The following is a 55722-nucleotide window of genomic DNA, read 5'->3' on the forward strand; positions in this document are numbered from 1 at the left end:
GATCCCGTTCTCGCCGCCCGGGTGCTGATATCAGAGCCATGGGACATCGGCCCGGACGGCTATCAGCTCGGCAATTTTCCATCGCCCTTCCTCGAATGGAACGACAAATACCGCGACGATGTCAGGCGCTTCTGGCGCGGCGACGCCGGCATGGTCGGCGGGCTGGCGACAAGGCTCGCCGGCTCGTCCGATGTGTTCGCCAAGGCAGGTGTTTCGGGCAGTCGCACGGTCAACTTCATCGCCGCGCATGACGGCATGACGCTAGCCGACCTCGTCGCCTATGAGCGCAAGCACAATGCGGCCAATGGCGAGCAGAACCGCGACGGCCACAACGAGAACCTGTCGTGGAACAACGGCGTCGAGGGCGAGACGTCGGACGTGGCGATCGCCGAAGCCCGTTTCGACGACCGCTGCGCGCTGCTCGCCACGCTGTTTGCCTCGCGCGGCACGATCATGCTGACGGCGGGCGACGAATTCGGCCGCACGCAAAAGGGCAACAACAACGCCTATGCGCAGGACAATGCGATCACGTGGCTCGACTGGGCCGGACGCGACCTGGCGCTGGAAGCCCACGCATTCATGCTCGCCGCAATGCGCCGCGCGGCACCAGTGCTTTCCGACACAGTCTTTCTGACCGGAGAGCCGCCGGCGGGCTCGGACTTTCCCGACGTCACCTGGCTGACCGAGACGGGAGCACCGCTTAGCGAGGCGGACTGGCACGATCCACGGCGGCATCGCCTGGTCATGCTGCTTGGCGGGGCCGGCACGCGCGATGGCCGCTTTGCCGTCATCGTCAATGGCGACCGCCGCCAATCGATGTTCACGCTGCCCGGGCGTGAGGGATTTCATTGGGTTCCGGCGATCGAAGCCTCGGCCGGCGGCACCGACATCGCACGGCCTGTGCCGGGGCGGACGGTGATTTTCATGATTGAGCGCCGAGCCGGAAAGGCCAGCGCCAGGAAGGGCTCGTAAATGGCTGACGGAAATGCCGAATGGTGGCGCGGCTGCGTCATCTACCAGATCTACCCGCGCTCCTTCCAGGATACGACGGGCGACGGCAGCGGCGACCTGCGTGGCATCACCAACCGTTTGGAGCATGTCGCATCGCTTGGCGTCGACGCCGTCTGGCTGTCGCCCTTCTTCAAGTCGCCGATGGCCGACATGGGCTACGACGTATCCGACTATCAGGACGTCGATCCGATGTTCGGCACGATCGAGGATTTCGACGCGCTGATCGCCGAGGCGCACCGGCTCGGACTTAAGATCATCATCGACCAGGTGCTGTCGCATTCGTCCGACAAGCATGAATGGTTCGTCGAAAGCCGCGCCAGCCGCGACAATGCCAAGGCCGATTGGTATGTCTGGGCCGACGCCAGGCCCGATGGCAGCGCGCCCAACAACTGGCTGTCGCTCTTCGGCGGCCCGGCCTGGGAGTGGGATGCCACTCGCCGGCAGTACTACATGCACAACTTCCTCGCCTCGCAGCCGGACCTGAATTTCCACAATCCCGAGGTTCAGGACGCGCTGCTGGAAACGGTTCGGTTCTGGCTGGAGCGCGGCGTCGACGGCTTCCGGCTGGACACGGTCAACTACTATTTTCATGACCAATGGCTGCGCGACAACCCGCCTTTGGCGGCAAGCGTCGCCGGCACCAATGAGGCCACCACCACCTATGCCTTTCAAATGCATCTGTTCGACAAGACGCAGCCGGAAAACCTGACTTTCCTCAGTCGCTTTCGGGCGTTGCTCGACGAATACGGAGGCCGCGCCGCGGTCGGCGAGGTCGGCGACGAAGACCGCTCGCTGCAGACGCTCGCTGCCTATACCTCCGGCGGCGACAAGCTGCAGATGTGCTACACGTTCGACCTGCTCGGCCCGCAATCCTCCGCCGCGCATATACGCGGCTGCGTCGAGGCGTTCGAGACCGCGGTCGCCGACGGCTGGGTCTGCTGGGCCTTTTCCAACCATGACGTGGTGCGCCATGTCAGCCGCTGGACGCGCCCGGGCGGCGACCCGGAAATGGTCGCGAAATTCTCGATCGCGCTGCTCTCCTGCCTGCGCGGATCGATCTGCCTCTACCAAGGCGAGGAACTCGGGCTGGAGGAGGCGGAACTCGCCTTCGAGGATTTGCGCGATCCGTTCGGCATCCGCTTCTGGCCGGGCATCAAGGGCAGGGACGGCTGCCGCACGCCAATGGTCTGGGAAGCGGGCGCCGACAATGCCGGCTTCACCTCAGGCAAGCCCTGGCTGCCCGTGCCGGCCAGTCATCGCGCCCGCGCCGTTGGCATCCAGAACGGTGAGCAGGCGTCGGTGCTTGCCGGCTACCGGGCGATGCTCGGCTTGCGCAAGCGGCACCCGGCGCTGATCACGGGCTCGATCCGCTTCCTCGATGCCGAGAGCGATGTTCTTGCTTTTGTCCGTGAAGGCGGCGGCGAGACGCTGCTTTGCGTCTTCAACTTCGCCGACGAGCCGGCGAGCTGGTCTTTGCCGCAGGAAATGCATGCCGTCGCGGCGATCGATCCGGATGGAGCCGGTCTGCAGGAAGAGGGCCTGTCGCTGCCGCCGCTCGGATGGTTTCTCGGAAGGGCAGGCTGATCGTTGGCGTCAGCGCAAGCTGATCGCCCCGCGTCCTATTGAACGAGAACGGAGCGTCCGCAGGTAGCGCCGGTGACCCGGATATCGGCTTCGCCGACATGCACGCCGAGCGCGGCAAGGGTGTTGTAGACCAGGTCGTCGACCGGCGCGGTCACGCCGTTGAGCACCGTCACCACGGCCGGCTTCACTGTGCCGAGCAGGGCGGTGATGTCGAGGCCGAGGCCCAGCGCCTTGACCGACAGCGACAGATTGTTGACCAGCGACGTGGTCAGCGATTGCGTCAGGTTCTTCGTCGACACGGTCTTGATCGTCTTGGCGGTAATGTCTGTGGCGTTGAAGGTCAGATTCGTCGGCGCCATGTTGGTGACTGAAAACGCCGAGGATCCGTTGATCTGCAGCAGATTGAGGTTGATCAGCAGCAGCTTGACGCTGACATCGGCGATTTCGGCGTCGCTGAACGATTGCGGCTTGGTGAAATCGGCGAAGCCTGCGGCGTTGGCATTGGCGAGATGCGCGGCAACGACGCCAGGCTGCGCCGCGATTGTGACCTTGAGGCTGTCGGGGCGCCCGGTCGGGCAGCTTATGTCGGTCAGCTTGGCTTCAGCATAGGCCACTTCGACATGCAGCGGCACGTTCACGGCGAGCAGCTTGATGCCGCCGCCGAGATTCATGCTTCCGCCGTTGCCATTGCCACTATTCCCGAGGCCGACGCTGGCCAAGAGCTTGATCCGCGTCTGCGCGGTGCGCACGACGGTGCCGGTCCCCCCAACCGTCAGCCAGGGAGAGGATTGCGGCGGCTCGCCGATGGCGATGCTGAGCGAAGTGGACGTCAATCCCGGCACGGTGGCGCCGAGATTGACCTGGACCTGGTTGGTTCCGTTGGCCAATGCAGCCGCCGCCGTCACCATGCTCATCGCGCTCGCGGCGACCGTAAGCCCGGCCGGTTTCTGCCCGACGCCAAGGTTGCCGACTGACCCCAAATTGATGAATTGGCTGAGCGGGATCTTGACTTTGTTGGTGGCGCCGGAGGCCATCGTCTGCAGCGCGATCCTGGCTGTGCGGTCGAGCCCGGGGACATTGGCCATCGCGGTGGCGATCTGGCCGACCGTCGCCTTCGAGGCCAGAACGTCCGAATAGCTCACGCCTGTCAGCTTCAGCTCGGTCGCCAGTTGATCAGTGAAGGAGAGCACGTCGATATCGGCCGAGATCAACGCATTGTAGTCCATCACGCTGAGCGAGATGTTGCTGCCCAGAAGCCCGCCGAGAAGTGCGTTGAGGATGCCGCCATTGACGCTGGCCAGCCGCGATCCGACCGAAAACGCGGCCTCGGCCTGGGCGCTGGCGGTGGCTGTCGTGCCGATGACGGGCGCCTCCATCATCGAGGCCGAGAAGTAGAGCGTGCCCCTCTTCTTCAACGACACCTGGACGGCGTTGTAAGGCAGCTTGCCGGCCTCGAACCGGCTTCCGGCGGCAATCGAGCTGACCCCGGAATAGCGGCCCGGCACCACCTGGATGACCGCCTTGCTGGCTGTGGGATCGACATTTGTGCCCTGTTTCTGGACGGCGACCGAGTTGAACCCGTTGTCCTTCAGTGTCGTCAGCACCGCCAGTTCGGCGTTGTTGATGTTGGCCGCCGCCGTGATCGCCGCCAGGTCGACGATCGACTGCGCCGCGCGCCGCTCGTTGAACAGCGCGCCTTCGTCGATCGCGAAGGCTGCCAGCGCCAGCGCAACGGGCGCGCTCACCGCCGTCATGATCGCGAAATTGGCGCGCCTGTCGGCGATCAGCCGCCCGATTGATCCCACTATTCCGGCGCTGGCAAAGCCCATCATATGCCCCCGACGCGGATCGTCGATTGACGCTGGATTGTCACCGACGGCATCGGCAGGCTCTGAAAGAGGTTCCAGATCGGGAGCTCCCGTGCATCGTAGCTGACCGACACCACGAATTGACTGCCGTCGATGGCGCTGTCCTTGGCATCGACCGTCAGCTTGCTGGCGTTGACGAAAGGATAGCCGGTGACGTCGTGGGCGATGAAATCGGTGACAAGAGCCTTTCGCTCGGCCTGGTTCAGTCCTGCAATTGCCGTTCGCGCCGCATCGGCGGCGATCTGCTGGACCGAGTGGCTTGCTCCGAAATAGATGCCGTATGCAACCATGCCGAGCAGAAGCAGGATGAAGATCGGGGCCAGCATGGCGAATTCGATCGCCGACGTTCCCGCGGCGTCTGTCCGGAAACGAGGCCATGAAGTACGGTTTTTGGGGTTCTGCAGCATGATTGCAGCATGCCAAGTCCCGACTGCAAAAACAGAAAACAGGCCGAGCAACCCTTGGGTGTGCCAAGTTGAAAGGTGCTCGACTTTAGAAGTCGCTGTTTTAGCGGAAGGTTGCTCACTTAGCGTCAAGCAAGACTCGGTTGAAATCGCATTTCCGTCTGTCTAGTCTCCTGCCACCAGCCGCCGGAGAGGGAACCGGTGGCGCGCTCAAAAGGGGCCAGATATCGGTTCCGGGGCGTCAACACGTAAAGGCGCGCCGACGGCAGCGCCCACAGGGAGAACTTCATGCTGAGAAACATGCTGAAGGCGGCGGTGTTCGCCACCACCATGGCTTTGACCGCGGGTACCTTCTACACGCCGGCCTTCGCCGAGACCGTCTATAACAGAGGCAGCGCCGCCGAAGCGGAGACGGTCGATCCGCACAAGACGTCGACGGTCTACGAAGCCGATATCATACGCGACCTGTTCCAGGGACTGGTCATGCACGATCAGAAGACGAACCTCATTCCGGGCGCCGCCGAAAGCTGGACGGTATCGGATGACGGCACCGTCTACACCTTCAAGCTGCGCAAGGACGGCTTGTGGTCGGATGGCAGCCCGGTGACGGCGGACGACTTCGTCTACTCCTTCCGTCGGCTGGAGGATCCGGCGACCGCCGCCGAATACGCTTCCATGCTCTATCCCGTGAAGAACGCCGAGGAAGTCAACACCAAGAAAGGCAAGCCCGAGGATATGGGCGTCAAGGCGATCGACGCCAACACCCTGGAAGTGACGCTGAAGGCGCCGACCCCCTACTTCCTGGAGATGCTGACCCACCAGGCCACCTATCCGGTCAACAAGGCCTCAATCGAGAAGCTCGGCGCCGACTGGATCAAGGCGGGCAATCTCGTTTCGAACGGCGCCTATACACTGGCCGAGTGGATTCCCAACGACCACATGAAGCTGGTCAAGAATCCGAAATTCTGGGACGCCGCGAGCGTCAAGATGGACGTCGTCAACTATATCCCGACCGAAGACCGCTCATCGGCGATGAAGCGCTTCGAGGCCGGCGAACTCGACAGCTACGGCGACCTGCCGACCGAACAGCTTGCTGACCTCAAGGCCAAGTTCGGCGATCAGGTCCGCGTCGGACCGTATCTCGGCACCTACTACTACGCGATCAAGACCGACAAGGCGCCGTGGGACAATGTCGAGCTGCGCAACGCCATCTCGATGGCCATCGACCGCGACTTCCTCGCCGAGAAGGTCTGGCAGAACTCGATGCTGCCCGGCTATTCGATGGTGCCTCCGGGCATTGCGGGCTACACGCCGGCAGTGGCCAAATACGCCGACATGTCGCAGATCGATCGCGAGGACGCGGCCAAGAAGGTGCTGGAGAAACTCGGCTATACGCCCGAGAAGCCGTTGAAGATGGAGATCCGCTACAACACTTCGGAAAACCACAAGAACACGGCGGTCGCCATCCAGGAACAGTTGAAGCCGCTCGGTATTGAAGTCACCATGGTCAACACCGACACCAAGACCCACTACTCCTTCCTCGAGCAGAAGGGCGACTATGACGTGGCGCGCGCCGCCTGGATCGCCGACTACAAGGATCCCGAGACCTTCCTTGGCATCACACGCAAGGCCAGCGGAAACAACTATTCGAGCTACGTCAGCCCGGCATATGAAGCGGCCATGGACAAGGCCGCGGCTGCCGGCGGCAAGCCAGAAGAGCGCATGAAGGACCTTACTGAGGCCGAGCGCATCCTTGTCGATGACGTCGGCAACATTCCGCTTCTCTACTACAGCTTCCACGATATCGTTTCCTCGAAGCTGCATGGCTTCGATGACAATGTGATGGACGTGCATCCGTCCCGCTTCGTCTCCAAGGACTGACAATCATCCTTGGCTGGACCGCCGCGCTCCTCTCGGGGCGCGCGGCGGTCCGGTCGGTCATCGCATCGGTCCGAAAGTCGTGGTCGATTTTCGGCAAGCGCGATGCGAAGATTTGAAGGCGCTGGAGTATGATTATGCGTCCGCATGGACGCGTGTCGCTCTGGCCAAAGCGGGGCACCGATGCTGCGATATATCTTCCGGCGGCTTCTGACCGCCATCCCGACGCTATTCGTCATCGTGACCATGGCGTTCTTCCTGATACGTGTCGCGCCGGGAGGGCCGTTTAATCAGGAGCGGGGCCTGAGCCCAGAGATCAAGGCCAATCTGGAAGCGCAGTTCGGCTTGAGCGATCCGCTTTGGCTGCAATATGTCCACTATCTCGGCAATTTGCTGCACGGCAATTTCGGCCCGAGCTACAACATGCCGGACTTCACCGTCACCGAACTGTTTGCCAAAGGCCTGCCCATTTCGGTTCAGATCGGCGCCTCCGCCCTGATCCTGGCGCTGCTGCTCGGTTCCTTGCTCGGCACAATTGCCGCGCTCAACCAGAACAAGCTTGCCGACTATTCTGTGATCGCGCTGGCGACCGCCGGCAGCACCATCCCGACCTTCGTCATTGCGCCGGTCATCCAACTTTTGTTTGGATTGACCTGGAAGCTGCTCCCGATCGGCGGTTGGGGCGATGGCGCGCTCCTCAACAAGGTCGGTCCGGTGCTAACGCTCGCTCTGCCGCAGATCGCCATCGTCGCCCGCCTTATGCGCGGTTCGATGATCGAATCGCTGCGGTCGCATCACATCCGCACCGCACGCGCGCTCGGCCTCTCCGACTGGTCGGTGGTCGTCAAGCATGCGCTGCGCGGCGCCATCTTGCCGATCGTCTCCTTCACCGGCCCCGCGGCGGCGGCGCTGCTTACCGGCTCGGTCATCGTCGAGACGATTTTCGCCATTCCTGGCGTCGGCCGCTATTTCGTCGATGCAGCGCTCAACCGCGACTACACGCTGGTGATGGGAACCGTGGTGGTGATCGCTCTCTTCACCATCGTCTTCAACCTGATTGTCGACGTCATGTACGCGGTCGTCGATCCGAGGGTGCGCTATGACTGACATCGCTGCCATCGTGCCGGTCGTCGGCCGCTCCCTGTGGGGCGATGCATGGGCGCGCCTGAAGGCCAATCGTGCCGCCATGTTCAGCCTCTATTACCTTGCCTTCATCACGATTATCAGCGTGTTCGGCCCCTGGTTCGTGCCGCATCAATACACCACCATCTATGCCGACTATGTGCGCATGCCACCAAGCCTTTCGGCCTATCCCAAGGCCGATATGATCGAGACGGCGCTGGATGAGGCGATCAAGCGCATGCGCGTCGACATCAAGGAGTGGCGCCAAGAAGGCAACCAGGTCTTCGTCACCGTCACCTCGAGCAAGCCGATCGACGACCGCAACATCCGCTATCTCGATCGCTCGGACGCCTTTGACGACACCAAGATCGAGAACAAATCGCCCGACGGCCTCCAAGCGACGATGAGCGCCTCGATCAAGCAGCAATATTTCCTGTTCGGCACCGACAACACCGGCCGAGATCTGTTGTCGCGCACGCTGATGGCCGGACGCATATCGCTGGCCATCGGGCTGCTTGCCGGCGTCGTGGCGGTGGTCATCGGCGTGCTCTACGGCGCCGCTGCCGGCTTTGCCGGCGGCAAGGTCGACGAGGTGATGATGCGCATCGTCGACGTGCTCTATTCGCTGCCCTTCATCTTCTTCGTCATCATGCTGGTGGTGTTCTTCGGCAGGAACTTCGTGCTGATGTTCCTGGCGGTCGGGGCCGTGCTGTGGCTCGACATGGCGCGCATCGTGCGCGGCCAGGCGCTCTCGATCCGCCGCCAGGAATATGTCCAGGCGGCCGAAGCCATGGGCGTCGGCCAGCGCGGCATCCTTTTGCGCCATGTCATCCCCAATCTGCTCGGCCCGGTGGTCATCTACATGACGCTGCTGGTGCCGCAGGTCATCATCCTGGAAAGCTTCCTGTCCTTCCTCGGCCTCGGCGTGCAGGAACCGATGACCAGCTGGGGTGTGCTGATTTCGGTCGGCGCCAAGAACATTGGCAGCGCCAACTGGCTGCTCCTGTTCCCCGCCTTCTTCCTTGTCTCGACGCTGTTCGCCCTGAACTTTGTTGGCGACGGCCTGCGTGATGCGCTCGACCCCAGGGATCGCTGAGATGGCTGCTTCCGAAACGATTCTCAGTGTCAAGGACCTGCGCGTCCGCTTCCGCACGCTCGACGGCGCGGTCGAGGCGGTCAAGGGCATCAACATCAACGTCAAGGCCGGTGAGACCGTTGCCGTGGTCGGCGAATCCGGTTCCGGCAAGAGCCAGACGATGATGGCGGCGATGAGCCTGCTGGCTTCCAACGGCGAAGCCACCGGCAGTGTCGACTACCGCGGCCGCAACCTTCTGACGCTGAGCAAGTCCGAGCTCAATCAGGTCCGCGGCCGCAAGATCAGCATGATCTTCCAGGAGCCCATGACCTCTCTCGATCCGCTCTATTCGATCGGCAACCAGCTGATCGAGCCGATCCGCCGGCATCGCGGGCTGAATGCCGCCGAAGCGCGCGAGGAGGCCCTCAAGCTGCTGCGGCTGGTGCATATTCCCGATCCCGAGCGGCGGATGAAATCCTATCCGCACGAAATGTCGGGCGGCCAGCGCCAGCGCGTCATGATCGCCATGGCCTTGGCCAACGATCCCGACATTCTGATCGCCGACGAGCCGACGACGGCGCTCGACGTGACCATCCAGGCTCAGATCCTGATGCTGCTTGCCGAACTGCAGCGCAAGCTCGGCATGGCCATCGTCTTCATCACCCACGATCTCGGCATCGTCAGGCGCTTCGCCGACCGCGTCTACGTCATGCGCCAGGGCGAAGTGGTGGAGGAGGGCGACGCCGAAGCGCTCTTCGCCAGCCCGCAGCACGCCTACACCAAGATGCTGCTTGCCGCCGAGCCGACCGGTTCCAAGGCGCCACCGCCGGCCAACGCCCCGGTGCTGCTCGAAGGCAGGAATGTCGAAGTGGTGTTCAGGATCGGCGGCGGTTTTCTTTCCGGCGAGCCGCTGATGCTGCGTGCCGTCGACCGTATCTCGATCCGGCTGCAGCGCAACCAGACGATCGGCATCGTCGGCGAATCCGGCTCGGGCAAATCGACGCTCGGCCGCGCTTTGCTCAGGCTTCTGCCCAGCGACGGCCTGATCCGCTTCGGCGACCGCGACATTTCCGGTGCCGACCGGCAGGCGATGCGGCCGCTCAGGCGCGAAATGCAACTCGTCTTCCAGGATCCGTTCGGCTCGCTGTCACCGCGCATGACCGTCGGCCAGGTCATCACCGAAGGGCTCCTGGTGCATGAGCCGAACCTTTCGGGCAAGCAGCGTGACCAGCGCGCTGTCGAGGCCTTGCTTGAAGTCGGGCTCGATCCCAATTCGCGCAACCGCTATCCGCATGAATTCTCCGGCGGCCAGCGCCAGCGCATCGCCATTGCGCGAGCCATGATCCTGAAGCCGAAGCTGGTGGTGCTGGACGAGCCGACCTCGGCCCTCGACCGCTCCGTGCAGAAGCAGATCGTCGAATTGCTGCGCAAGCTGCAGGCCGACCACGGATTGTCCTATCTGTTCATCAGCCACGACCTCGCCGTCGTGCGCGCCATGGCCGACTACATCATCGTCATGAAGCAGGGCAAGATCGTCGAGGAAGGGCCGACCGAAGACATATTCAGCAACCCGCAGGCCGCCTACACGCAGACGCTGATGAACGCGGCGATCGATGTCACGCGGTTTCGGTTGAGCGCCTGAGGGGACCGTCGTCCGACGGCATGCGACTCATTGCGAGGATGGGCAGCTGCGCTTCCTTGCTGCGACGATAGCCTGTTGCCGTTGCTGAAGCCGTTCGATCCTGGCCGTCTCGCGATTGGCGACCGCGGTCTTGACGGTCGAGCCGCCCAGCAGCCAGCGTGGGACGCTGGTGTTGGCAACCTTGCCGCGGGTGATTGCGGTCTGCGAGATGTCGCTGGCGGTGTCGCCGAGCGCGCTGTTGAGCTCGGTGCACGTCATCTTGTCGTACTTCGCCGGGTCGAGCGATCTGCTCGCCGATGAGCAGCCCGTAGCAAGAAGGAGCATTGCGGCCAGGGTGAATGGCAAGGCGACCGTCGACGTCAGCTTCATGTCTTGTCCGGTCTCGCCATTCCCGACTCCATCCTACCCGTGCAACTAGGGCAGGGCGCCATTAGGTCAAAGTGAGGCCTTGCTGTCGAGCATCATCGCGACGGGCCACGATCCAGCTCGCTTTTGGATCTGCTCTATTGATGCGGGGGCGGCGGGAGGAACAAACACCCAAGTGCTTGTTTTTTCTGGTCGGAGTGGCAGGATTTGAACCTGCGACCCCCTCGTCCCGAACGAGGTGCGCTACCAGGCTGCGCTACACTCCGTGACCAGACCGCGGGCTTATAGCCGCCGTACTTCGTTCCTGCAAGCGGCAATGGCAGCGCTTCTGTCGCATTTCGTCCGCTTTCGCCGCAGACGCCAGGATGGATGAGATTTATCGGTCCGACAAACAGGGCGAGATGGGGGAAGCGGGCCAGTAGCGACGGAAACCGCTGAGGTCCGCTTCCCGATTTTCATGGGCTCATGATGTTTACGGGAATTCAGGCAGCGGAAGACGTCCGCCCAAGAGCGCTCCAGTCGAATTCGCGTGCCCAGTCGGCAAAACCGTGCCAGCGGACCTCCGGGAATTCCTTGCGCAAGGCGGCGATGTCGACGTCGTAACCGACGCGGTCGAACCATTCGAACATCGACGCTGCATCCTCGCTCTGCTGGCGGGCTGCGGCGAGCGGGATTTCCTGATAGCTGATCGGACGGCCCATGGCGTGCGACAGGATCCTCGCCTGGTCCTCGCCCGACAACTCGTCTCCGGCAAAATCGAAGCGCCTACCGAGCACCTGTTCGCGACGCTCGACCAGAGCGGCGACAAAGGCGCCGATGTCCAACAGCGTGACCAACTGGAGGACGCGCTTCGGGGGCATCGCGAAGGCATGCGTGCCCTGGCTGAGCGCGCCGAGCGACCATGGCGCGACGACATTCTCCATGAAGGCGACTGGCGCGCTGATCGTGTAGGGGATGCCGAGCTGCTGGATATGCTGCTCAACGAGATATTTGCTTTCGAAATGCGGGATGCCGGTTTTCTTGTCGGCGTCGGCAACCGATGAATAGATCAGATGTCCAATGCCGGCAGCCTTCGCTGCATCGGCGGCAAGAATCCCCTGGCGCGTCTCCTCCGCCATGCCGGCCTCATAGCTGTTGCCCATCAGGAACATGGTGTCGACGTCACTTGCGGCCCTCACGACGGACGCTGTGTCGGCGAGATCGCCGGCCACGACATCGGCGCCCACCGACGCCAGCTGCCTCGCGGCATCGCTGTCCGGCCTGCGTGTCAGTGCTTTGACGCGATGTCCTTTCGACAGCAGGGCACGCGCAACCGCGCCGCCTTGCTGGCCTGTGGCGCCGGTCACCAAAATGCTTCGTTTGCTGGTCATCTTGTCTGCTCCTTCTTGTTTCGCTGGAGCAAAATTAGGGTCTGTCGCATTGATGCATAATTGCCTATAGTTGGAAAACTTTGTCCCATATTTGGATACAATGCTCGATCTCAACGATATCGCCGTGTTCGCTCGCGTCGTCGAAGCCGGCAGCTTCACCGCTGCCGCGCGTCTGCTCGCCATGCCCAAGACGACGGTCAGCCGACGCATCGCCGCGCTTGAGCGCGAGGTCGGGGTGCGCCTGCTGCAGCGCACGACACGCAGCCTCAACCTGACGGATGCCGGACGTCTCTATTACGAGCAGAGCAGCAAGGCGCTGCGGACGATCGAGGAAGCAAATCTGCACCTCGCGGAAGCGAGGGCGGAACCATCGGGCACGATCCGCATTTCGGCGCCTGTCGGCTTCGGCGACTATTTCCTCACTGGCGCCGTGGTCGACTTCCTGACGATGTACCCGAAGACCAAGGTCGAGCTCCGCCTGACTGACGACAGGCTCAATCTGGTCGAGGACGGCATAGATATCGCTTTCCGCACCGGCGTCCTCCAGGATTCGACGCTGATCGCCCGCAAGCTCGGCTCCACGCACAGGCTGCTCTGCGCCAGCCCGGATTATCTCGCGCGCCACGGGGTGCCGGAAGAATCCACGGATCTCGCTCACCATCACTGCGTCATCGCCGGCGCCTCGGCCGGCGCGCACTGGGTGCTGGACGGGCCGCGCGGCCAGGAGACGGTCGCGGTGGCCGGACGCTTCGCCGCCAACGAGATGCAGGCGGTCGTCACGGCGACGCTTGCGGGCTTCGGCATCGCCCAATTGCCCCAGGCGATAGCCGAGGGGCTGATCAATGAGGGGCGGTTGCAGCGCGTTCTTGGGGAGCACACGACGCCGGCTGGTGGCCTGCACGTCCTCTATCCGAGCAGCCGCCACCTTTCGCCGCTGGTCAAGGCATTCATCGAGCTGGCAGCCGAACGGATTTCGAATAAACACCACCTAGGCATGTATGCTTCCCAAACCGGCCAATTCCCGAGCGAGACCTGAATGAGCGAGCGGATCGTCAGTTTTGTCATGAGCGGCGGCGTCGGGTCGCGGCTCTGGCCGCTATCGCGCGAGGACAACCCCAAGCAGTTCCACGACCTCTCCGGCGACGGCTCGATGCTGGCCAAGACCTTGCGACGGCTGACGGCAAGGCCGGATGGCGAGACACCGATCTTCTTGATCGCCGCCGAGCGCCATGCCGAACGTGTCCATGCCGATCTTGCCGGCCTCGATCTCGCCGGCGGCGGCCCGCTGTTCGAGCCGGCTGGCCGCAACACCGCCGCCGCCGTCGCGCTGGCCACGTTGCGCACGCTGTCTGAGTTCGGCGACAGCCTGGTGCTGGTGGTGCCGTCCGACCACGAGATCTCGACGGCGCGGCAGTTCTGGCAGAGCGTCGAGGCCGGAGCCGAGGCGGCAGGTGCCGGCCGGCTGGTGGTGTTCGGCATCAAGCCGAGCCAACCCGAGACCGGCTACGGCTATATTGCGGTCGCCGCCGACAGGGCCGGCGTATTCGATGTCTCGCGCTTCGTCGAAAAGCCCGACCTCGCCACCGCGCAAGGCTATGTCGAGGCCGGTACCTTCTACTGGAACACTGGCATCTTCCTGTTTCGCGCCGGCGCCATGCGCGATGCCTTTGCGGCTTTCGCGCCTGATATCTGGCAGGCCACCGAGGCGGCCTTCGACGCGGCGACCAGCGATCTCTCCGGCCTCTACATGCCGCTGGAGCTCTATTCCGCCATCCCATCGACGTCGATCGACTACGCCGTCATGGAACGGGCGAGCGACATCGCCATGGTGCCGGCCGGCTTCCGCTGGAACGATCTCGGCTCATGGCAGTCGCTGCTCGATGTCGGCCCCTCCGACAAGCAGGGCAATGTCATCGTCGGCGACGTCGTCGCCATCGATTGCGAGAATTCCTATATCCGCGGCGAAGGCCGGCTGTTGTCGGCCATCGGCATGAAGGATGTCGCCATCGTCTCGACCGCCGACGCCACTTTCGTTGCCCCGGTCAGCCACAGCCAGCATGTCAAGAAGATCGTCGAGCAGCTGGAAAAATCGGGCCGGCTTGAAACAAGGTTCACGCCGGCGCAGGACCGCGTCATCGAAAGCGGCGCCTGGCGGCAACGCGTCCATCACTGGCTGTTCGACGAGACCTTGCCGCTGTGGTCGACATCGGGCGTCGATGAACGCCATGGCGGTTTTCACGAGGCGCTGGGCTTCGACGCCGCGCCGCTGCTGAAGCCCAAGCGCATGCGCACGCAAGCCCGCCAGGTCTATGCCTTTGCGGTCGCCAAGGAGCGTGGCTGGACCGGCCCGGCCGACCGGCTGATCGCGCATGGTATCGATTTCATGGCCAGCAATGGCCGCACCACCAGCGGCGGCTGGGTGCGCACGCTCAACATCGACGGCTCGGTCGCCGATCCGACCGAGGACGCCTATGACCATTCCTGCGTGCTGCTCGCGCTGGCGCACGCCCATATATCAGGCCATCCCGATGCGCTGCGGCTCGGCGAGGAGACCTTCGCCTTTCTTGACGCCCACCTCGAGGACAGCCGCATGACCGGCTTCCTCGAAACGTCGGACGGCGCGGGCGAGCGGCGCTCCAACCCGCATATGCATCTGCTCGAAGCCTTCCTGGCCTGGCATCAGGCGACCGGCGAGCGCGCCTACCTGCGCCGCGCGGCGCGCATTATCGACCTCTTTCGCAGCCATTTCTTCGACCCGGAAAGCTGGACGCTGGGCGAATATTTCGACGCAGGCTGGAAGCCGGTGGCCGGCGAGAAGGGCGCCTGGACCGAGCCTGGCCATCATTTCGAATGGGCCTCGCTGCTCGTCGATTTCGCGGCCCGCAGCGGCCAGACCGAGCTGAGCGGCTTTGCCCGAAAACTCTATGCCTCGGCGATCGCCAACGGCCTCAACCGCGCCACCGGCCTCTCCTATGGCGCCGTCTCCAGGCAGGGCCTGCCACTCGACCTTGTGTCGCGCAGCTGGCCGCAGGCCGAGGCGGTCAAGGCGGCGATCGCGCTGGATGGCACAGGCGGCCCTGACCTCAAGCCCGAGATCGAAGCGCGCGTCGGCCGCCTGTTCCGCTGGCACGTCGATCCGGCGCCGCTCGGTCTCTGGATCGACCGCATCGACGAGCGCGGCCGCTCGCTGGCATCAGACGTGCCCGCCAGCATCTTTTATCACCTCGTCTGCGCGCTGACGCAGTATCTGGATGGGACGGCTGACAAAGGCTGAAGCGCTGAAGCTGCCAAACTTCCCCGGGGGAGATCGGCGGTCATGTCGGCTTTCGCCAATCGCCAACCTCAATACGGGCTCGCCACGTCCCCCGTCTCGACATAAATCGCCTTCAGTTGCGAGTAGAGCGCCAGCGCCGCCAGCGAATTCTCCCGTCCGATGCCCGACTGCTTGAAGCCGCCGAAGGGGATTTCGACCGGCGTCAGATTGTAGGCGTTGATCCAGCAGGTGCCGGCCTGTAACTCGGCGATGACACGGTGGGCGCGCGGCAGGTCGCGCGTGAAGACGCCGGCGGCAAGGCCGAACTCGGTGTCGTTGGCGCGGTCGATCACCTCGTCCTCGCTGTCGAACTTCAGCACGCTCATCACCGGCCCGAAGATCTCCTCGCGGGCGATGCGCATGCCGTCGGCGACGCCTGTGAACACCGTCGGCTCGACGAAGAAGCCGCCGCCAAAACCCTGCAGCGACGGCACATTGCCGCCGCAGGCAAGCGTCGCGCCATCCTGCTTGCCGGCCTCGATGTACGAGATGACTTTTTCGTGCTGCGCCTTGTTGACGAGCGGTCCCATCTGCGTCTCGGGGTCGAGCGGATCACCGATGCGAATCTTCTTGGTCCGTTCGACCAGCCTTTCGACGAAGCGGTCGTGGATTCCGCTTTGCACGAAGACGCGCGTGCCGTTGGAGCAGATCTGCCCGGTCGAGTAGAAATTGCCGAGCATGGCGCCGCCAATGGCATTTTCGAGATCGGCGTCGTCGAAGACGATCAGCGGCGACTTGCCGCCGAGTTCCATGGTGGCGTGCTTCATCTTCGAGCCGGCGAGCGACAGCACCTTGCGGCCGGTCGGCACCGAGCCGGTCACCGAGACCTTGGCGACGACATCGTGGCCGACAAGCCCGGCGCCGACATCGCCATAGCCTTGCACGACGTTGAACAGCCCGTCGGGCAGGCCGGCCTCGGTGTAGATCTCGGCCAGTGCCAGCGCCGACAGCGGCGTGTTCTCCGACGGCTTGAACACCATGGCATTGCCCATGGCCAGCGCCGGCGCGGATTTCCAGCCGGCGATCTGGATCGGATAATTCCAGGCGCCGATGCCGACGCAGACGCCGAGCGCCTCGCGGCGCGTATAGGCGAAGGGCCCGCCGAGATCGATGGACTCGCCATTGAAGGCAGCGACCGCGCCGCCGAAATATTCCAGGCAGTCTGCCGCCGAAGGCGCGTCGGCCACCAGCGTCTCCTGGATCGCCTTGCCGGTATCGAGCGTCTCGATGCGGGCGAGATCGGCGTTGCGTGCGCGCAGGATGTCGGCGGCGCGGCGCAGGATGCGCCCGCGCTCGACAGGCTTCAAACGTGCCCAGGCGGGCTGTGCCGCCCGCGCGGCCTCGATCGCCAGTTCCAGCACGTTCGGCGTCGCCGAATGCAAGGTCGCGATGGTCTCGCCGGTGGCCGGATAGATGACCGGCAACGCAGCACCTCGCTCGTCGTCCAGGTAGCGGCCGTTGACATAGTGCGATGCCGTTGGCTGGGCGCGCATGGCTATTCTCCGATTTTCATTCGCGACATGCGGATCGTTTAGTCCGCCCGACAATGCTCTATCTGTCCGCCACCTGCCAGCGTGGATTGATCCAGGGTTCCTGGTTGGACGGCGCCAGCGGCGCGCGGCGGAGTATGTGGTCGGACGCCTTCTCGCCGGTCATGATCGACGGCGCATTAAGGTTGCCGTTGGTGACGCGCGGGAAGATCGAGGAATCCGCGACACGCAATCCCTCGACGCCGATGACGCGGCATTCCGGATCGACGACGCTCATCTGATCGTCGGCACGACCCATCTTGCAGGTGCCGCAAGGGTGGTAGGCGCTCTCGGCGTGATCCCGGATGAAGGCGTCGAGATCCTCGTCCGACTGCACGTGGCTGCCGGGCGAAATCTCCTTGCCACGGAACCCGTCAAAAGCCTTCTGGCCGAAAATCTCGCGCGTCAGCCGGATGCAATGGCGGAACTCGGTCCAGTCGTCTGGATGCGACATGTAGTTGAAGCGGATCACCGGCTTCGATTTCGGGTCCGGCGAGCGCAGTGTGATGGAACCGCGCGACTTCGACCGCATCGGCCCGACATGCGCCTGGAAGCCGTGCGACGTCGCCGCCGCCTTGCCGTCGTAACGCACTGCCGCCGGGATGAAATGATACTGGATATCGGGATAGTCGACGCCGGCCTGCGAGCGCACGAAGGCCGCCGCCTCGAAATGGTTGGTCGCGCCGAGGCCAGTCTTGAAGAACAGCCATTGCGCGCCGATCAGCGCTTTGGAGAACGGATTGAGCACCGAGTTCAGCGTGATCGGCTTGGTCGATTCCTGCTGGATGTAGAGCTCCATATGGTCCTGCAGGTTGCGGCCGACGCCGGGCCGATCGGCCACGACCTGGATACCGTTTTCCTGAAGATGCGCGCCCGGGCCGATGCCGGACAGCATCAGGATCTTGGGCGAGTTGATCGACGAAGCGGCGACGATCACCTCACGTCGCGCCTTAACGACCTGAATCTGTTTGTGAGCTTCGATCTCGACGCCGACGGCGCGTTGATTCTCGATGATCACCCGCCGGGCGAAACCCTTGAGCAGGCTAACATTTTTTCGCCTGAGCGCCGGCTTCAGATAGGCGCTTGCCGCCGACCAGCGGCGGCCGCCGCTTATGGTCTGTTCCATCGGCCCGAAGCCTTCCTGCTTGGCGCCATTGTAGTCGTCGGTCAGCTCGAAGCCGGCCTGACGGCCGGCCTCGACGAAGGCACCGTAGAGCGGATTGCGTCGCGGCCCGCGCTGCACATGCAGAGGGCCGCTCTTGCCCCGCCAGCCGTCCTCGCCGCCGTCGGAGTCTTCCATGCGCTTGAAGTAGGGCAGCACGTCGGCGAAGCCCCAGCCGGTCGCACCTTCTTCGGCCCAGTGGTCGAAGTCGCGCGCATGGCCACGCACATAGACCATGCCGTTGATCGAGGAAGAACCGCCGATGACCTTGCCGCGCGGCGTCGCCAGCACGCGGCCGCCGAGATGCGGCTCCGGCTCGCTGGCAAAACCCCAGTCGTAGAGGCTCATGTTGAGCGGGATCGACAGTGCCGACGGCATCTGGATCAGCGGCCCGAGATCGGTGCCGCCGAACTCGATGACGATCACCGAATGCTTGCCATCTTCCGACAGCCGATAGGCCATGGCCGAGCCGGCCGAGCCGGAGCCGATGATGACGAAATCTGCTTCAAGCATTGTTCATATGCGCCATGAAATCGGCGAGCGAGACATTGCCGCCGGTAGCCACAACAAGGACGGTCTTTCCCGCCACATCGACTTTGCCCCCAAGCAGCGCCGCGAGCGACGCAGCACCCGACGGTTCGAGCACCAGTTTCATCCGCTCGAAGGCGATCCGCATCGCGATGCGCACCCCGGCGTCGTCGACCGTGATGCCGCGAACGCCGGCCGTCTTGACCGCCGCGAACGGCGCGTCGCCCGGCCGCCGCGACATCAGCCCGTCGCAGATCGATTTTGGGCCGATCGGCATCGTCTCGATGGCGCCATGCGCCAGCGACGAGCCCATGCCGTTGAATCCCTCCGGCTCGACGCCGATGATCTCGGTCGCCGGCGACAGATAGTGGAAGGCAAGCGACACACCGCCGATCAGCCCACCGCCACCGACAGAGCAGAACAACAGATCGGCCTTGGCGCCCTTGGCCTCGAGTTGCTCGAGCGCTTCGAGCCCGGCGCCGGCCTGGCCGGCGACGATCTCCGGATCGTCGAACGGATGCAGCAGCGTAAGCCCTTCAGTCTCGGCGATCTCGCGCGCCTTGGCGGCGGCGACCTCTTCACGCGCCCGCTCGCCATGGTCGGTCAGCACGACGCGCGCGCCGTAGCCTGCGGTGGCGTCGCGCTTGGCCGCCGGGGCGTCGATCGGCATGACGATGGTAACGGGAATGCCGAGCGCCTGGCCGGCTGCCGCCAGCCCTTGCGCGAAATTGCCGGAGGAATAGGCGACGACGCCTTTGCTCGCCTCGTCGGGCGAAAGCCGCTTCAGCCGCCAATAGGCGCCGCGCACCTTGAACGAACCCGCCCATTGCAGCGATTCCGGCTTGATGAAGACGCGAGCCGCACCGGTCTCGCGGGCAAGTGCGGCCGACTCAAGCAACGGCGTGATCTGCGTCGCCTTGGCGGTGACCGCATAGGCCTGCCTGAGATGATCGAGGGAGGGGATGAGAATTGTCATCATTCGCCTCGCGGATACCTTTTGCTCTCTTCGAGATTGTCGAGATTCATGTGGTTGCGCATGTAGCGCTCGGACGCCTTTTGCAGCGGCTGGAAATCCCATGGGTAATAGGCGCCGTTGCGCAGTGCCGGATAGACGACCCAGCGGCGCGCCTGGCTTTCGCGCACGGCGGCGTCGAAGCCGGCCATGTCCCAGCGGGCCCGGACCTTGTCCATGAACGTCGCCACCAGTGATGCATTGGCCGGATCGTCGGCCAGGTTGTTTCGCTCGAGCGGGTTGGCTTCGAGATCGAACAATTGCGGCGGGTCGAGCTCGCAATGGACGAATTTGTATTGGCCGTCGCGGATCGCGACCAGCGGCGCATAGGAGCCTTCCGCGGCATACTCGATCAACACAGGCGCGGTACGCTGCCCGCCCTTGGTAAGCGGCAACAGCGACTGGCCGTCGGTCCATGGCGCGATAGCGCCGATGTCGATGCCGGCGAGGTCGCAAAGCGTCGGCGTCACGTCGAGATTGGAGACCGGCGCCTCGATCAGCCCGGTGGGCACTCCCTTGCCGGCAATCATCAGCGGCACCCGCACCGAGCCTTCGAAGAAGCTCATCTTGAACCACAGGCCGCGCTCGCCGAGCATGTCACCGTGGTCCGAGCAGAACAGGATGACGGTGTCGTCGAGCATGCGAGTTCGCCGGAGGACGTCGAGAAGCTCGCCGAGCTTGTCGTCGACATAGGAGATGTTGGCGAAATAGCCGCGCCGGGAACGACGCACCTGCTCACGGGTAATATCGAAGGAGGAGTAGTCGGAGGCATGATAGAGCCGTTGCGAATGCGTATCCTGCTCGTCATGCGCGATGAACCCTGTTTCCGGATCCAGCGCCTGGCAATGTTCGTAGAGATCCCAGTACTGCTTGCGCGCGACGTAAGGGTCGTGCGGGTGCGACAGCGAAACGGTGAGGCACCAGGGCCGATGGGTGGCATCGTCCTGCTCGCGCGAAAGCTGATAGAGCTTCTGCGTGGCCAGGAACACGACCTCGTCGTCATATTCCATCTGGTTGGTGGTCTCGGCGACGCCGGCGCCGGTCACCGAGCCCATATTGTGATACCACCAGTCGATGCGCTCGCCGGGCTTGCGGTAATCCGGCGTCCAGCCGAAATCGGCCGGATAGATGTCGGTGGTCAGCCGCTCCTCGAAACCGTGCAGTTGATCCGGCCCGACGAAATGCATCTTGCCCGACAGGCAGGTGTAATAGCCGGCGGCGCGCAGATGATGGGCGAAGGTCGGGATGGAAGACGCGAATTCGGCGGCATTGTCATAGACCCCGGTGCGCGACGGCAATTGCCCGCTCATGAACGAGGCGCGGCCCGGCGCGCAGAGCGGCGAGGCCGTATAGTTGTTGGCAAAGCGCGCCGAGCGGGCGGCAAGCGCCTTCAGATGCGGCACATGCAGGAAATCGGCCGGTCCATCCGGGAACAAGGTGCCGTTGAGCTGATCGACCATGACGATGAGGAAATTGGGTCGATTCACTGCGCGCTCCGGCCGCTGAGTTTCGTTTCGAGATAGTCCTCGACCAGCGCGATCGCGGTCGCGGCGTCGGGCACGCCGTCCTTCAGCGCGCGCCTGATGTAGAGCCCGTCGATCAGCGCCGCTGTCCCTTCGGCGACGCGGTCGGCTTCGTTGCGCGGCAGGATGCCGGTCAGTCCGCTCAACAGGTTGGAATGCAGCCGCCGCGCATAGACCTTAAGCAGCCGGCGCAATGCGGCCGATTTCTGCGCCTCGACGTAGAAGGCGAGCCAGGCGGCGATCGTTTCCGGCTGGAACTGGAGATCGGAGAAGTTGACGGCGACCACCGCCGAAACGCGCTCGCGTGAGGTTTTGGCCGAACCCAGGGCGCGCAGCGTGTCGGCGGTCAGTTCGGCCAGTATGTGCCGCATCGTCGCCAGCAGTAGCTCGTCCTTGGCGCCGAAATAGTGATGGGCAAGCGCGGACGATACGCCAGCCCGCCCGGCGATCTCCGACATGGTCACGTCAAGAGAGCCGCGCTCGCCGATCGCCGAGATCGTCGCGTCGATGAGCGCCTTGCGGCGCAATGGCTCCATTCCGATTTTCGGCATTCTTGTTCCCGGCTCTTGCCCCATGATTATTTTTTATTGATCCGTCAATCAACAAAAAATCGAAGCTGTGTGCGCTGCACCAAACGATTGTTCTGTTCCGGCCCTTCACGGGGCGACAGAAATGGTTCACACTTGAACAATGCTTGGACACCGCGCCGATGCCTTACGTGCTAGGCTGGCGCCGAGGATGGAGACCGCCATGACCGCATGCATCGTCGGCTGGGCGCATTCGCGCTTCGGCAAGCTCGAAGGCGAGACGCTGGAGGGCCTGATCGTCAAAGTGGCAACGGACGCGCTCGACCATGCCGGCATTGGTCCGGACGATGTCGACGAGATCGTGCTCGGCCATTTCAACGCCGGCTTTTCCGCCCAGGATTTCACCGCAAGCCTGGTGCTGCAGGCCGACGACAGGCTGCGCTTCAAGCCGGCGACCCGGGTCGAGAATGCCTGCGCCACCGGCTCGGCGGCGGTCCGGCAAGGCATCCGCGCCATCGACGCCAATGCCGCCCGCATCGTGCTTGTGGTCGGCGCCGAGCAGATGACAACGACGCCCGGTCCCGAGATCGGCAAGAACCTGCTCAAGGCTTCCTATCTGCCGGAGGATGGCGAAACGCCGGCCGGTTTCGCTGGCGTCTTCGGCAAGATCGCGCAAGCCTATTTCCAACGCTATGGCGACCAGTCGGACGCACTCGCCATGATCGCCGCCAAGAACCACAAGAACGGCGTCGACAATCCCTACGCGCAGATGCGCAAGGATTTCGGCTTCGAGTTCTGCCGCCAGGAGAGCGAGAAGAACCCCTTCGTCGCCGGCCCGCTGAAGCGCACCGACTGTTCTCTGGTTTCCGACGGCGCAGCCGCTCTTGTGCTGGCCGACACTTCGACGGCGCTCAAGATGCGTCGCGCCGTCGCCTTCCGCGCCAACGAGCACGTGCAGGATTTCCTGCCGATGTCGAAGCGCGACATCCTGGCTTTCGAAGGCTGCGAGCACGCCTGGAACCAGGCCCTGAAGAAGGCCGGCGTGACGCTGGACGACCTCTCCTTCGTCGAGACGCATGACTGCTTCACCATCGCCGAGCTGATCGAATATGAAGCGATGGGCCTGGCCAAGCCTGGCGAGGGCGCGAAACTGGCGCTGGACGGCACCACGGCGAAGGACGGCCGCCTGCCGGTCAACCCCTCTGGCGGGCTGAAGGCCAAGGGCCACCCGATCGGTGCTACCGGCGTGTCGATGCATGTGTTGACCGCCATGCAGCTTGTTGGCGAGGCCGGCGGCATCCAGGTGCCGGGCGCCAAGCTCGGCGGCATTTTCAACATGGGCGGTGCCGCGGTCGCCAACTACGTTTCCATTCTCGACCGGATCAGGTAGAAGCGGCCCGCATTTCGCGGGTGATTTCATGACAAATCCGGTTCTGGTCGAGGTTTTGCGCGGTGCGGTGGTCGAGAGTGGCCATCGCGGCGCGGTCTCCGTGTTCGATGCCGATGGCAAGCCGTTGCTGGAGATCGGCGACACGGCGCGTCCGGTGTTCCCGCGCTCGGCGGTCAAGGCGATCCAGGCGCTGCCGCTGGTCGAAAGCGGTGCGGCCGATGCCTATGGGTTCGGCGACCGGGAACTGGCGCTGGCCTGTGCCTCGCATTCCGGCGAGCCGGCGCATGCCGAACTGGCTGACGCGATGCTGGCCAGGGCCGGCCTCGACCGGGCCGCACTTGAATGCGGCGCACATTGGCCGCTGGACCATGATGCGACGGTGGCGCTTGCCCGTACCGGCGGCTTGCCGAACCCGCTGCACAACAACTGCTCCGGCAAGCATGCCGGCTTCCTCTGCACCTGCGTGCATTCGGGCGTTGCCCATCAAGGCTACGTCAAGGCCGGGCACGCCTTTCAGGAGATGGTCCGCGACGCCATGCAGGCGGTGACCGGGGCCGCTCATGATGTCGACCATTGCGGCACCGACGGCTGCTCGATCCCGACCTATGCCGTGCCGCTGAAAAACTTTGCGCTGGGCTTTGCCCGCATGGCGACCGGCGCCGGTTTCGAACCCGTGCGCGCCAAGGCCGCCAAGCGACTGTTTTCCGCCTGCATGGCCGAGGCCTTTCTCGTCGCTGGCACCGGCCGCGCCGATGTCGCGCTGATGCAGGCGGCACCGGGTCGGATTTTCGTCAAGACGGGCGCCGAGGGCGTCTACTGCGCCGCAGTTCCGGAGCTTGGCCTGGGCATTGCATTGAAATGCGATGACGGCGCCGGCCGCGCCGCCGAAGTCATGATCGCTGCAGTGCTGGCGAAGCTGCTTCGGGCCGACGCGTCGCTGGCGGCGAAGCTGACTGAACAAGCCAATCCGGCCATCGAAAGCCGCGTCGGCGCGAAAGTTGGTTCGCTCCGTCCGACCGCTGCGCTCAACTGACGTGGTTGCGCTCGACGGTCAGATGCGCATAGCCGGTGTCGCCTGAAAAGGCGAGGTCACGTGTCGCCGGCTCAGCCCAGCGCTGACCGATGATGGCGCCGTTTTTTGCCCTGTCGATGACGTTGTCCGAAATGACAGCCGTTCCGGCGCCTTCGACCACGGACACGACAATGCCGGTTCCCGCCTTGCGAATGATGTTTCCCGTCGCCACGACATTGCGCAGATACGATCCCCAGCCGATCTGCATGCCGTAGAGCGGCGCATTCTCGACGACATTGCCTGACACCGTGGTATCGGCCTCGACGCTGATGCCGACGCCGAAGCCGGGCGCGTCGGCAGGGTAGGGACCCGTGATCGAGAGGTTGCGCACGATGTTGTTCGAGCACACCCCCATGCGGCCGCCTTGGTTGAAATTGACGATCGAGATGCCGTTGGCCGCACCATCGATGATGTTGTTGCCGATGATCGCGCCTTCGAAGGAGAATTCGGAATAGAGCGCCGTCTCACCCGACCGCGAGCAGGTGTTGCCGGTGACCTGCAGGTTGCTCGAACTGTTGGCGCGGATCGCCGAGAAGGCGCAATCCGAGACGATGTTGCCGGAAATCGCGACATTGCCGGCGCGAAAGGCGTTGATGCCGTTGCCGTTCTGGCCGGTGCCGCCGCTGCGCGCCTGGATGCGCTGGACGCGGTTGCCGCTGACGATGGTGCCGTCCTCCGCCTGCTGCCAGCGATGCACGAGGATGCCGCCATTGCCGCAGTCGGACACGGTATTGCGGGAGATTTCCAGGCCGCCGGCCTCGACCGAATAGATGCCGGCGTCCGCCGCGCCCGATATGTCCGAACGCTCGATGCGGCCGGTCACATGCTCCAGCGCCAGACCGTTCTTGCCGCTGCCGGTGACCTGGCAATTGTCGATCGCTAGGTGGGCGACGCGGCGCAGGTCGAGCAGCCCTTGCGCATAGTCGGCCATCCAGCGGTTGGCGCCGTCGAACACCAGCCCGCTGAGTTCGATATGCTCAGCTTGCTCGGCCATCATCAGATGGCCGTTGCCGCCATAGACGATCCGCGTAGCGCCCGGCACGCCGGAGAGCCTGACACGGGCGGGAAGCGTCAGATTCGACACGACATAGGTTCCCGGCGGCAGGAACACCGGCATGTCGCGCTCGGTGGCGTCGCGCAGCAGCTTGGCGAAGGCCTTGCTCTGGTCGTCGACGGCGCCGGGCTGCACGCCAAGCTCGGTGGCGTCGATCGAGCCGCGCATAGAGGCCTTCTCGATGCCGGGCAGGACTTTCGCCGAGGCCTTGCCCAGCGCAAGGCCGATGACGGCAAAGCCGGTGGTTCCCGTGAGCAGCGTTCGTCTGTTCAACATCGGCACAGATTCCTGGCGTTTGGCAGTCACTTCGCAGGAATCGTGCCAAGCCGGACCGACCCGACCGGAACGCAGGCAATGGCTTGTGAAGTCACCCTTACACGCCTAAGTTTGCTGTATGAGCAGGGCCTTCACCCGCGAGGAAGACAGCGAAAACGCCATCGCCGGCATCGGCGAGCGGCCGGTCAGTCAGCATCGCAACCTGGTGACGGAACACGGTCTCGCGCAGATCGAGGCGGAGTTGACTGGGCTGCGCGATGAACTGGCAAAGGCCGAGAAAAGGGCAGACCGCGAGCGCATCGCGCTGATGTCGCGCGATTTGCGCTACTGGACCGCCAGGCGCGAAAGCGCCGAGCTTTCTGTGCCGGAGCCGGGCAGCGATCTGGTTCGTTTCGGCATGGGCGTCACGCTGGAAGGCGATGACGGCAGGAAGGTGCACTGGAAGATCGTTGGTGAGGACGAGGCCGACCCGGCCAAGGGCTCGATTTCCCACGTGTCGCCGATGGCCATGGCCCTGTTCGGCAAGAAAGTCGGCGACGTCGCAAAGGTCAATGGCAAGGAGTGGGAGATCGTCAAGCTGTCGGACGGCTAATCCTTGAGCTTGACGACATGGTCGCGGAAGAAAGCCACTTCACCGGCTTCGTTGATCTCACCGGCAGCGATGCCCATGACGAATTCATATTATAACAGGCCTCTCAAACCTGCAGCAGCCGATCCATCAGCCGGTCCGCCGCTTCCGGAATGACGGTCCCTGGCGGGAAGATTTCGGCTGCACCCGCCTTGAGCACCGCGCCATAGTCTTGCGGCGGGATGACGCCGCCGGCGACGATCAGCATGTCGTTGCGGCCGAGCTTCTTCAGCGCACCCTTGAGTTCGGGAATGAGCGTCAGATGGCCGGCCGCCAGCGATGAGGCGCCGATGATATGCACGTCATGCTCGACCGCGAGTTTCGCGATTTCTTCCGGCGTCTGGAACATCGGCCCGACCGTGACGTCAAAGCCGAGATCGGCGAAGGCGGTGGCAATCACCTTCTGGCCGCGATCATGGCCATCCTGGCCCATCTTGGCGACTAGGATGCGCGGCTTGCTGCCGTTTTTCTCCTCGAAGGCCGCGATCTTGTCCTGCAGACGGTCGACCGTCGGATTGTCGCCAAGCGCGTTGCGATAGACGCCGGAGATCGTCTGCACCGAGGCGACATGGCGTCCGAACACCTTTTCCAGTGCCAGCGAAATCTCGCCGACCGTGGCGCTGGCGCGCGCGGCCCGGATGGCGAATTCGAGCAGGTTCTCGCCGCTCTCCGCCGCGCGGGTGAGAGCTGCGAGCGCGCTCTCGACCGCGCCGACATCGCGTGTACCCTTCAGCCGCTGCAGCTTCGACAATTGCCGGGCCCGGACCTCGGCATTGTCGATCTTCAGCACATCGACCTCGATATCCTTTTCCGGGCGATGTGCGTTGACGCCGACCAGGGTCTGCTCGCCGGAATCTATGCGCGCCTGGGTGCGGGCGGCGGCCTCTTCGATGCGCAGTTTTGGGATGCCTTTCTCGATCGCGGCGGCCATGCCGCCAAGGCTTTCGACCTCCTCGATATGGGCAAGCGCGCGCGCCGCCAGATCATGCGTCAGCCGTTCGACAAAGGCCGAGCCGCCCCACGGATCGACGATGCGCGTGGTGCCGGATTCCTTCTGCAGGATGAGCTGCGTGTTGCGGGCGATGCGGGCCGAATGATCGGTCGGTAGCGCCATCGCCTCGTCGAAAGAGTTGGTGTGCAGCGACTGCGTATGGCCTTGAGTCGCCGCCATCGCCTCGATCATGGTGCGGGTGATGTTGTTGTAGGGATCCTGCGCCGTTAGCGACCAGCCCGAGGTCTGGCAATGGGTGCGCAGCGACAGCGAACGCTCGTCCTTCGGCGAAAAATTCTTCTTCATCAGGCTCGACCACAAGAGCCGCGCGGCCCTCAGCTTCGCGACCTCCATGAAGAAGTCCATGCCGACAGCCCAGAAGAAGGAAAGCCGCGGCGCGAAGCGGTCGATGTCGAGGCCGGCAGCGACGCCTGAACGGGCATATTCGATACCGTCGGCGATGGTGTAGGCGAGCTCGAGGTCGGCGGTCGCGCCCGCCTCCTGCATGTGATAGCCGGAGATCGAGATCGAATTGAACTTCGGCATATGCTGAGACGTGTAGGAGAAAATGTCCGACACGATCCGCATCGAGGGTTTCGGCGGATAGATGTAGGTGTTGCGCACCATGAACTCTTTCAGAATGTCGTTCTGAATGGTTCCGGCGAGATCCTTCGGTGCAACGCCATGTTCTTCCGCCGCCACGATGTAAAGCGCCATGATCGGCAGCACCGCGCCGTTCATGGTCATCGACACAGTCATTTCGTTGAGCGGTATGTCATCGAAAAGCTGGCGCATATCGAGGATGGAATCGATGGCGACGCCCGCCATGCCGACATCGCCGGCAACGCGCGGATGGTCGCTGTCATAGCCGCGATGGGTGGCGAGGTCGAAAGCGACCGACAGGCCTTTCTGGCCGGCGGCAAGATTGCGCCGGTAGAAGGCATTCGATTCTTCCGCCGTCGAGAAGCCGGCATACTGCCGGATCGTCCACGGCTGCTGGACATACATGGTCGGGTAGGGGCCGCGCACGAAGGGCGGCAGGCCCGGATAGGTGTCGAGATGCGGCAATCCCTTGAGATCGCCCTGGTTGTAGAGATGCTTGACGGCAATGCCTTCCGGCGTTAGCCGCTGGCCCTTGACCTCGGCCGGCATGCGCCGTGGCGCCGACCAGCCGATCTGGCTGAAATCCGGGATCATGATCCGGCTCCGATCGACTGATCGATGCGGACCGGAAACAGCGGCTCGCAAACCGCCACGCCCTCGGTCAAGGCGGGCCGCCGCTCGGCCGGCAGCGTCTCGACCGGACGCTCGGTGCCGGATCGGAAAAGCGTCGTGCCGACGATCGCGCGTTCGCCTGCCCGGTATGCGGCATTGCGCTTCGCGGACGCGGTCTGAACGCGATTCTGGATGTATCCCTGCTGCAGGCTGACCAGCACGCCGCCCTCCGCCTCGATCCGCTGGAATTCCTCCCAGGCGGCCGCGCAGAGGTCGGCGGTCAGCGCTTCCACGGCGCCCGAGCCGCTGGCCGGGTCGGCGACATGGTCGATATGGCTTTCATTGGCCATGATCAGCTGCGTGTTGCGGGCGACGCGACGGGCAAAGCCCGCCGGCAGTCCATGCGCGATCGTGTGCGGCAGGACGGAGATCGAATCGGCGCCCCCTGCGGCCGCGGCAAAACCGGCGATCGCGGTGCGCAATATGTTCGTCTCCGGGTCGGCCGCGGTCATCATGCGGTAGGACGTCTCGGCATGGATGCTGGCCGTCGAGGCTGGGATCGAGCAGGCTTCCTGGATTCGTGCCCACAGCCGGCGCAAGGCGCGGACCTTGGCCATCGACAGGAACTGGTCCTGGTCGACGCTGAGCGCGAAGCCGATATGGGGTGCGGCATAGACCAGCGGCTGGCGCGCCTGCTCGAACATCCTGAGATAGGAGACCGCCGAAGCCAGCATCGTGCCAAGTTCCTGCGCCTCGGTGGCGCCGGCATTGTGGAACACGCGCCCATCCGCTTCGAGCAGCACGCCCGGAACGCCCATCGAGAAGAAATGCGCTAGCGATTGAGGCATCGACGCCTGCAGCGCCTCGATCGACATGCGCAGCCGGCCAGTGCCGGCAAAGATCGCCGCCGGATCGATGCCGAAAGACAGATTGAGCTTTGCCGGGTCGGAGCGCCGCTTGCCGAGGAACGCCACCAGCCAGTCGGCCACGGCGCGGCTCCAGGGATGGGCGTCGATGCGGATCTGGATGTGGTTGAGTGGCACGCCGTCGAGCACAGTTTCCAGCGCCTCGGCCGTCCTCGGCAGGCCGTAGCCGAAGGCATTCGGCGCGCCTTCGAAGACCAGCGACAGCCCGGTCGCGCCTTGCGCGACATCTTCCAGCGCCTGCGCCTTGGCGCGGCCGATATCCGGATCGTCGATGCGTTGGCTGACGATCCATGGCGCTCTCGGATTTGCCCGCACCAGCGGCTCAGCCGCGATCGAACGCTCGTAGAGGGGCTCGATGCGGATGCCGTCGTCGCTATGCGACACAAGCTTGTCCTCGAAGGACCCGCCGGCGAGTGCCTTTTCCGCCAAGGCCAGCCAGCGCTGGCGCTCAGCGTTCGGAAGGTCGACATCCATGGTCAAGGCGCCGGCGCCCATTGCATTCCCCGTTTTCTCGGCTGCATCAGCCGGGAGCCCAGTCTAAGGTCCCCGGTTGGATATCACAATGCGGCATCCGTTCCGCCAGTTCCCGGGGATAGCTAACCGATTGCCAAACATGCGCAAAATCCGCAAGTTTCGAAAGGCCAATTTCTATGGCGGCCATTGCCGCTGCGCGATAGCGTTACTATACCTCGGATGAGCCTGACATTTTCGACGGATCAGTTTGCGGAGACCGGACATATGGCTGACGACAAGAGCATTTTCATCGGCGCCAGCCGCAAGCTCGACGACAGCTATCAACGCGCCGAGCAGCTTCTGCTGCAATACGGCAATCGCCATGGCCTGATCACCGGCGCAACCGGCACCGGCAAGACGGTCAGCCTGCAGATCCTGGCCGAGGGCTTTTCCAATGCCGGCGTGCCGGTCTTCTGCGCCGACATCAAGGGCGACCTCTCCGGCATCGCCATGATGGGCACGGCGCAGGATTTCCTCGTCAAGCGGGCCGAGCAGGTCAAGCTCGATCCCTATGACTTCCAGGAATTCCCGGTCATCTTTTGGGACCTGTTCGGCGAGCAGGGCCACCCGATCCGCGCCACCATCTCGGAAATGGGGCCATTGCTGCTGTCGCGGCTGATGAATCTTTCCGAGGCGCAGGAAGGCATCATGAACATCGCCTTCCGCATCGCCGACGAGGAAGGCCTGCTGCTGCTCGACCTCAAGGACCTGCAGGCGCTGCTTGCCAACATCGCTGAGCGCGCCGACGAAATCGGCTCCCGCTACGGCAATGTGACCAAGCCTTCGGTCGGCGCCATCCAGCGCACGCTTCTGGTGCTGGAGCAGCAGGGGGCGGCGAACTTCTTCGGCGAGCCGGCGCTGCACATCGCCGACATCATGCGCACCACCCGCGACGGGCGCGGCGCCATCAGCGTTCTGGCCGCCGACAAGCTGATGATGAATCCCAGGCTCTACGCCACCTTCCTGCTCTGGCTGATGTCGGAACTGTTCGAGGAATTGCCCGAAGTCGGCGATCCCGAAAGGCCGAAGCTGGTCTTCTTCTTCGACGAAGCGCATCTCCTGTTCGAGGACGCACCTAAGGTGCTGGTCGACCGGGTCGAGCAGGTGGTCCGCCTGATCCGCTCGAAGGGCGTCGGTGTCTATTTCGTTACCCAGAATCCGCTCGATATCCCCGAAACCGTGCTCGCCCAGCTCGGCAACCGCGTCCAGCACGCGCTGCGCGCCTATACGCCGCGCGAGCAGAAGGCGGTCAGGACCGCCGCCGATACGTTCCGGCCCAATCCCGACTTCGACTGCGCCACGGCGATTACCCAGCTCGGTACCGGCGAGGCGCTGGTCTCGACGCTGGAGACCAAGGGCGTGCCGTCCATGGTGCAACGGACGCTGGTCCGGCCACCGTCGTCCCGGCTCGGCCCGATCACGCCAGTCGAGCGCCGCCAGCTGATCGCAGAGAGCCCGGTCTCCGGCCAGTACGACCAGACCGTCGATCGCGAATCGGCCTTCGAGATGCTGCAGAAGAAGGCCAAGGAAGCGCAGGACGCGGAAGAGCAGGCGCAGCAGGCCGACAGCGGCCGCTCGCGCTGGACTATCCCCGGCTTCGGCAATGACGACCCGGCGCCGCAGTCAGGCGGCCGTCGCGCCCCGGCGCCACGGCCGTCCAACCGCCAGACCGTGGCCGAAGCCGCGATCAAGTCCGTCGTGCGCTCGGTCGGGTCGTCCGTGGGTCGCGCGATCGTGCGCGGTATTCTGGGCAGCCTCGCCAGAGGACGCTAAACAGCATCGACCTAAAGGCCGCATATCGATCGGGATCGGCATTGAATTGAACTACTTGGGCACGGTGTAGAACTCGTGGGTGTTCATCTGAGCATTGATCCCCGGCATGCCGTCGGACTGGAAGGAGCCACCGGCGACATGGAACTCGTTGCGAATGAAACCGGCTACGAAGCCGTGGCGAGCAATCTGCATATGCGGTAGGGTCTGCCACGTGTCGGTTGCAGGATCGTAGGCCTCAAAGGCCCAGAATGTGCGCTTGCCTGCCGGGTCTTGGTACTCGCCACCCGTCACATAGATCTTTCCACCATAGGCACTGCCCGACACCCCACCCCGCGGTGTGGGGGAACGGCCCTTGTAGGTCCAGGAATCGGATTTGGGATCGTACTCCTCGACCAGATCGGTGACGTCGCTCTTGGTCACGAAGGGCAGACCAATTCTACCGTCAATCGCATAAATCTTTCCACCGACAGCAGCGGCGAGAAAGTGATTGCGGCCGGTCTGCATGGGAGCCCGGCTTGTCCAAGTGTTGGATGCGGGGTCGTAGACCTCGACAGTCCTGCCGACGATGTTGGGAACGTCGGCCCAAAGGGGCTCCTTCATGTCGCGGCCATGCTCATGGGCATGTGCGCCGCCGACGACGTAGATTTTTCCGTCGAGCACCACAGAAGCTGCCGCTCCGCGGGCAGTTGGCATAGGTGGAAGCCTGGACCAGCCGTCGGTCTTCGGATCGTAGACAAAAGCATCAGCTGTCGGTTGCCATTCTTTGGTGCCCGGCTCTCCGACGAAACCACCGAACACGTACACTTTGCCGTCGTAAGCCACGGTTGCAGTATGATGGGCCGGCTCAGGCATTGCCGCTCTCTTCGACCAGGCCTTCGTATTTTCGTCATACATCACGACCGTGCCGACGGGCATAACCTCCGGCACGTCGATGCCGCCAATGACGAACCACTGATTGCCCACCACAGCGCTGGAATTCTCGCTCTGAGGCTCAGGCATCGGCGTTCCCATCTGCCACGTGCCATCCTGGGCGAACGCTGGCGCAAGATTGAGTGCCAGACTTATCATCGCAGCGGAAACCAGCAATTTTGTCTTCATAGGAAGCTCCTTGGGTTGCGGTTAGGCGCCGACCCGGAGTTGCCTGAACGCCCTTCGTCCTCCGCAGCAAGGAGGTAACTGAACGTATGAGCAGTTAGAATTATCGATTACGGAATGGGCTCTTTGGGCCTGCCAAACAATGTGATGCTCAACCTTGCTATTCCAAAGCGGCCTTGGCAGAGGTTCGGCCGCGACGCCGCGGCCGTCGGGAAATTGAAGCTTGAGCACTTACCAAACCGTCAATCGACGGCAGGCCCCAGCGAGGAGGACAAATGCACAAGCCAGAATTGCGGGAGCTCATCGCCTTCGCGGAGGCCGCTCGGCAATTGAACTTTACCAGGGCCGCCGCCGCACTGGGGGTGTCGCTACCCAGCTTCAGCCAAACACTGAGGGGTCTGGAAGAGAAGCTCGGCGTGAGACTGCTCACACGAACTACCCGTAGTGTGTCGCTGACCGCGGCGGGTGAAGAGCTTCTTACCAACATAGGCCCGATATTGAGCGGACTGGACAGTGTCCTCGACGGATTGAACAAGTTCCGTAGCGCCACGGGCGGGAAACTGAGAATTCTGGGTTCACGGACGGCAACAACTGTCCTGATAGCCCCTCTTATCGGCCGCTTCCTTGCAAGGCACCCCGAAATTGAGTTCGAAATCCTTGTCGATGACCTTCACCTCGATCTGGTGGAACACCGCATCGACGCGGGCATTCAGGTCGGAGAACGCATCGAGAAGGATATGATCGCCGTCCGGATCGCCGAACCCTTCGACGAACTTCTTTTTGCTGCGAAAGACTACCTGCTGGCTCATGGCGAGCCCAGCGAGCCCAGCGCGCTCGCGGATCACTGGTGCGTTCGCCTTCGATCCCCGTGGGACGGTACGATCCAACCCTGGACCCTGCACAAGGGGGATGAGAAGGCCGAACCCGCCACCGGCACGCATGTCGTGGCCAACGATCTTCGTGCGATTGCCAGTGCAATTGCTGGAGGTGCCGGAATCGGCCTGGTGCCAGCCATTCTGCTGCAGGAAGAGTTGCGGTCGGGACGCGTCGTGACCGTCCTCGAGGGGTGGGGTTCCCCGATCTCCGGGATCTACTTGTACTATCCCAGCCGTCGACAGATACCTGCAGCCCTTGCTGCCTTCATAACGTTCATGAAGCAGAACAGACCCGCGCTACATGTGCCTGCAAAGAGAAAGCCACAGGCGCAGTAGAACCTTAGAGTGCAGCGGCAACCTGTTGGGTGGCCGCCGCCCTCCAAGGAAATCGGAGCTCAGGGCTGAGGAACAAGGATGTCGCGGGAATAGACAGGCAACGATACGACCGAGACAAGGCTCTCGCTGCCGTCGAAGATCGCGGTCAACTTTCCGCCTTCGGCCTTCAAGGACAGGCCGTGGAGATGGTTTGCGTCGCCGGACTTCACAACGTCAGCAGCCTCATTGTAGCGATAGATGCGCGAGAATTCTGGCTTGAGCTGCGAGTAGACGTGACTGTCGCCCTTCTCCAGGGTCATCGGGCCACGTTCGAATTCCATTTGCAGTGAAACCTTCTCACCGCCGCCTTCGAAGTTCCAGGTCTCGCTCACCGTCGTCGGGCTCGAGTTATAATGAACCCCACGATTGACGTCGTCCTTGGCCGTTTCGGCAATGCCGTAAGGACCGGCTCCACCGCGCGAAAGGCCATCGAACAACATCAGCACGCTCTCACTGCTTCCCGTCTTGTGAACAGGGATGCCGAAAAGCACGTAGCGGTACGGAGCCCCGACTGTACCCTTGGGATCCACCGCATAAAGCTGATCCACAAATTCAATCTGGAGGTTGGCGCCGGCGGAAGGTGCTGTTGTAAACGGGCTGAGCTCCCAGCCCGCTGGCAGGAACTTGGAGAGTGCCGCCGTCGAAGCCTTGTAGTAGAGAACCGTGCGGACATCGGAATTGCTTCCGCTGTAAAGCTCGGCGGCGTTTGCGAGCGAGGGCAATGCGAGCGCAATGGTAAGCGCGGCGGCCGCGGCAAGACGGTTGCCCAGCGATTTGAGATGCATCATGTCAATGGTTCCTTTGGAGTGCGGCAGCTCCGTCCGGAGCCGTCGCTGAACGAGGATCAAAAGCCGGCAAGGCCGGCCTTGGCGCACTGCTCGTCCTGCGCGCCCGTGCCGCCACTAGCCGAAATCGCACCGATGATCTTGCCGTCCTTCATGACCGGAATGCCGCCAGGCGCTGCGATGACGTGATCCATGTTCAGCATGAATGGACCCATCTTGGCCGTGACGTCGAAGAAGTCGCGTGTCGGACGCTTGTAGACGGCTGCCGAAGTTGCTTTGTCCAAGGCGATCTGGGCGCTCGCCACCTCGGTGTTATCTGCCTTTTCGTAATAGACTAGGGCGCCGTGCGTATCGACGACGGCGATGGCCATGAGCCACTTGTTGGCTGCGCATTCCTTGACTGCGCCGGCGGCAACCTGCTTGGCCTCCGACAGAGTGATGTCGGGACCATAAACATCAGCGTCGCTGGCAAATGCCAAGGTGGTAACCGAGAGAACGCCAATGGCTGCTGCTGCGGCGGCGGCCCATTTTGACATAGACATATTTGAACCTTTCGTTGGTCATGCGACCTTGTTTCGTCGAGACGAAGCGAAGGTCGTTGCCGCTTCACGAGAAGACCTGACGGGCGCTCATCAATCATTGGTAGACTTGAGAGTGAATGCCGTTGGTCACTGGACATGGATATTCCTGCCCGTCCCGCGAATGAATGACGAATTCCGAAATGGAGTATTTGGGGATGTGAAAGAATGGGCTTGCACGGACTATGACGCGGCCGATAGGCGGCACACGAACGCGATGAATTGCGCCTAACACAATCCGCCTGGTGCGAGACGGTTAAGCCGCCGTTATTCAACCGAGTTATGATGCTGCCCCTAAACTCTGAATTGGACGGAGTTGGCCATCTCGGCAACGGTACGCCCGCAACAGCCCGGCCGAGGCGTGCAGAGCTTCGGCGAGCGATCAGCGAGGCGGAAGTCCAGTTGCAGCGCCCCGGCAAACCAATCAGAGGTCCGAAAATGGCCGCTCCCCGGATACCGCTCGATCGCTTGTTCGACGACACCGAAGGCTCTGCCCACCCCCGGCCGACGAACAGCGACGCTGTCAATCCTGCCCGTCGCGCCTTTCTGGCCGCTGGCGGTTTTTGCCTGGCCTGCTGCTTTGCCACGCCGCTGTTCGCGGATGCGCCGATGGCGAAAAGCCAAGCCCCCGGTTTCTATCGCCTGGCGATCGGCGATTTTGAGGTGACGGCGCTATCCGATGGCACCAACATGCTGCCTGCCACGAAGTTGCTGCAGGGCGACCCGGCGCGGATCGAAGAAGCACTGAAACGCAATTACCTCGGCGAAATGGTCGAGACCTCGCACAATTGCTTTCTGGTCAACACCGGAGCCAGGCTGGTCTTGATCGACGCCGGTGCAGGCTCGCTGTTGGGGCCGACGACGGGCCATCTGCTCAGCAATCTGCGCGCCTCGGGCTATCGGCCGGAGCAGGTCGACGAGCTTTACCTCACGCATCTGCACGCCGATCACGTCGGCGGTCTCATGATCGAAGGCCAGAGAGCTTTTCCCAATGCGATCGTGCGTGTCGACAAGCGGGACACAGATTATTGGCTAAGCGAGGCAAACATGCGCGCCGCTCCCGATGAAGCAAAGCGGTTCTTTCAGGCCGCCACGGCATCGATCACGCCATACATGCAAGTTGGCAAGCTCGCCGTTTTCGAAGGCGACACCGATCTCATGCCGGGTGTGCGCGCGCAAACGGCCTATGGCCACACGCCCGGACACACCATGTACGTGGTCGAGAGCAGGGGCGAAAAGATAGTGCTGTGGGGCGATGTCGTGCATGTCGCCGGCGTGCAGTTCAAAGACCCTTCCGTCACGATCCAGTACGATGCGGACGCATCCGAGGCCGAACGCGTGCACGAACTCGCATTCGCCGATGCGGCCGAAAACGGCTATATGGTGGGCGGTGCGCACATATCGTTTCCTGGGCTGGGCCATGTGCGTCGCGACGCCGAAAATACCTACACATATTTGCCTCTGAATTACGGGTAAGGTGGTCTTATCACCTCAAAGTGGAAGCACATCCGCGCAAAAGACCTCTTGGACATTCGTCCGCTCACAAGACAATCATGTCTGCCTGGCGGATGCCGTTTCGCCAATCGGCGGGTCATCGAATGGCGATCCGCAAACTTCTCCCACCAGCGATCGAAACCATTGGTGGGCAGGGTGGGTCTGCAGTCGTTCGTGCCAGATCAGCTTGTAGAGCAATTTCTCTGTCTCGAACGGCAGATCGCGCACCACCAACTCATGCTCATCGGTAATGGCACGCCATGGTCCGCCTAGGAAGCCAAGCGGCACGCAGGTCAGAAGGTCGCTGCGTGAGACGATCCTTAGCGCGTCGGCAAAGTGATTGACGACGACGGCGATCGCCCTTGTCCGCCCCGTCAGGCTGAGCCAGCCGTCCACCAATCCCAGTTCCATGCCGGATGGGGTTACCAGAACATGCGTCGCGGCGGTGAACTGATCCAGCGTCAGTCCGTCGGCCAGTTCGTGCCCGCTGCGCATGACGCAGACATAGCGATCCGTCCGCAGGCTTTGCACATGTACCTCTCTTGGCAGCGAGGCAAACATGCCTACGGCGCAATCAAGCGTACCGCGGTCGATTCCTCCCAGTGAGCTTTCATGGGTATGGATCGCAAAGGAAACGCGGGCGCGTGGGGACGCAGCCTGCAACTTCAGCGTGATTGCGCTGACGCCTTCCATCGCGAGACTGTCGGTGACGGCAATTCGAAAACTGGTCGCATCCGATGCGGGATCGAAGTCGTCTGGGGTGAAAGAGGCGCGGATTGCCGTAAGCGAGCGATGCAGTTCGGGCCACATCGCGACCATGCGTGACGTCGGCTGGACCCCCGTCGCTGTCTTGAGGAAGAGTTGATCCTTCGTCAGCTTGCGGGCGCGGCGCAACGCATTGCTGACCGCCGGCTGGCTCATCGCCAGGCTCGCGGCCGCACGCGTTACGTTTCTTTCCAGCATGATGGCCTCGAGAACGGCGATCAGGTTCAAATCGAGGCGCACGTTATTCACCCAGGAAATGATGCTTGTGTCTAATTCTAAATTGGACGCGCTGGCCGCGGCAAGCAATCCTGTTTCGAACGAGCCACCGAACACATGCGAGTGAATGCGCGCACCTCGCAACCGGTGATAAAAGCTCCGTACAAAACAGAGGATACGCCATGGATGACGTCGCTTTCGCGGACGAGCTGCCAAAACTTACCGGCAAGATCAGCGCCGACCGCATCCGGTTGATGCGGACGCCGCGTCCGCCGAAGGAACTGATCGACGGGTTCAAGAGGATCGGCGACGCCACCAGCGTTGTTTCGGATATTTTGGATGAGCTCGGCATCACCGGCGCGATTGGCGCATCGCTGCTGAAGCCGACCCTGCCTTCAACGTCGATTGTCGGTCCAGCACTTACGGTACGCAACATCCTGCAGCGCGAGCATGTCTACGAGACGGCGCGAAACCACGTCAACCGGATGGCGGAGTTCGAGGCCCACAATCTGGCACTGCCGGGCGACGTGGTGGTCATCGACGGTGTCGCCGGCGTTTCGAACATGGGCGGAATTTCGGCCCAGACGGGAAAGAGACAGGGGGAGGCCGGCGCAATCGTCTCCGGAGGCATTCGCGACCTCGGACATTCGCGACGGGTCGGCTACCCGCTTTGGGCCACCGAGGTTACGCCCGTCACCGGCAAATGGCGGATCGAGACCGTGGAGATCAATGGCGATATCCAGATCGCCGGCGTTCGGGTTGCTCCCGGCGATATTGTTGTCGCGGACGAAACCGGCGTCTGCTTCATCCCGATCGCCCGGGCCGCCGAGGTTCTCGCAAAGGCGCTGAAAAAGTCAGCTTTTGAATGGGCAAAGTGCGAAGCAATCGACGCCGGTACCGCCGTCGCGGACCTGCCCGGCAATGCATGAAGCGATGGATCATCCAGTGAAAAAGCTCCGCGTCGCCATCATTAACGACTACCAGGACGTGGTGCGGACACTGGACTGCTTTTCCACGCTGGAAGGGCATGAAATTGCCATCTGGACCGATATCGTTGAGGACATCGATGTCTTGGCAAATCGTCTGTTCGATGCGGATGCCCTTGTCCTGATGCGTGAGCGCACCAGGATCGACGAACATCTGCTCAGCCGCCTGCCCAATTTGAAGCTCATCAGCCAGAACGGCCACATCCCCCATATCGATCTGGCGGCGTGCGATAGGCATGGCGTCGTCGTTTCGTCCGCTCTCACGTGGCGCCCGTCCTATTCGACGGTGGAATTCACCTGGGGGCTGATCCTTGCAGCGATGCGAAACATTCCGTTCGAGAGCGCCTCGCTGCGGCAAGGCCATTGGCAGACGACCATCGGGCTCGGCTTGAGAGGCCGTGTCCTGGGCATCTATGGTTTCGGCCGGCTGGGCTCGATGGTGGCGCGCATCGGTAAGGCCTTCGGCATGGATGTGCTGGTGTGGGGCCGCGAGGGCTCGCTGGCGCGCGCCAGGTCCGAGGGGTTTGACACCGCCGCGGACAAGGTCTCACTGTTCAGCCTGTCGGATGTCCTCAGTTTGCATGTGCGGCTGAATGCCGAGACCACCGGTGTGATTGGTCTTGATGACCTGGCCTTGATGAAGCCAACCGCGCTGCTTGTGAACACCAGCCGCGCCGAGTTGATTGAGCCGGGGGCTCTGGTGGCGGCGCTGGTGCGTGGCCGCCCCGGCAAGGCTGCCGTTGACGTGTTCGAACGCGAGCCGCTCACCAATCCGGACGACGCCCTGCTCAGGCTCCCCAACGCACTATGCACGCCACATCTCGGCTACGTCGAACGCGACAATTACGAGTTCGCCTACGGCAACGCGTTCGACCAGATCGTCGCGTTCGCGCAGGGAAGCCCGATCAACGTGCACAACGCCCATAGCCCAAAACAGGATCACTGAAATGAACCTCGAACTCGACGGCAAAGTCGTCCTGATAACTGGCGGCAGCAAGGGAATAGGGCTGGCTTGCGCACGGGCCTTTGGCAGGGAAAGAGCACGCGTTGTGATTGTCTCGCGCAGCCAGCAGAACCTGGACGCCGCGAAGGCAACGCTGGCTGCCGACGGCCTGTCGGTAGCGAGCTTCGCCGCCGACCTGTCGGACGAGCTTGCGGCAAAGGAAATGGTCGCTGCACTTGAGGATCAGGTGGGTCCGATCGCGTCCCTGGTCAATTCAGCCGGCGGCGCCCGGAGAGTTCCGCCGGACGAGCTGACGCCGGACAAGTGGCGTATCGCGATGGACGCGAAATTCTTCACCTACATGAACGTCACGGACTACGTCCTGCCCCTGATGGTGGCACGGCGTGCCGGCACGATCGTCAACATCGTCGGCACCGGCGGCAAGATCGCATCACCCATGCATTTGCCGGGCGGCGCTGCCAACGCGGCGCTGATGCTCGCCTCGGCGGGACTGGCGGCTGCCTGGGGGCACGCAGGGGTCAGGGTCAACGTCATCAATCCCGCCGCCACCATGACCGAGCGTCTGCAAATGTCGCTTGAGGTCGAATCCAAAATGACGGGCAAGGCGCCGGAGGAGTTGCTGCGGCTGAACGAGCAACGCATTCCGCTGCGGCGCTACGCAAAGCCGGAAGGAGTGGCCGACGCCGCGCTTTTTCTCTCCAGCGCAAGATCCTCCTACGTGACAGGAGCGTCGCTGACCATGGACGGAGGTCTCACTCCATTGGTCGTTTGACGCGACCCCACAGCAAGGAAAATTACGGGAGGAAGAAAATGTTCGCTTGGTACAGGGAGTTGACGGAGCGGGAGCAGAACACCTTCTGGGGCTGCTTCGCCGGCTGGGCCGTCGATGCGATGGACGCGCAGCTCTTCAGCTTCGTGCTGCCAATTCTCATTGCGGCCTGGGGAATGACGACGGCGCAGGCCGGCTATCTGGCCACGGCAACGCTGCTCTCAGCGGCGATCGGAGGATGGGCCTGCGGATATCTCGCCGACCGTTTCGGCCGTGCCCGCATCATGCAGTTCACGATCCTGTGGTTCTGCGCCTTCACCTTCCTCGCCGGTTTTGCGCAGGACTTCCAGCAACTGATGGTCCTGCGCATCATGCAAGGGCTGGGCTTTGGCGGTGAGTGGGCCGCCGGCGCGGTTCTCATGGGCGAGATCATTCGCGCCGAACATCGCGGCAAGGCCGTGGGCACCGTCCAGAGCGGATTCGGCGTTGGATGGAGCGCGGCCGCCATCCTGGCAGGCCTGGTTCTGGCGCATCTGCCCCAGGAGTATGGCTGGCGCGTTCTGCTGATGATTGGTGTTCTCCCCGGCCTTCTGGTTCTCTATTTGCGCCGCAAGATCGAGGAGCCGGAGATCTTCGTCAAAACGCGCGCGCATGTCGAGAAGACCGGGACTCGTCCGGGATTGGGCGCGATATTCCAGCCGGAAACCTTGCGGATAACGATCCTGTCCTCATTGCTTGCATTCGGCGTGATTGGCGTTGGCGGTGCGATCGTCAACTGGCTGCCCACCTTTATGAAGACCGTGCGGAACTGTCGCCGGCCACATCGGGATACTACGTGTTCGTGGTGACCGGCGGCTCGTTCTTCGGATTTCTGGCGAGCGCATACCTGGCCGATCATCTGGGGCGGCGTCGCACGTTCCAGCTGTTTTTGCTGTGTTCCTGGCTGATCACCATCGCCTACATGTTTTTGCCGCTCTCCGGCTGGCCGCTGGTCATACTGGGCGCGCCGTTCGGCTTCTTCACGATCGGAAACTATGCGACGCTGGGGCCGTTCTTCACCGAGCTGTTCCCCTCCGCCATTCGCGCGAGCGGCCAGAGTTTCGCCTATAATTTCGGCAAAGCTGCAGGCGCGGCGGCTGTGTCCACTATCGGAATACTGGCGCAATACATCACCTTGGCGGAGGCGATCGGCCTGGTTGCGCTGCTGGGCTACAGCATCGCTTTTGTCGCGACCCTTATGCTGCCCGAGACGCGTGGAATTCAACTCACTCCCGGTTATGAGCCTCATGCGCCGCGTCCCGACGGCGGTGTCTCTTCGCCGTCCGCCGAGGCCGCCATTGTGCGCGCGAGACGATAGCCGGCCGGTTCCGGTTTTGCTCTTGCGCAGCCTGTTTCCAGGTGCTCGGCACCCAGCGCCCCGAATTATCCCACGGATCAGATCTCGCGGAGGATCATCAGACCATGCGCAAGAGCATTTCGGTGAAAGGACTGAGCCACAGGCATCCGGTTCCCAATGCCTGTCGGATCGGCAACATGGTGTTCTCAGGCGCGGTTCACGGGGTGAGCCCGATCACGCACGAACTGCCGTCCGGCATGGCCGATCAGTCCGCCAATGTTTTTGCCAATATGCTTGCCATCATCGAGGCCGCCGGCGGCAGCGTGGAGGACATTATCAAGGTGGAAATCTATCTCCGCGACAGCAGCGACAGGAATGCCGTGAACGAAGAATGGCTGCGGATGTTTCCAGATCCGCAGTCGCGTCCGGCCCGGCACGTTCGGCCATTGCCGCCGGATAGCCCATCTCTGGTGCAATCCGAATTCATTGCCGTCATCGAGGACGTTGCCTGATCTCAGCACCAAAGCTGATCTGCGGCTGGAAGAGCAAGCTATTGATAGGGTAGTTCGTCAGCCGCACCGCGCGTGCGCGCTGCGCACCCCACATTCGATGCTTACGCGAGACCCCAGGGCGGCGACATCCGCCGCCCTGTACAAACAGGTCGGAAGATCTGGTCGCTGTTCAGTCCACCGGCCCGAGCAGGATCGATCCATCCGGAACGCCGGCGTCGATCGGAATGGCTCTGCGGTTCGCCGTAGCCACCATCGGCTCACCAATATTGGCGGTAACGATCACTGGCGTCTTCGAAGGCACGCGGTCGTAGAGATCGATGATGTCCTGGTTGATCAGGCGAACGCAGCCCGATGATACCGACTTGCCGATCGAATTCCATTCCGGCGAACCGTGCAGGCGGTAGAGCGTGTCCTGGTTGCCCTGGAACAGATAGAGCGCGCGTGCGCCAAGCGGATTCTTGAGCCCGCCGGGCATGCCGCCATTATCGGCGCTGTATTCCTTCAGTTCCGGCTGCCGGGCGACCATCTCGTCCGGCGGCGTCCATTTCGGCCATTTCTGCTTCCACTGGACGACGGCGTCTCCCGCCCATTCGAAGCCGGCGCGGCCAAGGCCGACGCCGTAGCGGATCGCCTGGCCGCCGTCACGCACGAGATAGAGGTGGTGGCCGGTCGTATCGACGATGATGGTGCCCGGCTTCTGGCCGGTCGGATCGGGTACGATCTGGCGCAGGAACTGTGGGTCGATCTTCTGGTACGGTATGGCGGGAACCTCGAAGCCTCCATCGCTGATCGGACCGTACATCATCGCATAATCGGACAGGGGCGGCTCGACATAGGCCGGTGGCGGCGGCTCGACCAGCTGCTGCCCGACCGTGCCGCAGGCGGAAACCGCGACCGAGGCGGCGCCGAGCGCAGCGGCATTGAGGAAGCCGCGGCGGCTCAGGCGAAAGGAGGACGAATCGGGTGTGAACATGGTTGCCTTTTCTAGGTCTTAATTTGCAAGAACGCGTGAATGCACCAAGCGGGATCTGGCCGGGGGGAGCATCCTTTTGCTCTCAACAGTCGGCGGCGATAGACGGTTCCGATTCTGGCCTGACGGTGGACAAACAAAGGCAAAGCTGTGACTGCCATGCATCTGTTGCCCAACAGCAACAGGCCGCGCCACGGGCCATGAACCATGGTCGGGCGCGGTTTCATCCACCGGTCAGCAGACCTTCTAGCGACGGCAGGATCAGTGATGGTGGAAAGTCCCGGTATTCGTCGGGCTGGTCGGAGCGGTTGATCCAGACGGTGCGGAAGCCGAATTTGGTGGCGCCGGCGACGTCCCAGCGGTTGGAGGACTGGAACGACACCGCTGCCGGGTAAAGACGCCACCCCGTGCTCACCATGTCGTAGACCGACGGGTCGGTCTTGAAGCACCTGACGGTATCGACGGAAAAGACGTCGTCCAGCACCTGGTCGAGCGCGGCGGATTTGACCGCCGCCTCCAGCATCTCCGGCGAGCCGTTGGAGAGGATGGCGAGCTTTGCGCCCGATGCCTTGAGCGCTTTGAGCACGGCCGGCACCTCCGGGTAGCAGTCGAGGCGCCAATAGGCGTCGAGCAGCTTGGTCCGCAGCGCCTTGTCCGCCGAGGGCACCGTGCGAAATGCGAAATCGAGCGCCTGCTCGGTCAACTGCCAGAAATCGGCATAGGCGCCCATCAGCGTCCTGACCCAGGAATATTCGAGCTGCTTGGCGCGCCAGATTTCGGACAGCAGCTGGCCGTCCGGCCCGATCTGGTCGGCATGGCGGCGTACGGCGGCATGCACGTCGAACAACGTGCCGTAGGCGTCGAAAACATAGGCTGCGTGATGCATGGCGACAGTTTTGAGGCGAGCAGGCGAAAGGCGCAAGCATTGATTGCAAGGCGCTCATGCTGGCCTGAACGATTCTCGACGATGCCGGTTGACGGCAGCCGCCAAAGCATCTTCCTATGCTGCCCCGGAATATCATCCAGGGAAACAAGCGATGACACTGGCAGCTGCGGCGCAATCCGCGACATGGACCTTCGTCGACGGCGACTGGCATGAAGGCAATGTCGCCATTCTGGGACCGCGCAGCCACGCCATGTGGCTTGGCACCAGCGTCTTCGACGGCGCCCGCTGGTTCGAAGGCGTCGCGCCTGACCTCGAACTTCATGCCGCGCGCGTCAACGCTTCGGCGATTGCGCTTGGCTTGAAACCCACCATGACCACCGACAAGATCGTCGGACTGACCTGGGACGGCCTGAAGAAATTCGACGGCAAGACGGCTGTTTATATCCGGCCGATGTATTGGGCCGAGCATGGCGGCTATATGGGCGTGCCGGCCGATCCGGCCTCGACCCGCTTTTGCCTCTGCCTCTACGAATCGCCGATGATTTCGCCGGCGGGCTTTTCGGTCTCCGTGTCGCCATTCCGGCGGCCGACGATCGAGACCATGCCGACCAACGCCAAGGCCGGCTGCCTTTATCCCAACAATGGCCGCGCCATCCTCGAAGCCAAGATGCGCGGCTTCGACAATGCGCTGGTGCTAGACATGCTGGGCAATGTCGCCGAGACCGGAACCTCGAACATTTTCCTGGTCAAGGACGGCCATGTGATGACGCCGGCCGCCAACGGCACCTTCCTGTCCGGCATCACCCGTTCGCGCACCATAAACCTGCTCGGCGACTACGGCTTCAAGACCACTGAAAAGACGCTCTCAGTGCGCGACTTCCTCGAGGCGGACGAGATCTTCTCGACTGGCAACCATTCCAAGGTCGTGCCGATCACCCGCATCGAGGAGCGCAACCTGCAGCCGGGGCCGGTGGCCAAGAAGGCGCGCGAACTCTATTGGGACTGGGCGCATTCGACGTCCGTCGCCTGAGCCGCCAGGCGCGCCTTGCGGCGCTGCGTTTGTTTTGACGCAGGGTCCGTTCGCAAAACCGTGTGACAGTTTTCCGGAACCTCTCTAGAAAGGGAACCGGCGCTTCATTCCGGAGTTGTCCCTAATCATTCCAGACCTATGTTAGTCCGGTATCGACACCGGATTTTTCCATGAGGGAGTACCATCCATGGCTTTCGAATTGCCCGCTCTGCCGTACGACTACGAGGCGCTCCAGCCTTACATGTCGAAGGAGACGCTGGAATACCACCACGACAAGCACCACAAGGCTTATGTCGACAACGGCAACAAGCTGGCCGCCGAGGCCGGAATGGGCGACCTGTCGGTTGAGGACGTGGTGAAGCAGTCCTTCGGCAAGAATGCCGGGCTCTTCAACAACGCCGCGCAGCACTACAACCACATCCATTTCTGGAAGTGGATGAAGAAGGGTGGCGGCGGCAACAAGCTGCCGGGCGCGCTACAGAAGGCCTTCGACAGCGATCTTGGTGGCTACGACAAGTTCAAGGCGGACTTCATCGCCGCCGGCACCACCCAGTTCGGCTCGGGCTGGGCCTGGGTTTCGGTCAAGGACGGCAAGCTGGCGATTTCGAAAACGCCGAATGGCGAGAACCCGCTGGTCCATGGCGCCACGCCGATCCTCGGCGTCGACGTCTGGGAGCATTCCTACTACATCGACTACCGCAATGCCCGGCCGAAATATCTCGAGGCCTTCGTCGACAGTCTCATCAACTGGGACCACGTCCTCGAACTCTACGAAAAGGCCTGATCGCACTTTTGAAAAGCCCCGGCACGACCGGGGCTTTTCTTTTCCCGGCGCCTATACAGCGTCCGACAAAATAGCACCCAGGGAAGCGGAATAATCACGCCATCGGCGCCGTTATCGTTCTGTCTCGAACTATCTTCACCATGGAGCCAATTGAATGAGAAAGCTTGTCATCGCCATCTCTATGCTCGCCTTTGCCGGTTCGGCGGCGTTTGCCGACCCGATACTGGATCGCCAGGCTCTGATGAAGGAACGTGGAAAGATTGCCGGCGGATTGTCGAAAGTGGTCAAAGGTGAGGAGGCTTTCGACGCTGCCGCCGTGCTGACTGCGCTGCAGTCGCTGCAGGCGAATTCCGAGAAACTTGACATTGATGCCCTCTTCCCGGCCGGCAGCGACAAGGGTGACACCACAGCTTCGCCGAAGATCTGGGAAGACACGGCCGGCTTCAAGGCGGCCAACGATAAATTTGTCGCCGACGTCAAGGCAGCGGTCGCGGCCGCCCCCGCCGATGTCGATGCCCTGAAGGCGCAGTTCAACACCATCGGCGGCGATTGCGGCACCTGCCACGAAGGCTACAGGATCAAGAAGGGCTGACGGCGGGCAATGCCCGTACTGAAAAAGCTCATCGGCGCCGCCCTCGTTCTGGGCGGCGTCGGAGCGGTTGCCGCGTGGTTCCTGTCGGCGCCGGTCAGGCTCGATGCCGAAACCCTGGCGCAGCTCGGCTCCGGCGATGCGGCCAGGGGCAAGCACATCTTCTATGCCGGAGGCTGCACCTCCTGCCATGCCAAGCCCGGATCGCAGGGCGAGGCGCGTCTGCAACTGGCCGGTGGTCTCCAGCTCAAGACGCCGTTCGGCATTTTCGTGCCACCGAATATTTCGCAGGATGCCAAAGACGGCATTGGCGCCTGGTCGGAGGAAGACCTGGCCAACGCCATGTTGAAGGGCGTGTCGCCAGGCGGCGAGCACTTCTATCCGGCGTTTCCCTACGCGTCCTACGCCCGCATGAAACCATCGGACATTGCCGACCTTTACGCCTTCCTGAAGACGCTTCCGGCGGTGGCCGGCAAGGCGCCGGGCCATACGCTCGGCTTCCCCTTCAACATCCGCCGCGGCATCGGCCTGTGGAAGCTGCTCTATCTCAGCCCGCAGCCGGTGATCGCATTGCCTGAGAACGCAACGGATCCGGTGATGGCAGGCCGTTATCTGGTCGAGGGGCCAGGCCACTGCGGCGAATGCCACACGCCGCGCGATCTTGCGGGGGGAACGAAGAAGGCCGAGTGGCTGGCGGGCGCGACCGCCGCCGAAGGCAGCGGCATCGTCCCTAACATCACCTCGGGCGAGGGCGGCATCGGTGACTGGTCGGAAGCCGACATCGCCAACTATCTCGAAACCGGCTTCACGCCGGACTTCGATTCAGTGGGCGGTGCGATGGTCGACGTGCAAAGGAACATGGCCCAACTGACGCCCGAAGACCGCGCGGCCATCGCCGCCTATCTCAAGGCGGTCCCGCCGCATCCCAACGGCTATCCCGCGCGCAAAAAACCAGCCAACTGATTAGAGCAATTCCAGGAAAAGTGTGAAACGGTTTTCCGTCCGGAATTGCGTCAAAACAAAGAGATAGGGCGGTTCTGAACCGCTCTACGGGTGGCGGTCGCCGAGGAAATCGAAGCCGGTTTCGAAGAAGTGGTTGTAGTCGCAGGTCAATTCCTCGCCGGGCGCGATGTCGCGCAACGCGTAGGTCTCCTCGGGCGAGGAGACGTCGCAATTCGGTTCTTCGGCATGGTTCATGTAGCGCGCGTCGTCGGCTTCGAAGACGATGTACCCGGGGTTGCGCCGATCAGGATAAGAGTAGCGGTCGAGATACCCCTTTACCGGCCCGGACTCACCCTCGTAGGTGTCGACCTCGATCAGCCGGTCAAACCGGGGGTCGAGCTTCCAGACCAGAGTGCCCCGTGGAATGTGTTTCTTGGCGAAGACGCCGATGCCCTGGATGGGCGATTTGTCGAGATAGACGTCGACGAGCAGCATGGCGGACCCTTGCGTGATTGTGACTGGCAGGTGCGGCTCTGAAAAGCCGGGCATTGGGTAGCGCGCGGCGATGGCAATTGCGAGCGGAAAATCAGCGGCGCTTGCCGCTGATTCAAAGCTTCGAAAAAGGTCATGTGCAAATCAAAAAATCATTACCCAAGGCGATATGCGAGCCGTGCCGGCACATCGCCTGTCATGGCTCTAGTGCTGCTGCAGCGCCAGACGGATGCCGAGGGCGCAATAGATGCCGCCAACAACCTTGCCCTGCCATTTCTGCACAGCAGGATTTCGGCGCAGGAAAGTGCCGAGCCCACTCGCGCCCACCGCGAAAATCACCGTGCTGAAAAGGCCGAGCAAAACAAAGATGACACCCAATGTCGCCAACTGGAGCATCACCGATCCGTTTTCGGGCCGCACGAACTGGGGAAGGAATGCAAGGAAGAAAAGGGCAGTCTTTGGGTTGAGCATCTCGGTCAGCACGGCCTGCCGAAATGCCTTGCCAGCAGAGATCGCAAGCGCGCCGGCTGCCGGATCGGCCGGCGCCCTCTCGATGATGGCGCGAATGCCGAGATAGACGAGATAGGCCGCGCCGATATACTTTATGATGCTGAACAGCATTGTCGAAGTGGCAATGATCGCCGAGATGCCAACCATCGCCATGAAGGTGTGGAACACGTCGCCGGCCGCGATCCCGGCGCCGGTCGCGATGCCCACCTTGGTTCCCGAACTCGTCGCTCGCGCCACCGTCAGCAGGGTGGCCGGGCCCGGAACGAAGACAAAGCCAAGCACAACCGCGACATAGGCAATCAATGTGGCGAGGTCGATCATCGCTGCGCGTCTCCGTTACTTTCGCCGCCAATGAAAGCCACGTTGCGGAACGGAAGGCAATGACTGCTCATCGCATCGCGTTCACCCGGCAAGATCGGCCTTGCCGGTCACCTTGAGCGCGAAGGCATGGATATAGGCAATCTCCTCCAGCCTGGAAAACCGCCCGGAGGCGCCGGCATGGCCTGAGTCCATGTTGATCTTGAACAGCACCGGATTGTCGCCGCCCTTGCGCTCGCGCAGCCGCGCCACCCATTTGGCCGGCTCCCAATAGGTGACGCGCGGGTCGGTAAGCCCCGCCAGCGCCAGGATCGGCGGATAGTCGAGAGCCGCCACATTGTCGTAGGGCGAATAGGCAGAGATGGTCCGGTAGTCCTCCACCGATGCAATCGGATTGCCCCATTCCGGCCATTCCGGCGGCGTCAGCGGCAGCGTCGCGTCGAGCATGGTGGTGAGCACGTCGACGAACGGGACCTCGGCGACGATGCCGCCAAAACACTCCGGCGCCATGTTGGCGATCACCCCCATCAGCATGCCGCCGGCCGAGCCGCCTTGCGCGATGATCCGGTCATGCGCCGTGTAGCGCTCGGCCACGAGATGGCGCGCCGAGGCGATGAAATCCGTGAAAGTGTTCATCTTGTGCTGCCGCTTGCCGTCGTCGTACCAGCCATAGCCCTTGTCCTTGCCGCCGCGGACATGGGCGATCGCATAGACGAGGCCGCGATCGACCAGCGACAGGCAATTGGTGTTGAAGGCGGCCGGCACGGTGATGCCGTAGGAGCCGTAGCCGTAGAGCAGGCAAGGTGCTGTGCCGTCGAGCGGCGTGTCGCGGTGATGGATCAGCGAGATCGGCACCAGTTCGCCGTCGGCGGCAGGCGCCATCAGCCGGCGCGTGACATACTGGTCCGGGTCGTGGCCGGAAGGCACCTCCTGGGTCTTCAGCAGCACCCGCTCGCGTGTGCGCATGTTGTAGTCGAAGACCTGCGCCGACGTCGTCATCGACGAGTAGGTAAAGCGCATGAACTCGGTATCGTATTCATAGGAACCGGACAGACCAAGCGAAAAGGCCTCCTCGTCGAACGAGATGAGATGTTCCTCACCGCTGGCGCGATCGCGCACGACGATGCGCGGTAGGCCCTCCTTGCGCTCGAGACGCACCATATGGTCCTTGAAGCCGATCACCGACAGGATCAGCCGGCCGGCTTCGTGCGGCACCAGTTCCTGCCAGTTGGCGCGTACCGGATCGTTAGCTGGCGCCGTCATGACCTTGAAGTCCTTGGCGCCGTCGGCATTGGTCAGGATGAAGAAGACGTCGCCGCCTTCCTCGAGATCGTATTGCAGGCCGCTCTCGCGCGGCGCGACCAGCTTCGGCTCGGCAAGCGGATCGCCGGCACGCATCAGCCGGTATTCGGATGTCTCGTGATCGTTGATGCCGATCAGGATCCACTCGTTGGACCGCGTGCCGCCGACATCCATGAAGAAGCCGGGATCGGTTTCCTCATAGACCAGCCGGTCGTTTTCGGTTCCGTCGCCAAGCGCATGGAACAACACCTTCGACGGGCGATGGTTGGAATCGAGCCTTGTGTAGAAGAACCCGCTGTCGCCCGCATCCCAGACGCCGCCGCCGCCCGTATCGGGGATCTGGTCCGTCAGTTCCTTGCCGCTGGCGAGATCGCGCACGCGAAGCGTGAAGAATTCAGAGCCCTTGTCGTCGAACGCCCATAGCAGCTTCCCGTGGTCGGCCGAATGGTCAACGCCGCCGAGCCTGAAATAGGCCTTGCCCTCGGCTTCCGCATCGCCGTCGAGCAGGATCCGCTCGTCGCCGCCATCGCGCGGCGTGCGGAAATAGCGCGGCTGCTCACCGCCAAGCTTGAAGGACGAGCCGTAGGCGTAAGCGCCATCCTTCATCGGCACGGTGGAGTCGTCTTCCTTGATGCGTCCCTTCATCTCGGCGAACAGCCGCTTCCGCAGCGGGGCCATATCGGCCGTCAGCGTTGCCTGGTAGGCGTTTTCGGCTTCGAGGTGAGCGCGGATGTCGCCGTCGAGCAGGGAAGGATCCCTGAACATCGCCTGCCAGTTATCGGCGCGCAGCCAAGCGTAGTCGTCGGTACGGGTGAAGCCGTGATGCGTGTCGAAAACAGGCCGTTTCTCCGGCTGCGGCGGGCTGGCGATCGGAAAGGCTGGTGTTCTGGTCATTGCGTCTCGCTGGGCAGTTGTTTGAATGGCAAATGAACACGCCGATCAGCACCGGTTCAAGGGCAGGACGGCAGGATGAGGGCGGCTCTCTGGAAATGCGCCGGAGGAGAGATGATGAAGTTCTATGTTCGCACCGCTGCGGCTCTCGCCGTTGCTTCGACTGTTCTGGCCTTCACCGGCCAGTCTCATGCAACCGTGTTCGCGGCTTGGCAAGTGGCCAACGTGCCGTTCGGCGACACGCTCAACGCGCGCAAATATCCATCAGGTGAATCACAGAAGCAGGCCGCCTATCCCAACGGGACAGTCTTGCAGATGACCGGCAAATGCACCGGCGGCATAAATCTGCTTGATATTGCCGGTCGGCCGCACTGGAAGCAGGAACAGAAGACCCGCTATCGCTGGTGCGAAATCTGGCATGATCCGGCGCAGAACGGCCATTTCGTCACCGGGTGGGTCTATGGGAAATACATCGCGCCCCGTTGAGTGGCCGGGTTGCCTGTCGCTCAGGTTACGCGCACCAGTAACGCGCTGCAACCCGTGATTTCATTAGGATCGGGAAACCTTTCGGCCTGTTTCGGACCAGCAAAGCCGAAGCATTACGCTCCTTTTAGCTGTCGCTGTTGATGTAACGGGGACCTGACGTCGCGTCAGCCGGCGCTGGTCTGGCCAGAAAAATCTCGCTAAGTTACACAGCGCACGAAAGATTGAAGCTGAACGGCGAATATTTGATTATTATCGTTGAATATAACGCAAGATGCGAATTGACTTACTTGGTTCATGGGCTCATTAAGATTCCCCGACGCGAATCGCAGGGTTTCTCACCTGCATGAAAATTCGCGCGATGCCCGGCCAAAAAAGGGCGCAGTTAGAAACAACTCTCGTTGGGGCCTGAATATGATGGATATCGTCGAAACACCTTCCAAAAACAGCGATGCGCTGATTGAGCTGACCGCCGATGTGGTGGCCGCCTATGTCAGCAACAACCCCGTGCCGGTCGGCGAACTGCCGAACCTTATCGCCGATGTCCATGCCGCTCTCGGGCGCGTGGGCGGGACTGCCGAGGCGCCGGTCGCCGACAAGCAGAAGCCTGCGGTGAACCCGAAGCGCTCCGTCCACGACGACTACATCGTCTGTCTCGAGGACGGCAAGAAATTCAAGTCGCTGAAGCGCCACCTGATGACCCACTACAATCTGACGCCCGACGAATACCGCGAGAAGTGGGGCCTGGACGCAAGCTATCCGATGGTTGCTCCCAACTATGCCGCGGCTCGCTCGCAGCTTGCCAAGAAGATGGGTCTCGGCCGTAAGCGCAAGGGCCGCTAATACTGGCTCTTTCCTGATTTCGTTCGACGACAGACGGCGCCTTCGGGCGCCGTTTTGCTTTGAAGGCCGGCGCTGATGTGCAGCTCAATCGCCCGGCTATACGACGGCTAGCCTTGCAAAAATCCGATTTGTCCGGTCAGGCGGTCAGCTTCAGCGCCGCATCGGCGTCGCGCTTGATGCGCTTGACCATCGAGCGGAGGCCGTTGGCGCGCTGCGGCGACAGGTGCTCGTCGAGGCCGAGGCCCTTCAGCGTCGCTTCCGCGTCGGTCTCCCGGATTTCACTCGCCGGCCGTTCCGAAAACAGCGCCAGCATGATGGCGACCAGGCCGCGCACGATATGGGCGTCGGAATCGCCCTTGAAAGAGATGACCGGATCGGCGCCCAGTCCCTGTTCGGTGGTCAGCCAGACCTGGCTGACGCAGCCCGGCACCTTGTTGGCGGGGGTACGCTCGGTATCCGGAAATGGCGGGAGCGCTTCGCCCAGTTCGATCACATAGCGATAACGGTCTTCCCACTCGTCGAGCAGGGAAAAGTCGTCGCGGATCGTCTGGATCGTCGTCATCCTGCCGGATATAGTCATCCAGCGCTGTCGCGTCACGGAAAAAGAAGAAAAACACCGCAGGCGTCGAGAGGTCGGACGCGCCTGCGGTGTCGCCAAGATCTGCGGCAGGAAAAGGTCTCAGTTGGTCGTCGGCAGTTTTACCGGTATCTCGACTGTCGCCGGCAGGACTATAGTCTCGGCCACGCTGCCGGTTGCAACCGTGGTGTCGAGCCCGGCAGCCTGCTTGTCGCTCGTCGGCTGGTCGTCCAGCATGGCGGCCGCGATCTTGGCGGTCTCCTTGGCCCGGGCGGTGATCGTATGCATGGCGGACTTGCCGGTCTCGCAGACATCGGGTTTGCGCTCGCAAATACCGGCGATGTCACCGACCGCTTCGCGCGCCGCAAACAGGGCCTGGATCGGTCCGACGCTCTCGTGGCCGGCCTCGTCGGTGCCGACATTCAGCGGCAGCGCCAGCAGCACCAGCGAAAACCAGAAAGCCGCCCTTATAAGAAAGCCCATCTCAATGCCCTCTCGTCCGTAACGGATCATGCATCCGTCGGCATGACCTCTTTTATGGGCAGGATGGTGGCACACCCGCGCAAAGGACGGCTTGCGCCGAAACCGAGGATTTTCCTCAAATTTTAGGCAAATTCGAAGCGATTGATTTTGCAACCGATTTGACTTGAAAGCTGTCGATTTTGTTCATCAGGCAGTAACCATCCATCCGTTTGATTTTTATGGATATTATCGAATACGGAGCGACAATGGCAGACTGGGCTGAAGGCACGGCGGCGCCCGATCCGTATAACGCTCCATTTACCATGACGGCAGATCGCCGGGTTTTGCGGCGCCGGCGTCGCGATATTTGCCGCGGGCCTGGCGTCGGCCGGGTCCTGCCTTATCCATTCCTTAAACGCTCAATGCGAGTTTCAGATCAATAAAAGCGACCTGCAAAAAGCAGGGCAGTTCACGACCGGGTGCGAGTGCGTTGAGTTCGATTACGGCCAGATACGTTGAATTGCCTGGCGCGGTAGCGGCCGGCTGCGAACGTATGGTTCATCCGACCATCACCGTGCCGGATGAGCGCTTGCGCCAGCGCCGGTTCATCGGTGTCATGCTGGCAGCCCCCTTCCTTGCCGCAGGCGCCGCGGTGACGCTGGTCACCTCCAGCCTAGGCGCGGCCGTCACGGTGGCTGCGATCTTCGCTGCCTTCGGCCTGTGCTGGTTCGCCGCCTTGCTGGTCGCCGCGACGGGCCGGCTGGCCTTGGCCGGCCAGGCGGCGCTCGCGATGGGCGGCCTTGCGCTTGCCGGCGCGATCTTTGCGGCAGGCGGCCTGGCCTCGCCGATTGCCCTGCTCGCCGTAGCATTGCCGTTCGAGGCCTGGTGGATCGGCGGATCGCGGCGCGCTGGCTGGTGGGGTGCGCTATGCACGCTCGCAGCGACCCTGCTGCAGCCTTTTGCCGGCTCCATCCTGCCGCTCGGCCCGTCGGAAATCGCGGCCTGGCACTGGCTGCTGCCGCTGGCCTGGACCCTGACGCTGGTTCCACGGCTGACGGCGCTCCGCAACCCGGCAAACGCTGGGCATGCGACACCTGCCGGCGACCATCTCGAGCATATGATCGATGCGGTCGTCCTGCGCGTTGCCAGGCATGGCGAGGTGCTGGATGCCTCGGCCAAGGCGCGCGCCGTTCTGAAGCTGCCGCCAGAGCTTCTGTTCGGCGCCGGCCTGTTCGAGCGCGTCCATCTTTCCGACCGTGTCGCCTACCTCACGGCGCTGGCCGACATGCGTGACGGGGCCGCGGCGCGCCGGGTCGACCTGCGCGTCCGGCTGCCGCGCGACGGTTCTTCGTCCGACAATTTCAGGCCGTTCCGCCTCGACCTGATGCGGGCCGAGCATCAGCAGGATGCGTTCACGCTGCTGCTGCGCGAAAACGACGACGTCGCCGGGCTGCGCGAAGAGCTTGCCGCGGCAAAGGAGGCGACTGCGGCCGCCGAAGTGGCCAAGGGCCGCTTCCTGGCGGTGGTCAGCCACGAGCTTCGCACGCCTTTGAATGCCATCATCGGCTTTTCCGACATGCTGCTGCATGAGATGTTCGGCACCTTCAAGGATCCGCGCCAGAAGGAATATGTCGGCCTGGTCAGGGACTCCGGCCAGCATCTGCTCGGCGTCGTCACCTCGATCCTCGATGTCTCCAGGATCGAGGCCGGCGCCTACGCGACCGAGCCGGAACCGTTCCGTTTCGTCGAGGCGGTCGACATGTGCCGGTCGATGATGCAGTTGCAGGCCGAGGCCAAGAGCATCCGCCTTATGACGCAGATCGCCCCTGACTCTGGCGAGATCAATGCCGATCGCCGCGCCGTGCAGCAGATCCTGATCAACCTCGTCTCCAACGCCGTCAAGTTCACGCCCGATGGCGGCGATGTCGTGGTCGGCGCCAAGCGGGTCGGCTCGCGGCTGCATTTCTGGGTCAGCGACACCGGCATCGGCATTGCCGAGGAGGATTTTGAAAATCTCGGCAAACCGTTCATGCAGATCCAGAACGACTATACGCGCCGCTTCGAGGGAACCGGGCTCGGCCTGTCGCTGGTCAAGGGCCTGGTGGCGCTGCATGACGGCACGATGTCGATCGAGAGCATGC

The 55722-nt window shown here is 62.9% G+C and carries 51 protein-coding genes and 1 tRNA gene (2 of these 52 only partly in view); 28 read left to right on the top strand and 24 right to left on the bottom strand.

Annotated features, from left to right (window positions below; all coding sequences use genetic code 11):
• Positions 1 to 972 carry the 3' end of a glycogen debranching protein GlgX gene (gene glgX, locus ACSQ3Z_RS12835; RefSeq protein WP_436171626.1) on the top strand. It extends 1041 nt beyond the left edge of the window, so only the last 972 of its 2013 coding nucleotides appear in the window; its start codon lies off the left edge, out of view; it ends in the stop codon at positions 970 to 972.
• Positions 973 to 2595 carry a beta-galactosidase BglA gene (bglA, locus tag ACSQ3Z_RS12840; RefSeq protein WP_436171627.1) on the top strand — a complete coding sequence of 541 codons (1623 nt, stop codon included), beginning with the start codon at positions 973 to 975 and terminating at the stop codon, positions 2593 to 2595.
• Between the two features lie 35 nt (positions 2596 to 2630).
• On the opposite strand, the gene ACSQ3Z_RS12845 is transcribed toward bglA, so the two are convergent.
• Both ACSQ3Z_RS12845 and ACSQ3Z_RS12850 read right to left on the bottom strand, forming a co-directional pair.
• Positions 2631 to 4427: a TadG family pilus assembly protein gene (locus tag ACSQ3Z_RS12845; RefSeq protein WP_436171628.1), complete on the bottom strand. Its 1797-nt coding sequence runs from the start codon at positions 4425 to 4427 to the stop codon at positions 2631 to 2633.
• The gene (locus tag ACSQ3Z_RS12850; RefSeq protein ID WP_436171629.1) at positions 4424 to 4999 is read right to left on the bottom strand and encodes a TadE/TadG family type IV pilus assembly protein; all 576 of its coding nucleotides are present in this window, start codon (positions 4997 to 4999) and stop codon (positions 4424 to 4426) included. The genes ACSQ3Z_RS12845 and ACSQ3Z_RS12850 overlap by 4 nt, the downstream gene beginning before the upstream one ends.
• Before the next feature lie 156 nt (positions 5000 to 5155).
• Here ACSQ3Z_RS12850 and ACSQ3Z_RS12855 point away from each other — a divergent pair, with 156 nt between their 5' ends.
• The 4 genes from ACSQ3Z_RS12855 (at position 5156) to ACSQ3Z_RS12870 (ending at position 10584) form a co-directional block, all read left to right on the top strand.
• Positions 5156 to 6748: a peptide ABC transporter substrate-binding protein gene (locus tag ACSQ3Z_RS12855; RefSeq protein WP_436171630.1), complete on the top strand. Its 1593-nt coding sequence runs from the start codon at positions 5156 to 5158 to the stop codon at positions 6746 to 6748.
• A 180-nt stretch (positions 6749 to 6928) separates the two neighbouring features.
• Positions 6929 to 7852 carry an ABC transporter permease subunit gene (locus ACSQ3Z_RS12860; RefSeq protein WP_436171631.1) on the top strand — a complete coding sequence of 308 codons (924 nt, stop codon included), beginning with the start codon at positions 6929 to 6931 and terminating at the stop codon, positions 7850 to 7852.
• On the top strand, positions 7845 to 8963 hold the full coding sequence (locus tag ACSQ3Z_RS12865; RefSeq protein WP_436171632.1) for an ABC transporter permease: 1119 nt from the start codon (positions 7845 to 7847) through the stop codon (positions 8961 to 8963). Before ACSQ3Z_RS12860 ends, ACSQ3Z_RS12865 begins: the two co-directional genes overlap by 8 nt.
• Position 8964: 1 nt before the next feature.
• A complete protein-coding gene (locus ACSQ3Z_RS12870; protein WP_436171633.1) occupies positions 8965 to 10584 on the top strand; it encodes an ABC transporter ATP-binding protein in 1620 nt (539 codons plus the stop codon).
• A 27-nt stretch (positions 10585 to 10611) separates the two neighbouring features.
• Here ACSQ3Z_RS12870 and ACSQ3Z_RS12875 read toward each other — a convergent pair whose 3' ends face one another.
• From ACSQ3Z_RS12875 to ACSQ3Z_RS12885, 3 genes are all read right to left on the bottom strand, one after another.
• Positions 10612 to 10953, bottom strand: coding sequence for a hypothetical protein (locus ACSQ3Z_RS12875; protein ID WP_436171634.1), 342 nt, complete (start codon positions 10951 to 10953; stop codon positions 10612 to 10614).
• Between the two features lie 186 nt (positions 10954 to 11139).
• A tRNA-Pro gene (locus ACSQ3Z_RS12880) sits at positions 11140 to 11216 on the bottom strand.
• Positions 11217 to 11432: 216 nt separating this feature from the next.
• Positions 11433 to 12320, bottom strand: coding sequence for an NmrA/HSCARG family protein (locus ACSQ3Z_RS12885; RefSeq protein WP_436171635.1), 888 nt, complete (start codon positions 12318 to 12320; stop codon positions 11433 to 11435).
• 100 nt (positions 12321 to 12420) lie between these two features.
• On the opposite strand from ACSQ3Z_RS12885, the gene ACSQ3Z_RS12890 reads away from it, so the two are divergent.
• Both ACSQ3Z_RS12890 and ACSQ3Z_RS12895 read left to right on the top strand, forming a co-directional pair.
• Positions 12421 to 13356, top strand: coding sequence for a LysR family transcriptional regulator (locus tag ACSQ3Z_RS12890; RefSeq protein WP_436171636.1), 936 nt, complete (start codon positions 12421 to 12423; stop codon positions 13354 to 13356).
• Entirely contained in the window at positions 13357 to 15594 is a 2238-nt protein-coding gene (locus ACSQ3Z_RS12895) for an AGE family epimerase/isomerase (RefSeq protein ID WP_436171637.1), read from the top strand.
• Positions 15595 to 15662: 68 nt separating this feature from the next.
• Here ACSQ3Z_RS12895 and betB read toward each other — a convergent pair whose 3' ends face one another.
• The 5 genes from betB to betI are packed head-to-tail and all read right to left on the bottom strand — an operon-like array spanning position 15663 to position 21938.
• Entirely contained in the window at positions 15663 to 17126 is a 1464-nt protein-coding gene (gene betB, locus ACSQ3Z_RS12900) for a betaine-aldehyde dehydrogenase (protein ID WP_436171638.1), read from the bottom strand.
• Between the two features lie 58 nt (positions 17127 to 17184).
• Positions 17185 to 18837: a choline dehydrogenase gene (gene betA, locus ACSQ3Z_RS12905; RefSeq protein ID WP_436171639.1), complete on the bottom strand. Its 1653-nt coding sequence runs from the start codon at positions 18835 to 18837 to the stop codon at positions 17185 to 17187.
• Entirely contained in the window at positions 18830 to 19831 is a 1002-nt protein-coding gene (locus tag ACSQ3Z_RS12910) for a threonine/serine dehydratase (protein ID WP_436171640.1), read from the bottom strand. Before ACSQ3Z_RS12910 ends, betA begins: the two co-directional genes overlap by 8 nt.
• A complete protein-coding gene (betC, locus tag ACSQ3Z_RS12915; protein ID WP_436171641.1) occupies positions 19828 to 21351 on the bottom strand; it encodes a choline-sulfatase in 1524 nt (507 codons plus the stop codon). The genes ACSQ3Z_RS12910 and betC overlap by 4 nt, the downstream gene beginning before the upstream one ends.
• Positions 21348 to 21938, bottom strand: a complete 591-nt coding sequence (gene betI / locus ACSQ3Z_RS12920; RefSeq protein WP_436171642.1) for a choline-binding transcriptional repressor BetI — start codon at positions 21936 to 21938, stop codon at positions 21348 to 21350. The genes betC and betI overlap by 4 nt, the downstream gene beginning before the upstream one ends.
• A 199-nt stretch (positions 21939 to 22137) precedes the next feature.
• Here betI and ACSQ3Z_RS12925 point away from each other — a divergent pair, with 199 nt between their 5' ends.
• Positions 22138 to 23304: an acetyl-CoA acetyltransferase gene (locus tag ACSQ3Z_RS12925; RefSeq protein ID WP_436171643.1), complete on the top strand. Its 1167-nt coding sequence runs from the start codon at positions 22138 to 22140 to the stop codon at positions 23302 to 23304.
• 28 nt (positions 23305 to 23332) lie between these two features.
• Positions 23333 to 24337 carry an asparaginase gene (locus ACSQ3Z_RS12930; protein ID WP_436171644.1) on the top strand — a complete coding sequence of 335 codons (1005 nt, stop codon included), beginning with the start codon at positions 23333 to 23335 and terminating at the stop codon, positions 24335 to 24337.
• Here the strand turns inward: ACSQ3Z_RS12930 and ACSQ3Z_RS12935 are convergent.
• Positions 24330 to 25706 (bottom strand): TIGR03808 family TAT-translocated repetitive protein, encoded by a 1377-nt coding sequence (locus ACSQ3Z_RS12935; RefSeq protein WP_436171645.1) that lies wholly within the window; start codon positions 25704 to 25706, stop codon positions 24330 to 24332. The two genes, ACSQ3Z_RS12930 and ACSQ3Z_RS12935, sit on opposite strands and share 8 nt — an antisense overlap.
• 118 nt (positions 25707 to 25824) lie before the next feature.
• Here ACSQ3Z_RS12935 and greA point away from each other — a divergent pair, with 118 nt between their 5' ends.
• Positions 25825 to 26298 carry a transcription elongation factor GreA gene (gene greA, locus ACSQ3Z_RS12940; RefSeq protein WP_436171646.1) on the top strand — a complete coding sequence of 158 codons (474 nt, stop codon included), beginning with the start codon at positions 25825 to 25827 and terminating at the stop codon, positions 26296 to 26298.
• A gap of 103 nt (positions 26299 to 26401) precedes the next feature.
• Here greA and scpA read toward each other — a convergent pair whose 3' ends face one another.
• Both scpA and ACSQ3Z_RS12950 read right to left on the bottom strand, forming a co-directional pair.
• Positions 26402 to 28522 carry a methylmalonyl-CoA mutase gene (scpA, locus tag ACSQ3Z_RS12945; RefSeq protein WP_436171647.1) on the bottom strand — a complete coding sequence of 707 codons (2121 nt, stop codon included), beginning with the start codon at positions 28520 to 28522 and terminating at the stop codon, positions 26402 to 26404.
• Positions 28519 to 29961: a methylmalonyl-CoA mutase subunit beta gene (locus tag ACSQ3Z_RS12950; protein ID WP_436171648.1), complete on the bottom strand. Its 1443-nt coding sequence runs from the start codon at positions 29959 to 29961 to the stop codon at positions 28519 to 28521. The genes scpA and ACSQ3Z_RS12950 overlap by 4 nt, the downstream gene beginning before the upstream one ends.
• A gap of 243 nt (positions 29962 to 30204) precedes the next feature.
• Here ACSQ3Z_RS12950 and ACSQ3Z_RS12955 point away from each other — a divergent pair, with 243 nt between their 5' ends.
• On the top strand, positions 30205 to 31752 hold the full coding sequence (locus ACSQ3Z_RS12955; protein WP_436171649.1) for a helicase HerA-like C-terminal domain-containing protein: 1548 nt from the start codon (positions 30205 to 30207) through the stop codon (positions 31750 to 31752).
• A 51-nt stretch (positions 31753 to 31803) separates the two neighbouring features.
• On the opposite strand, the gene ACSQ3Z_RS12960 is transcribed toward ACSQ3Z_RS12955, so the two are convergent.
• Positions 31804 to 32850: a Kelch repeat-containing protein gene (locus ACSQ3Z_RS12960; RefSeq protein WP_436171650.1), complete on the bottom strand. Its 1047-nt coding sequence runs from the start codon at positions 32848 to 32850 to the stop codon at positions 31804 to 31806.
• 272 nt (positions 32851 to 33122) lie between these two features.
• On the opposite strand from ACSQ3Z_RS12960, the gene ACSQ3Z_RS12965 reads away from it, so the two are divergent.
• Positions 33123 to 34058 carry a LysR substrate-binding domain-containing protein gene (locus ACSQ3Z_RS12965; RefSeq protein ID WP_436171651.1) on the top strand — a complete coding sequence of 312 codons (936 nt, stop codon included), beginning with the start codon at positions 33123 to 33125 and terminating at the stop codon, positions 34056 to 34058.
• Positions 34059 to 34117: 59 nt separating this feature from the next.
• On the opposite strand, the gene ACSQ3Z_RS12970 is transcribed toward ACSQ3Z_RS12965, so the two are convergent.
• The gene (locus ACSQ3Z_RS12970; protein ID WP_436171652.1) at positions 34118 to 34885 is read right to left on the bottom strand and encodes a hypothetical protein; all 768 of its coding nucleotides are present in this window, start codon (positions 34883 to 34885) and stop codon (positions 34118 to 34120) included.
• Between the two features lie 56 nt (positions 34886 to 34941).
• Entirely contained in the window at positions 34942 to 35361 is a 420-nt protein-coding gene (locus ACSQ3Z_RS12975) for a GlcG/HbpS family heme-binding protein (protein WP_436171653.1), read from the bottom strand.
• A 22-nt stretch (positions 35362 to 35383) separates the two neighbouring features.
• Between ACSQ3Z_RS12975 and ACSQ3Z_RS12980 the strand changes: the two genes are divergently transcribed.
• Together ACSQ3Z_RS12980 and ACSQ3Z_RS12985 are read left to right on the top strand one after the other, a co-directional pair.
• Complete coding sequence (locus tag ACSQ3Z_RS12980; RefSeq protein ID WP_436171654.1) at positions 35384 to 35692, top strand: hypothetical protein; 309 nt, start codon at positions 35384 to 35386, stop codon at positions 35690 to 35692.
• Positions 35683 to 36936 carry an MBL fold metallo-hydrolase gene (locus ACSQ3Z_RS12985; RefSeq protein ID WP_436171655.1) on the top strand — a complete coding sequence of 418 codons (1254 nt, stop codon included), beginning with the start codon at positions 35683 to 35685 and terminating at the stop codon, positions 36934 to 36936. The genes ACSQ3Z_RS12980 and ACSQ3Z_RS12985 overlap by 10 nt, the downstream gene beginning before the upstream one ends.
• A gap of 75 nt (positions 36937 to 37011) precedes the next feature.
• Here the strand turns inward: ACSQ3Z_RS12985 and ACSQ3Z_RS12990 are convergent, their stop codons facing one another.
• Positions 37012 to 38025 (bottom strand): LysR family transcriptional regulator, encoded by a 1014-nt coding sequence (locus tag ACSQ3Z_RS12990; protein ID WP_436171656.1) that lies wholly within the window; start codon positions 38023 to 38025, stop codon positions 37012 to 37014.
• Positions 38026 to 38117: 92 nt separating this feature from the next.
• On the opposite strand from ACSQ3Z_RS12990, the gene ACSQ3Z_RS12995 reads away from it, so the two are divergent.
• From ACSQ3Z_RS12995 to ACSQ3Z_RS13020, 6 genes are all read left to right on the top strand, one after another.
• On the top strand, positions 38118 to 38864 hold the full coding sequence (locus ACSQ3Z_RS12995) for an RraA family protein (protein WP_436171657.1): 747 nt from the start codon (positions 38118 to 38120) through the stop codon (positions 38862 to 38864).
• Entirely contained in the window at positions 38857 to 39867 is a 1011-nt protein-coding gene (locus ACSQ3Z_RS13000) for a D-2-hydroxyacid dehydrogenase family protein (protein ID WP_436171658.1), read from the top strand. The genes ACSQ3Z_RS12995 and ACSQ3Z_RS13000 overlap by 8 nt, the downstream gene beginning before the upstream one ends.
• Before the next feature lies 1 nt (position 39868).
• Complete coding sequence (locus ACSQ3Z_RS13005) at positions 39869 to 40657, top strand: SDR family oxidoreductase (protein ID WP_436171659.1); 789 nt, start codon at positions 39869 to 39871, stop codon at positions 40655 to 40657.
• A gap of 38 nt (positions 40658 to 40695) precedes the next feature.
• The gene (locus tag ACSQ3Z_RS13010) at positions 40696 to 41502 is read left to right on the top strand and encodes an MFS transporter (RefSeq protein ID WP_436171660.1); all 807 of its coding nucleotides are present in this window, start codon (positions 40696 to 40698) and stop codon (positions 41500 to 41502) included.
• Positions 41490 to 42011 carry an MFS transporter gene (locus tag ACSQ3Z_RS13015; RefSeq protein ID WP_436171661.1) on the top strand — a complete coding sequence of 174 codons (522 nt, stop codon included), beginning with the start codon at positions 41490 to 41492 and terminating at the stop codon, positions 42009 to 42011. The genes ACSQ3Z_RS13010 and ACSQ3Z_RS13015 overlap by 13 nt, the downstream gene beginning before the upstream one ends.
• A 104-nt stretch (positions 42012 to 42115) precedes the next feature.
• Complete coding sequence (locus ACSQ3Z_RS13020) at positions 42116 to 42502, top strand: RidA family protein (RefSeq protein ID WP_192183426.1); 387 nt, start codon at positions 42116 to 42118, stop codon at positions 42500 to 42502.
• Positions 42503 to 42671: 169 nt separating this feature from the next.
• Here the strand turns inward: ACSQ3Z_RS13020 and ACSQ3Z_RS13025 are convergent, their stop codons facing one another.
• Together ACSQ3Z_RS13025 and ACSQ3Z_RS13030 are read right to left on the bottom strand one after the other, a co-directional pair.
• Positions 42672 to 43475, bottom strand: coding sequence for a L,D-transpeptidase (locus tag ACSQ3Z_RS13025; RefSeq protein WP_436171662.1), 804 nt, complete (start codon positions 43473 to 43475; stop codon positions 42672 to 42674).
• Positions 43476 to 43695: 220 nt separating this feature from the next.
• Positions 43696 to 44358, bottom strand: coding sequence for a haloacid dehalogenase type II (locus tag ACSQ3Z_RS13030; RefSeq protein ID WP_436171663.1), 663 nt, complete (start codon positions 44356 to 44358; stop codon positions 43696 to 43698).
• A gap of 151 nt (positions 44359 to 44509) precedes the next feature.
• On the opposite strand from ACSQ3Z_RS13030, the gene ACSQ3Z_RS13035 reads away from it, so the two are divergent.
• From ACSQ3Z_RS13035 to ACSQ3Z_RS13050, 4 genes are all read left to right on the top strand, one after another.
• Positions 44510 to 45388 carry a branched-chain amino acid aminotransferase gene (locus ACSQ3Z_RS13035; protein ID WP_436171664.1) on the top strand — a complete coding sequence of 293 codons (879 nt, stop codon included), beginning with the start codon at positions 44510 to 44512 and terminating at the stop codon, positions 45386 to 45388.
• A gap of 187 nt (positions 45389 to 45575) precedes the next feature.
• Positions 45576 to 46172: a superoxide dismutase gene (locus ACSQ3Z_RS13040; protein ID WP_006199690.1), complete on the top strand. Its 597-nt coding sequence runs from the start codon at positions 45576 to 45578 to the stop codon at positions 46170 to 46172.
• 154 nt (positions 46173 to 46326) lie between these two features.
• On the top strand, positions 46327 to 46764 hold the full coding sequence (locus ACSQ3Z_RS13045) for a c-type cytochrome (RefSeq protein WP_436171665.1): 438 nt from the start codon (positions 46327 to 46329) through the stop codon (positions 46762 to 46764).
• 9 nt (positions 46765 to 46773) lie between these two features.
• A complete protein-coding gene (locus ACSQ3Z_RS13050) occupies positions 46774 to 47724 on the top strand; it encodes a c-type cytochrome (RefSeq protein ID WP_436171666.1) in 951 nt (316 codons plus the stop codon).
• Positions 47725 to 47808: 84 nt separating this feature from the next.
• Here ACSQ3Z_RS13050 and ACSQ3Z_RS13055 read toward each other — a convergent pair whose 3' ends face one another.
• The 3 genes from ACSQ3Z_RS13055 to ACSQ3Z_RS13065 form a co-directional block, all read right to left on the bottom strand.
• Complete coding sequence (locus ACSQ3Z_RS13055; protein ID WP_436171667.1) at positions 47809 to 48198, bottom strand: SET domain-containing protein; 390 nt, start codon at positions 48196 to 48198, stop codon at positions 47809 to 47811.
• A 201-nt stretch (positions 48199 to 48399) separates the two neighbouring features.
• The gene (locus ACSQ3Z_RS13060) at positions 48400 to 49026 is read right to left on the bottom strand and encodes a LysE family translocator (protein ID WP_436171668.1); all 627 of its coding nucleotides are present in this window, start codon (positions 49024 to 49026) and stop codon (positions 48400 to 48402) included.
• An 81-nt stretch (positions 49027 to 49107) separates the two neighbouring features.
• Complete coding sequence (locus ACSQ3Z_RS13065; RefSeq protein ID WP_436171669.1) at positions 49108 to 51219, bottom strand: S9 family peptidase; 2112 nt, start codon at positions 51217 to 51219, stop codon at positions 49108 to 49110.
• Positions 51220 to 51330: 111 nt separating this feature from the next.
• On the opposite strand from ACSQ3Z_RS13065, the gene ACSQ3Z_RS13070 reads away from it, so the two are divergent.
• Complete coding sequence (locus ACSQ3Z_RS13070) at positions 51331 to 51702, top strand: SH3 domain-containing protein (protein ID WP_436171670.1); 372 nt, start codon at positions 51331 to 51333, stop codon at positions 51700 to 51702.
• Between the two features lie 414 nt (positions 51703 to 52116).
• Positions 52117 to 52542 carry a MucR family transcriptional regulator gene (locus ACSQ3Z_RS13075; protein WP_436171910.1) on the top strand — a complete coding sequence of 142 codons (426 nt, stop codon included), beginning with the start codon at positions 52117 to 52119 and terminating at the stop codon, positions 52540 to 52542.
• Positions 52543 to 52678: 136 nt separating this feature from the next.
• On the opposite strand, the gene ACSQ3Z_RS13080 is transcribed toward ACSQ3Z_RS13075, so the two are convergent.
• Both ACSQ3Z_RS13080 and ACSQ3Z_RS13085 read right to left on the bottom strand, forming a co-directional pair.
• Positions 52679 to 53122: a SufE family protein gene (locus ACSQ3Z_RS13080; RefSeq protein WP_436171671.1), complete on the bottom strand. Its 444-nt coding sequence runs from the start codon at positions 53120 to 53122 to the stop codon at positions 52679 to 52681.
• 99 nt (positions 53123 to 53221) lie between these two features.
• A complete protein-coding gene (locus tag ACSQ3Z_RS13085; protein ID WP_436171672.1) occupies positions 53222 to 53602 on the bottom strand; it encodes a DUF5330 domain-containing protein in 381 nt (126 codons plus the stop codon).
• Between the two features lie 532 nt (positions 53603 to 54134).
• Here ACSQ3Z_RS13085 and ACSQ3Z_RS13090 point away from each other — a divergent pair.
• Positions 54135 to 55722 carry the 5' portion of an ATP-binding protein gene (locus ACSQ3Z_RS13090; protein ID WP_436171673.1) on the top strand. The gene runs 143 nt beyond the window's last position, so only the first 1588 of its 1731 coding nucleotides appear in the window; the start codon lies at positions 54135 to 54137; the stop codon falls past the right edge of the window.

It is taken from the genome of Mesorhizobium sp. LjNodule214, assembly GCF_964252735.1.
In the GTDB taxonomy this organism is placed as follows: Bacteria; Pseudomonadota; Alphaproteobacteria; order Rhizobiales; family Rhizobiaceae; genus Mesorhizobium.

Excerpts from the sequence above, each read along its gene's own strand:
- ACSQ3Z_RS12965 (WP_436171651.1), top strand. The coding sequence starts at position 33,123 with ATGCACAAGCCAGAATTGCGGGAGCTCATCGCCTTCGCGGAGGCCGCT.
- bglA (WP_436171627.1), top strand. The coding sequence starts at position 973 with ATGGCTGACGGAAATGCCGAATGGTGGCGCGGCTGCGTCATCTACCAG.
- ACSQ3Z_RS12865 (WP_436171632.1), top strand. The coding sequence starts at position 7,845 with ATGACTGACATCGCTGCCATCGTGCCGGTCGTCGGCCGCTCCCTGTGG.
- ACSQ3Z_RS13060 (WP_436171668.1), bottom strand. The coding sequence starts at position 49,026 with ATGATCGACCTCGCCACATTGATTGCCTATGTCGCGGTTGTGCTTGGC.
- ACSQ3Z_RS13045 (WP_436171665.1), top strand. The coding sequence starts at position 46,327 with ATGAGAAAGCTTGTCATCGCCATCTCTATGCTCGCCTTTGCCGGTTCG.
- betA (WP_436171639.1), bottom strand. The coding sequence starts at position 18,837 with ATGCTTGAAGCAGATTTCGTCATCATCGGCTCCGGCTCGGCCGGCTCG.
- ACSQ3Z_RS12970 (WP_436171652.1), bottom strand. The coding sequence starts at position 34,885 with ATGATGCATCTCAAATCGCTGGGCAACCGTCTTGCCGCGGCCGCCGCG.
- scpA (WP_436171647.1), bottom strand. The coding sequence starts at position 28,522 with ATGATCCCGGATTTCAGCCAGATCGGCTGGTCGGCGCCACGGCGCATG.
- ACSQ3Z_RS13080 (WP_436171671.1), bottom strand. The coding sequence starts at position 53,122 with ATGACTATATCCGGCAGGATGACGACGATCCAGACGATCCGCGACGAC.
- ACSQ3Z_RS13025 (WP_436171662.1), bottom strand. The coding sequence starts at position 43,475 with ATGTTCACACCCGATTCGTCCTCCTTTCGCCTGAGCCGCCGCGGCTTC.
- ACSQ3Z_RS12995 (WP_436171657.1), top strand. The coding sequence starts at position 38,118 with ATGGATGACGTCGCTTTCGCGGACGAGCTGCCAAAACTTACCGGCAAG.
- ACSQ3Z_RS12875 (WP_436171634.1), bottom strand. The coding sequence starts at position 10,953 with ATGAAGCTGACGTCGACGGTCGCCTTGCCATTCACCCTGGCCGCAATG.
- ACSQ3Z_RS13010 (WP_436171660.1), top strand. The coding sequence starts at position 40,696 with ATGTTCGCTTGGTACAGGGAGTTGACGGAGCGGGAGCAGAACACCTTC.
- ACSQ3Z_RS12935 (WP_436171645.1), bottom strand. The coding sequence starts at position 25,706 with ATGTTGAACAGACGAACGCTGCTCACGGGAACCACCGGCTTTGCCGTC.
- ACSQ3Z_RS13070 (WP_436171670.1), top strand. The coding sequence starts at position 51,331 with ATGATGAAGTTCTATGTTCGCACCGCTGCGGCTCTCGCCGTTGCTTCG.
- ACSQ3Z_RS12860 (WP_436171631.1), top strand. The coding sequence starts at position 6,929 with ATGCTGCGATATATCTTCCGGCGGCTTCTGACCGCCATCCCGACGCTA.
- ACSQ3Z_RS13050 (WP_436171666.1), top strand. The coding sequence starts at position 46,774 with ATGCCCGTACTGAAAAAGCTCATCGGCGCCGCCCTCGTTCTGGGCGGC.
- ACSQ3Z_RS13075 (WP_436171910.1), top strand. The coding sequence starts at position 52,117 with ATGGATATCGTCGAAACACCTTCCAAAAACAGCGATGCGCTGATTGAG.
- ACSQ3Z_RS12980 (WP_436171654.1), top strand. The coding sequence starts at position 35,384 with ATGGCTGCTGCTGCGGCGGCGGCCCATTTTGACATAGACATATTTGAA.
- ACSQ3Z_RS13055 (WP_436171667.1), bottom strand. The coding sequence starts at position 48,198 with ATGCTGCTCGTCGACGTCTATCTCGACAAATCGCCCATCCAGGGCATC.
- betB (WP_436171638.1), bottom strand. The coding sequence starts at position 17,126 with ATGCGCGCCCAGCCAACGGCATCGCACTATGTCAACGGCCGCTACCTG.
- ACSQ3Z_RS13005 (WP_436171659.1), top strand. The coding sequence starts at position 39,869 with ATGAACCTCGAACTCGACGGCAAAGTCGTCCTGATAACTGGCGGCAGC.
- ACSQ3Z_RS12845 (WP_436171628.1), bottom strand. The coding sequence starts at position 4,427 with ATGATGGGCTTTGCCAGCGCCGGAATAGTGGGATCAATCGGGCGGCTG.
- ACSQ3Z_RS12855 (WP_436171630.1), top strand. The coding sequence starts at position 5,156 with ATGCTGAGAAACATGCTGAAGGCGGCGGTGTTCGCCACCACCATGGCT.
- ACSQ3Z_RS13020 (WP_192183426.1), top strand. The coding sequence starts at position 42,116 with ATGCGCAAGAGCATTTCGGTGAAAGGACTGAGCCACAGGCATCCGGTT.
- ACSQ3Z_RS12890 (WP_436171636.1), top strand. The coding sequence starts at position 12,421 with ATGCTCGATCTCAACGATATCGCCGTGTTCGCTCGCGTCGTCGAAGCC.
- ACSQ3Z_RS13065 (WP_436171669.1), bottom strand. The coding sequence starts at position 51,219 with ATGACCAGAACACCAGCCTTTCCGATCGCCAGCCCGCCGCAGCCGGAG.
- greA (WP_436171646.1), top strand. The coding sequence starts at position 25,825 with ATGAGCAGGGCCTTCACCCGCGAGGAAGACAGCGAAAACGCCATCGCC.
- ACSQ3Z_RS13040 (WP_006199690.1), top strand. The coding sequence starts at position 45,576 with ATGGCTTTCGAATTGCCCGCTCTGCCGTACGACTACGAGGCGCTCCAG.
- betI (WP_436171642.1), bottom strand. The coding sequence starts at position 21,938 with ATGCCGAAAATCGGAATGGAGCCATTGCGCCGCAAGGCGCTCATCGAC.
- ACSQ3Z_RS13000 (WP_436171658.1), top strand. The coding sequence starts at position 38,857 with ATGCATGAAGCGATGGATCATCCAGTGAAAAAGCTCCGCGTCGCCATC.
- ACSQ3Z_RS12950 (WP_436171648.1), bottom strand. The coding sequence starts at position 29,961 with ATGGGCGCCGGCGCCTTGACCATGGATGTCGACCTTCCGAACGCTGAG.
- ACSQ3Z_RS12885 (WP_436171635.1), bottom strand. The coding sequence starts at position 12,320 with ATGACCAGCAAACGAAGCATTTTGGTGACCGGCGCCACAGGCCAGCAA.
- ACSQ3Z_RS13030 (WP_436171663.1), bottom strand. The coding sequence starts at position 44,358 with ATGCATCACGCAGCCTATGTTTTCGACGCCTACGGCACGTTGTTCGAC.
- ACSQ3Z_RS12955 (WP_436171649.1), top strand. The coding sequence starts at position 30,205 with ATGGCTGACGACAAGAGCATTTTCATCGGCGCCAGCCGCAAGCTCGAC.
- ACSQ3Z_RS12925 (WP_436171643.1), top strand. The coding sequence starts at position 22,138 with ATGACCGCATGCATCGTCGGCTGGGCGCATTCGCGCTTCGGCAAGCTC.
- ACSQ3Z_RS12910 (WP_436171640.1), bottom strand. The coding sequence starts at position 19,831 with ATGATGACAATTCTCATCCCCTCCCTCGATCATCTCAGGCAGGCCTAT.
- ACSQ3Z_RS12930 (WP_436171644.1), top strand. The coding sequence starts at position 23,333 with ATGACAAATCCGGTTCTGGTCGAGGTTTTGCGCGGTGCGGTGGTCGAG.
- ACSQ3Z_RS13085 (WP_436171672.1), bottom strand. The coding sequence starts at position 53,602 with ATGGGCTTTCTTATAAGGGCGGCTTTCTGGTTTTCGCTGGTGCTGCTG.
- ACSQ3Z_RS13035 (WP_436171664.1), top strand. The coding sequence starts at position 44,510 with ATGACACTGGCAGCTGCGGCGCAATCCGCGACATGGACCTTCGTCGAC.
- ACSQ3Z_RS12895 (WP_436171637.1), top strand. The coding sequence starts at position 13,357 with ATGAGCGAGCGGATCGTCAGTTTTGTCATGAGCGGCGGCGTCGGGTCG.
- ACSQ3Z_RS12870 (WP_436171633.1), top strand. The coding sequence starts at position 8,965 with ATGGCTGCTTCCGAAACGATTCTCAGTGTCAAGGACCTGCGCGTCCGC.
- ACSQ3Z_RS12960 (WP_436171650.1), bottom strand. The coding sequence starts at position 32,850 with ATGAAGACAAAATTGCTGGTTTCCGCTGCGATGATAAGTCTGGCACTC.